Raw genomic sequence first — 43,011 nt, 5'->3', positions numbered from 1 at the left:
TTTTCAATCTTTTTTCGATCTTTTTCTTAACCTGCTGATAACTCATTCTTTACAGTTTCATTTTTTTTGATGACTTGTGGGGTTTTTCTGAACCACGGTGCGGATTTATTAGTTTTTCCGCGTTTTCCTATTCCCCTTTTACGGAGTTTTCATTCTTTGAACACGTTTTTAGGGAGAATCTATCCTTCTCTCTGCCGTTTTCCATCTCGCAAAGACGCAGAGGCGCGAAGTTTTTTTCCTTTTTATCCCTTAAAGCCCTTCTGAAAAGGGATGCCCTAGCCCCGATAGAAGCGGAAATCCTTTTTGCGGCGGGGTTCGCCGCAAAAAGATTGCAGCGGATAGCGGGAAACAGCTCCTAAATTAATATCAATACTGAAATCCCAAATTCCAATAGACAATACGCAATAGACGCACTGCGGTGCGCCTCTACAGGAAATTGTAATCTGGTTAATTATAACACTATTATATATATGTATAAAAACAAACCCGACAGTTTTTGAAATCTGTCGGGTTTTATACTATTATATATATGTAACTTTTAATTTGGCTTATTTAATTCTTTTGCCCTTTGTTGCCATTGAGTTGCCAAATCATCATAATTTATTGGAGTCGCAGGTTTTTGATTTACTAATCTCCCCGATTCAAATGCTCGTACTAAAATTGTTTCTATTAAATAGTCTTCATTTACATCGTAGGGTTTGTATTCGGTCTTTAAACTAATGTCAAATAAATTTGCCGTTGTATTAGAAACAAATGCTTTGAATCCGCTTTTTAATGTTTTGATAAGCTCGTAAGTTGTTATTCCTGTTTGACGGTGAATTAGCTTTACCAATATCTGCCCCTGTTTTCTCGAAAGCTTTTTAAGTCTATCCTCAAATTCATTGTTAAGATAGTCTTCTACAATTTTAAAGTATTTCTTTTTCTCGCTTCTGGTTTTCAAACGAGCCATTCCATTATTTAATGCAGTCAGACGTTCTGAAGCCAATTTAGCATAAGGATAAACTTTATAAACTCTATTTTGAAGAATCTGAAATTGCTTCAATTCTTCTGCACTTAACTTTTTCTCTTTAGAAATAATTATTTCAGGCAATTGAATTGTATCATTTAAAATAGAATCTTTTTCAGTTAATATATATCCCATCTGTTCGCTCTCTTTTGGAGTAACCTGGGCATGACATGAAAAAGAAACAAATAGTATAAATAAAATAAAGCTGGTTAATCTCATCGAATCATAATTTAAATGTAAAATTATATATTTATACACAACTCTAATACCAAATTTATATTTTAGCAAAAAAATATTTTATGAGCACAAAATCTATCTTGAAAGATACATCAATAGCTTTTTTGGAAAGCTACCTAAATAACGCATCTCCTACTGGATATGAAAGCGAAGGGCAAAAGCTTTGGATGAATTATTTAAAACCATATGTTGATACTTTTATAACTGACACTTATGGAACAGCTGTTGGAGTTATTAATCCTGATGCTCCTTACAAAGTAGTTATCGAAGGGCATGCTGATGAAATTTCGTGGTTTGTAAATTATATTACTGATGACGGATTAATATATGTAATAAGAAATGGTGGATCTGATCATCAAATTGCTCCATCTAAAAGAGTAAATATTCATACTAAAAAAGGAATTGTAAAAGGTGTTTTTGGATGGCCAGCAATTCACACCCGTTTACGTGATAAAGAAGAGGCTCCAAAATTAAGCAATATCTTTATTGATCTTGGCTGTGAAACGAAAGAACAAGTTGAAGCAATGGGAGTTCATGTAGGTTGCGTGATTACTTATCCAGACGAATTTATGATTCTAAACGAAAATAAATTTGTTTGTCGTGCAATTGACAACAGAATGGGCGGTTTTATGATTGCGGAAGTGGCAAGACTACTTCATGAAAACAAAAAGAAACTTCCGTTTGGATTGTATATCGTAAATTCTGTTCAGGAAGAAATTGGTTTGCGAGGCGCTGAAATGATTGCACAAACTATTAAACCAAATGTTGCTATTATAACAGATGTTTGCCACGACACTACTACTCCAATGATTGATAAAAAAGTCGAAGGTGATTTAAAGATGGGGAAAGGCCCTGTTATTGCTTATGCTCCAGCTGTTCAGAATAAATTACGAGATTTGATTGTTGATACTGCCGAAGAAAAGAAAATTCCTTTTCAACGAAATGCAACATCAAATGCTACAGGAACAGATACTGATGCTTTTGCATATAGCAATGGTGGCGTGGCTTCTGCATTGATTTCGTTGCCTTTACGCTATATGCATACAACTGTTGAAATGGTTCAGAGAGAAGATGTTGAAAATGTGATTCAATTGATTTATGAATCTTTGCTAAAAATTGAAAACAACGAGACTTTTTCTTATTTCAAATAAGACCTATCTTTAATGTAAATCTGGTCTGAATTTTATTTAGGTCAGATTTACAAATAAAAACTAACATGAAAATATTACTACTCGAAGACGATTTTACTTTATCTAAAGAAATCTCCACATTCTTTTCGACAAAAGAATTCGAGTGTACTCCATATTATGATGGAACTTTTTTATTAAAAAAATATTTCCCTTACGATTACGACATCATAATTCTTGATATTAATGTTCCCGGAATAAACGGAATTGAAGTTTGTAAAGGCATTCGAGAAATCGATAAAAAAACACCAATTATTATGCTGACTGCTTTTAGCGAAATTGAAGATAAATTATCTTCTTTTGATAGCGGTGCAGATGATTATTTGGTAAAACCATTTCATTTTGACGAATTGTACGCTCGAGTACAATCACTTCTGAGAAGAAAAGAAGTTCCACAGCAAATTGAGAACAAAATAGCGGTTAAAGATTTAGAGATTTTTGAAGAAGAAATGAAAGTTTACAGATCTGGAGAAGAAATTAAACTAACTCCAAAAGAGTTTAAACTGATTCTTATTCTTGCTCACGCTAAAGGAAAAGTGTTGTCAAAACAATTTATTGCCGAAAAACTTTGGGATTATCATATAGAAACCAATCAGAATACTATTGAAGTTTATATCAACTTTTTGAGAAAAAAGATAGATAAAGATCATGAAACTAAACTTATTCGTACCAAAGTGGGTTACGGATATTATTTAAGCGATCAGGAATGACATTAAAAAATCGAATATCACTTTTAGTCAGTTTGCTGTTTACCATTTTATTTGGGCTGGCATCTACTGTGATATTTATTTTGTATTCTAATTATCGAAAAGAAGAATTCAGAGATCGTTTAGAAATCAAAGCTTTATCGAACATAAAATTACTAGTTAACGTAAAACAAGTCGACAATCAGCTTTTAAAAATAATCGATCAAAATTCTATTAATAAGTTGTATGATGAGAAAACATTGGTTTTTGATTCTAATTACAAACTCATTTACAGCAGTATTGATGACGCAAAAATTAATTGGTCTGTTGATGATTTAAAATATTTAAAGAAAAACAAAACGTTTTTTAAACAACAGGGAGATTACGAAGTCTATGGTGTTTTTTATGATACAAATGATAAAGATTTTTATGCCTTAATATCGGCTACTGACGATTATGGGAAAAAGAAATTGCTTTTTTTACGTTACACCTTAATTGTATCCTACATTTTTTTCACTTGCGTATGTTGGGTTATTACTTCCTTTACGGTTAGAAAATTGATGAATCCACTTAATGATTTTCATCAAAAAATTAAGAACATAAACGAAAACAATCTCGATACCCGAATTGAATCTAAAAGCAGTAAAAATGAAATTGATTTGATTGCGGATGAATTCAATTTTATGATGGATCGAATTGAAATTTCGTATCAAAAACAAAAGGAATTTACTGCACACGCTTCCCATGAATTAAGAACACCGCTTTCGCGAATGACTTCTCAGATAGAAAATGCCATTTCTGATCCTGAAATTCAGCCCAAAAATAAATCGTTCTTAAATGGAATATTGGAAGATGTCAATCATTTAAGCGAATTGATTCATTCTCTTCTTATTCTTTCTAAAATTGACAATAAAAGAACCGAAACTCACGAAACCCAACGAATTGACGAAATCTTATTTTTTTCAATTGAAAAGATAAATAAAGCTTTTCCAGATTTTGTCATTCTTTTTGAAATTGAAGAAAGTGATGATCTAGATACTGCTTTGGAAATACAAGGAAATAAAAATCTTTTAGAAATCGCTTTAACGAATGTTCTAAAAAACGCTTGCATTTATTCAGACAATAAGCAAGCAAAAGTAAAAATAAGCACTGATCATTATCATCTAATTGTATCGGTTTCGAATACCGGAAATACATTAAGCGAAGAGGAACAAAAAAATCTTTTTCAGCCTTTTATGCGTGGACAAAATTCTAAGGGAACTTCAGGTTTTGGACTTGGTTTAAGAATTGTTCAAAGAATATTGACCTTGCACAAAGCAAACATAACTTACTCGATACCAAATATTAACACGAATTTATTTCAGTTATTTTTCAATTTGTAAACTTTTTTAAGCTATTTTTAAGGTAGATTTTAAGGTCTCTTAAAGCCTGTTGATAGCATATTTGTACAAATTAAAAATGATACAATGAAAAAGTTATTCGCACTGCTGTTATTTGCACTTCTCAATCAAGCCGCAATAGCTCAAAAAACAGTTACTCTTCAAGACTGTGAAACTCAATTTTTAAAAAAGAATCTATTTTTATTGGCATCTCAATATAATATTGATGCCTCAAAAGCCCTAACCATTCAAGCTCGTATTTGGGACAATCCTACGATTTCAGCTGAATTAAATGCCTATAATCCTGAACGAGATAAGTTTTTTGATATAGGTAAAGAAGGTCAGAAAGTCTTTGCTATTGAACAGCTTATTTATCTTGGCGGAAAAAAACGAAACGAAGTAAAATTAGCGCAAGCAAATGAAAAATTAGCAGAACTTCAGTTTAACGATTTGCTACGAACTCTAAAATTTCAATTGCGAAAAAGTTTTTTCACCGTTTATTATAACTCCAAAAATCTCGAAAACACAGATAGGCAGTTGGCTCATATTGAAAACCTGATTAATTCGTATTCTGTACAGGCACAAAAAGGAAATATTCCGCTAAAAGATGTTGTTCGTCTACAGTCATTGTATCTTAATTTTAAAAATGAACGTCTAGAAGTAATAAACGACAATATTGAAGAGCAAGCTAATTTGAAACTTTTAATGAATGAAACCGAAAATGTAATTCCTCAAGTTAGTAAAGACGATTCTGATAAATATTTAAAAGTTATTGACTTTGATCTTAAAGGTTTTGAAGAACAAGCAATAGCAAATCGCCCAGATTACTTAGCTAAACAAAAAGAAATAGATGCTAACGAATTGAATGTAAGATGGCAAAAATCTCTTTCTGTTCCAGACATTACTTTAGGAGCAAATTATGACCAACGTAGTGGCGCTTTTAACCGTGAAGCAAATGTAAGCGTTGGGATTCCGTTGCCTCTTTGGAATAAAAATAAAGGAAACATTAAATATGCACAAACCATTTTAGAACAATCAAAAGTTGAAAAACAAAATTTTGAGTTGCAGCTACAAACAGAAATTACTTCTGCATGGACCAAATGGGATGAATCAAGACAAAATTATTCTGTAATTAAACCTACTGTAAATTCAGATTTTGAAGCCGTTTACAACGGAATGTTAACCAACTTTCAAAAACGAAATGTGAGTCTTCTAGAATTTACCGATTTTATGGAAAGCTACAATCAAGCGATAATTCAGTTGAATGAATTAAAGAAAAAAGTTGTTATCGCAGGTGAAGAATTAAACAGTACCATCAACAAAGATTTATTTTAAAAAATTATAGAAATGAAACATATATTATTCTTAGGAATCGCAATTGTAAGTTTATCTCTAACAAGCTGCAAAAAAGAAGTTGAAAATCCTCAAACCAATACTTCTTTTGTTTTAAGTAACGATATGCTAAAAACGACAACAACTGCAAATGCCGAAATGCAGCCCCTAAAAAATGAGTTGAGTTTTTACGGAAAAATTACGGCTGACAATAATAAGATGATTGATGTCTATCCTTTAGTTGGAGGAAATGTAATGAAAGTAAATGTTGAACTTGGTGATTACGTAAAAAAAGGACAAGTTTTAGCTACAATAAAAAGTACCGATGTTGCTGATTTTGAAAAACAATCTATCGACGCTAAAAGTGATTTATTGGTTGCAAAAAACAATTTGAAAGTAGCTCAAGAATTATTTGATGGAAAATTAAATTCTGAAAGTGATGTTCTTCAAGCAAAATCTGAAGTCAATAAAGCGCAATCTCAATTAAGCAAAATCCAAGAAACGTATAAAATATACAATATTAAAGCTGGATCTATTTACGAAGTTACAGCTCCAATAAGCGGTTTCATTATTCAAAAAAGCATCAATCAAGATATGCTTCTGCGAAATGATCGTTCTGAAAATATTTTTGACATTGCAGAAATCAGTGAAGTTTGGGCAATGGCTAATATTAATGAGATTGATATTAATAAAGTAAAATTAGGAACTAGCGCTGCCGTAACAACATTAAGTTATCCAGACAAAACTTTTAATGGTAAAGTTGACAAAATCTACAATGTTATCGATCCCGAAACAAAAGCAATGCAGGCGAGAATCAAATTAAACAATCCTGATTACATGCTTAAGCCTGACATGAATGCGAATATTAAATTGTCTTTTAATGAAAACCAATCTATGATAGCCGTACCAAGTAAAGCGATTGTGTTTGATAAAAGTAAAAACTTTGTTGTCGTTTTTAAAGATCGCAACAATATCGAAACCAGACAAGTTGAAGTGTACCGAGTTGTTGGAGATACAACTTATATCTCTAGTGGATTAAAAGAAAACGAGAAAGTAATCACAAACAATCAGCTGTTTATTTATGGTGCTTTAAATAATTAAGACATGAACAAATTCATAAAAAATATCATTGCTTTTTCTTTAAAGAATAAAGCATTTACCTTCTTTTGGGTTGGATTATTGGCTGTTGCAGGATTTATTTCTTTCAAAAATATGCCTATTGACGCGTTCCCAGACGTTACCAATACTCAGATTATCATTATCACACAGTGGAACGGGAAAAGTGCAGAAGAAGTAGAGCGTTTCGTAACGTCTCCAATTGAAATTTCGATGAACTCTGTTCAAAAAAAGACCAGTGTTCGAAGCATTACTATGTTTGGTTTATCGGTTATAAAAATTATTTTTGACGATGGCGTAGATGATACTTTTGCTCGTTTTCAGGTAAACAATCTTCTTAAAAACGTTTCGCTTCCTGATGATGTTGAACCAGATGTTCAGCCTCCTTATGGACCAACTGGTGAAATTTTCAGATATATCGTAAAAAGCAAAAGCAGAGACAGTAGAGAATTATTGACTTACCAAAACTGGGTAATCGATAAACAATTGCGTGCTGTTCCAGGTGTCGCAGATTTGAATGTATTTGGTGGACAAACCAAAACGTATGAAGTTGGTGTAGACCCAATAAAATTAGCTAAATACAATATTTCTCCTCTTCAAGTTTACAATGCTGTTGATGCCGGAAACTTAAACGTTGGTGGTGATATTATTGAAAAAAATGGTCAAGCGTTTGTTGTTCGTGGTGTCGGCCTTTTAAAATCTATAACCGATATCGAAAACATTATTGTTGATGATGCTGGTGGAAATCCCATCTTGGTTAAAAACGTTGCTTCTGTTTATGAAAGTGCCATGCCAAGAGTTGGTCAAACTGGACTTGGAAACAATGACGATGCTGTTGAAGGAATTGTTGTAATGCGAAAAGGTGAAAACCCGCAAGAAACTTTAGCATTGCTAAAAGCAAAAATTAAAGATCTTAATGATAATGTTCTGCCAAAGGACATCAAAATCGAAACATTCTATGATCGTGATAATCTGATGAATTTTACGACCGAAACGGTTATGCACAATTTATTTGAGGGTATTATTCTGGTAACTTGCGTGGTGTTTCTTTTCATGGCAGACTGGCGAACTACTTTTACTGTTTCTATTGTAATTCCGCTTTCTCTACTATTTGCATTTTTATGTTTGAAAATGATGGGAATGAGTGCCAACTTACTGAGTTTAGGTGCTGTCGATTTTGGAATTATCATTGATGGTGCCGTCGTAATGGTCGAAGGACTATTTGTAGTTCTAGATCATCGAGCGCATCAATTGGGAATGGAAAAATTTAATAAAATTGCCAAAGGAAGCTTAATTAAGAAAACAGGAACAGAAATGGGTAAAGCTATTTTCTTTTCAAAACTGATCATTATTACGGCTTTACTTCCAATTTTCTCTTTCCAAAAAGTAGAAGGAAAAATGTTCTCTCCTCTAGCTTTCACTTTAGGGTTTGCATTGTTAGGAGCACTTATTTTTACTTTAACTTTAGTACCTGTTCTTTCGCACATATTATTAAATAAAAATGTAAAAGAGAAACATAATCCATTTGTGAATTTTTGGGATCGAATCGTGTCTAAAGGATTTGCATGGACATTTAAACATAAAGTTCAGACCCTAATTGCTTCATCAGCATTACTGGCCGCAGTTTTCTTTTCTGCTGGTTTCTTAGGAACCGAATTTTTACCACAATTAAATGAAGGTGCCTTATGGGTTACTGCAGAATTGCCAATGAGTACTTCACTTCCAGAAAGTGTTAAAACAGCTGCAATGATTAGAAAAGACTTGGAAACTTTTCCTGAAGTAAAAAATGTGTTATCGCAAACGGGACGAAGTAACGATGGTACAGATCCAAATGGTTTCGGATTTATTCAGCTTCAAGTTGATTTAAAACCGCAAAAAGAATGGACTCGTAAAATTTCTATGGATGAGCTGATTAATGAAATGGATAATAAATTGAAAGTTCATCAAGGAATTACATACAATTATTCGCAACCCGTAATTGACAACGTTGCAGAATCTGTTGCAGGATTTAAAGCATCAAACGCTGTAAAAATCTATGGCGACGATTTAGATAAACTAGATCAACTTGCCAATGAAGTTTTAGCAAAGATTAGAAATATTCCAGGTATAAAAGATGTCGGAATTCTTAGAAATGTTGGTCAGCCAGAGATAAGCGTAATTCTAGATCGTGAAAAAATGGCTGCTTATGGAGTAACTTTAAGTGATGCTCAAGCAGTTTTAGAATTAGCATTCGGAGGAAAAACAGCAACTCATAAATATGAAGACGAAAAACGATTTGATGTGAGAGTTCGTTATTCTAAAGAATATCGTAAAGACGAAAAAGACTTAGAAGAATTGAAAGTTCCAACAATAAGTGGTGTAAAAATTCCATTAAAAGAAATCTGCGATCTTAAAAGTGTAACTGGTCCAGCATTTATTTACAGAGATAATACAAAACGTTTCATCGGAGTTAAATTTTCTGTTCGTGATCGAGATTTAGGAAGTACAATTGCCGAAGCACAATCAAAAGTAAACGAACTGAAACTTCCTGCTGGTTACACAACAGGCTGGACTGGAGAATTTGAAAATCAAGTTCGTGCCAGTGCGCGTCTGGCTCAAGTGGTACCAATCAGTTTGATCGGAATTTTTGTTCTGTTATTTATTTTGTTTGGAAACTTTAAAGATTCTTTACTTGTTCTAGCTAACGTTCCGTTTGCTATTATCGGTGGAATTATAGCACTGCATCTTACAGGAATGAACTTCGGGATTTCAGCTGGTGTTGGTTTTATTGCCCTTTTAGGAATTTGTATTCAAAATGGTGTAATCCTAATATCTGAATTCCATCATAATTTAAAGGCCAAGTTTACGCTCGAAGAATCTATTTTTATGGGAGTTAAAGCAAGAACAAGAGCCGTAGTAATGACCGCTTTAATGGCTTCGATAGGATTAATGCCTGCAGCAATTTCTACAGGAATTGGTTCAGAATCTCAAAAGCCACTTGCAATCGTAATTATTGGAGGGTTAATAACAGCAACAGTTTTGACATTATTGGTTTTCCCAATTCTATTTTGGGTATTCAATCGTAAAAAACATGTACCAATCGAATAATAATTTATTTTTTTAGATTTTTTTAAATCAATTGTTGGGTTTAAAAAAGGAAAAGCATCATTCTTGTAATGGTGCTTTTTTGTTTTTGGAAATCAATTATAGCTTAAATAAAAAGCAAAAAAATGACCTTTTGCTCAGAAAGGTCATTTGTCCACTAACTCAAAGTCTTAAACTGATTATTTCAAATCTTTCAAAATTGCAATTGCTTCTGTAGCATTTGACAATTCTGCGTATTTTAATGCAGTAAATCCTTTGTCATTTTTCTCATTTGGACGTGCGCCGTTAGCTAATAAAACTTTAATAATTTCTACTTTATTGTAACGTGCCGCAGTCATTAATGGTGATAGGTCTTCAGACATTTGGTTTACGTCTGCTCCATATTCAATAAATTTCTTTACAGTTTCAAGATCTCCTTTACTAATTGCAACTGTCAAAGGAGTTGCATAGGTTCTAGTACGCTCTACTTTATTTTTTAAAGTTGAAGTTCCGTTTGAAGCCATTGCTACATTTCCTAATGATAATAAGGCTACTCCTAAAATAATAACTGATTTTTTCATAATGATTGATTGTTTTATTAATGATTGATAATGATGATTTAAATTTCTATTCAAAGGTAATTATTTAATCGTATTATGCAATACAAAGTACCATGTTTTAACTAATACTTAACATTTGCTTAATAAAACCATAATAATAAGACCTTAACGTTACCAAATTGATTGGTTTCTCATTAATAGACGCAACTAAATCGAAAACGTTACACTTAAGACGGAAAAAAATTACAGAATTTTTCTTTTTTTTGATTATCAGTATAATTACAGTCCTTATTTATTTAACTTTACTATACATTCGAATAAACAAAAGACACAAGATTTGACAGCCGAAGCTGCTTTTATATATTGAGAAATCACTGAAATAGTAACCATAAAACCAAAATGTTATGATCATTATCAAAAGAATTCTTGTTGTTCTAATTTTAATTATTTCAATTGTTCTAATAGCGGCTTATTTTATGCCGAAAGAATATGCTGTAGAAAGAGAAATCACGATTAATAAACCAACAGATACCGTTTTTAATTATGTAAAATCACTAAAAAATCAAAATGAGTTTAGCGTTTGGGCCAATATGGATCCGAAAATGAAAGTAAAATACAAGGGTGTTGATGGTACAGTAGGTTCAATTTCTTCTTGGGAAAGTGATGTAAAAGAAGTTGGAGTTGGCGAACAAGAAATTACAAAAATAACTGAAAACAAACGTATTGATTTTGCTCTTCGATTTAAAAAACCAATGGAAGATACTGCTGTAGGTTTCATGTCAACGGAATCTTTAGGGGGAAATCAAACAAAAGTAAAATGGGGAATCAGTGGTGTTATTCCTTATCCAACAAACATTATGCTTCCAATGCTAAAAATGGATCAAATGATTGGAAACGATTTGCAAAAAGGTCTTGAAAATCTTAAAGATAAAATGGAATAATTGTTTTAAAGATTTATAAAAAAAGCATCATTTTTAATTAAATGATGCTTTTCTTTTTACTCAAAAAAGGCTTTTACTTTAACCCTTTTAAAATAGCTGCAGATTCTTCTGATTTTGCATATCTCGCATAATCTAAAGCTCTTAAACCATGCTCGTTTTCAATTGATGGTTTTGCTCCATTTGCTAATAAAATTTTAACTATTTCAGTATAATTATACCGAGCCGCAAGCATTAAAGGCGTCATGTTTCTGATAATTTTATTGACATCAGCGCCATATTCAATAATTTTTTTTACGCTTTCAACATCGCCTTTACATATAGCTGCGTGTAAGGGCGCTGATAAATAAGCCGAAATTTCAATTTGATTTTGAATTGCTTGCTTTTGATTAGAAGCTGTTGCGGAATTTGCAAATAGGAACAAAGCCGTTCCTAAAACGATTACTGTTTTTTTCATGATTGATTGTTTTTAATTGATTGATGATTGTGATGATTTATTACTTAGACGAACACAACAGACAAAACGTTGCATCAAAATGGAAAAAAATTAAAAAAAAATTAAAAACGCTTCATTTCAATAAAAAAGCGCGATCCAAATAATTGAATCGCGCTTTTCATTCTAGTCAAATTTACATTAGTTCAAATGGAACTTTTTGCTGTAAACATTTTTTACATCCTTTTCAAACAGCGTAAACGCATCATCGTAAAATTTTATAAAATCCTTTTCACTTACTTGACCTGGAAATGGAGCGTAATAATGTGTCGGACTTGTTGTATCATTTCTCCAAACCAAAACATAAGCCAATTGCAGATTTCCTGATTTCAATGTTTTTAATAAAACTTCTGTCCACCAATTTTCATTCGGAATTGATTCTAAACCTGTTTCTGTAAAAGCGGCTAGTTTTTTCTTTTTTATAGCTAAATCAGAAAATATTTTTAGTTTTTTTAATCCAGCTTCTAAGTCGTATTTGCCATCACGTCCGAAATCTCCATAATCATCCATTCCTAACATATCTACAAAATCATCGCCAGGATAACGCTCTAAATATTCTGATTCAGAATTAAATCGATTATCTGGAGAAAAGGCATAAATAAAATTATGTACTCCCAAAGAATCTTTTAAATAAGAAACTGTAAACTGCCAGACTGCAATAAAATCTTCACGAGAAGTCTGAGCTTTTCCCCACCAAAACCAATCGCCGTCAAATTCATGAAAGGGTCTGAAAATCATTGGAGAAAGTGTACCGTTTTTAGCTTTTACAGAATGAGCAAAATCAGCAATCGTTTTTAAAATCTCTTTATATTTTTCGTGATGTGAGCCGCCGGGTTTTATTAAAGACATTGATGCCGCAGAAATTCCATCTTTCCAATAAAATCCACCTTCTGAAGCTGGATTATTAAAATGCCATGAAACAGTTGTAATTCCTCCTCTTTCGTAAGTATCAATTACATTTCGTCTTAAAGTTTCTTTTGCCTTTCTAATCTGTTCTTCAGATTTTCCTGAAAAATCACTAAAATCGATGCCTACAACAGCTGGATGCGATCCCGAAACAGATTTTACATCTGATCGATTTTCTTCGTTACTCCAGCCATGACCATACTCCAATGCGTGTTGATGCCCAAAAAGAATATGATTTTTTGAAATGGTTTTTAAATTCTGATAAAGGTTTTTGGTTTCTTTTGTCGCCTTTTTATCAATTTGCGCCAAAAGAAAATGCCCCGCTGTAAGACATACAAATAACAGGGCATTTTTTATAATTTTATAATTCATGGTTTAAATAGTTAGTTTAAACCCGAAATTACTATTTTGAAGAAAGGTATTCTAATACATTTTTTTCAATACGTTGATCAATATTGTCAATATCAGCTTTTACGAATTTTTCTCCTAAAATATTCTCGTACAATTCGATATATCTTTCAGAAACAGATTCAATATATTCATCAGTCATATTAGGAATCTGTTGTCCTTCTTGACCTTGAAAACCATTTTCAATCAACCAACGACGAACAAATTCTTTAGATAATTGCTTTTGCTCCTCTCCTTTTTCTTGTCTTTCAGCATATCCGTCTGCATAAAAATAACGAGAAGAATCTGGTGTATGAATTTCGTCAATTAAAACAATAACTCCATCTTTTGTTTTTCCGAATTCGTATTTTGTATCTACTAAAATCAAACCTCTCTGAGCAGCGATTTCAGTACCTCTTTGAAATAAAGCACGAGTATATTTTTCTAAAACTAAATAATCTTCTTCAGAAACAATTCCTTTTGCTAAAATATCTTCACGAGAAATATCTTCATCATGAGAACCATTATCTGCTTTTGTAGTTGGCGTAATAATTGGCTCTGGAAATTTATCATTTTCTTTTAAACCTTCTGCCATCGCAACACCGCAGATTTGTTTTCTTCCTGCTGCATATTCGCGTGCTGCGTGTCCTGACAAGTAACCACGAATAACCATTTCTACTTTAAAAGGCTCACATAAATGTCCAACAGCAACATTTGGATCTGGAGTTGCAATTAACCAATTTGGAACAATATCTTCTGTCAATTCCATAAACTTGGTTGCAATCTGATTTAAGATTTGTCCTTTGTAGGGAATTCCTTTTGGCAAAACCACATCAAACGCCGAAAGTCTATCGGTCGCCACCATTACTAAAAGTTCGTCGTTGATATTGTAAACTTCTCTAACTTTTCCGCGGTAAACTGATTTCTGATTCGGGAAATTGAAATTTGTTGTTGTGATTGTATTGCTCATTTGTTGTGTTGTTGTTTTTTATAGATGCAAATTTAAAACTATTTAAAAGAGCAAGCAAGAAAGTATTCAGTTTTCAGTCTCAGTTTTCAGTCATAAAGCTAAAACTGAAAATTGAGACTGAAATTTATTATTTTAAAAGTGTTTCGTTAAATAAATTTAAAATTCTATTATATTCATCTATCCATGAATAGGTTTCTTTAAAACCGTGAGATTCAACTGGAAACGACGCTAAACTCCAATTCTTTTTTTGCAGTTCGATAAAACGCTGTGACAAACGTACAATATCTTTATATTCAACATTGTCATCTACCATTCCGTGAAGCATAACAAGATTTCCTTTTAAATTATCGGCAAAATAAATTGGTGAACTTTTTTTGTAAGCTTCGGGATCTGTTTCAGGGAAATTTAAAATATTTCCAGTATATCCGTGATTGTAATGTGCCCAATCGGTTACAGAACGTAAAGCTGCACCCGACTTAAATTCACCTGGAGTTGTAAGCATTCCCATTAAGGTAATAAATCCACCGTACGAACCTCCATAAATTCCAACTCTATTGGCATCAATACCATATTTTTCTACCAATACTTTTTTACCATCAAGATGATCAGATAAATCTTTTCCTCCCATAAAACGGTAGATTCCGGCTCTAAAATCTCGTCCGTAACCATCGCTTCCTCTATAATCAATATCTAAAACGGTATATCCTAAATCTGTCAGCAAATTATGAAACATATATTCTCTATAATAATTACTCCAGAAATTATGCGCATTTTGTAAATATCCTGCGCCGTGAACAAAAATTACAGCTGCTTTATTGGCATTTTCTGCTTTTGGAGTATACAATCTTGCATTTACAGGTGTTCCGTCTTGAGCTTTAAAAGTGATAACTTCCGGTTCTCTCCATTTATATTTTTTGAAATCTTCTGTAACCGAAGAAGAAATCTGCTGCAAGACTGCATTCTTTTTATTGTCTGCAACATAAAAATCCCAAGGAATGTTTTTATACGAATAACGAACTAAAAGAGATTTTTCGTCAGGCGAAAGCACAACTTCATGAGCCCCATCCTTTGTCAATATTGGCTGTAAAACTCCGTCAACCGGAGATAATTTATAGAAATCTCTATTTCCGGGATGAGTTGTATTGGTAGACAAATAGAAAACTTTTTTATCTTTTGATAACATCACATCACGAACTTCCCAATTTCCTTTTGTAAGCTGTGTTTTCTTTTTAGTTTTTAAGTTGAAAGTGTATAAATGAGAGTAACCAGTTGCCTCAGACTGAAAATAAATAGTTTCATTATCAGCTAAAAAATCAAGATTTCCTGAAGAAAAGGAATAAGAAGGAATTCCAGGTCCAGCAATCCACGCATCGTCATGCTGATGTTCTATTTCTTGAAAAGTACCTTTCTCCAAATCTAAACTTACCAGCCATCTATCTTTATTATCTTGACTTCTAATATCTACAATTGCTAATGATCCGGTTTCGTTATATATTGGTGCTTTAGGAACAATCAATTTATTTTCTTTGGCTTTATTTTTCAAATTATCATACAATTCAAAATATTTTGGCGCATCTTGAATATGACTTAAAGTAGAAAAATCCACATAATAAACAGAATCTTTGGCAACAGAATAAATTCCGAATTTTGTTTTTACGAAATTTTTTGTCGAAACTTTTTCTTTCGTTTCTGGACTCTGATTGTACCCATCTGCCGTTATAAAAACTTCCATTTTTTCACTTTTAACTTCTGGTTCTTCAACCAAAAGAAAAGTAGCAAAATTGCCGTTCGGATTTGCCTGAAGTCCAGTAAATCGATCATTTCCATAAAAATATTGTTTCGCAAAATCAGATTTAACAGCTTTGCTTTTATCCAAATTCCATTGTTTTTTTGCTTCTTTATCTCTTATAAACTGGAATAATTCTTTTTGCTGTACAGCCAAAAAAGATTCTGTGTCTGGCTTTACCTCTTTTTTAACGCCTTTGTTAAAATTGGTAATTTGTAAAATCGTACCCGCTTTGGTATCGTACTTAAAAATATTTTCGTTTTGTACAAAAAACAATACTCCATCTTGAGCGCCCAATTGCAAACTAGACAATCTAGAAGATTGCTGAATTAACTTTTTTACTGTTTTGGATTGAATAGAATACGAATATAAACTTCCGTTATCCAGATAATAGACCAAATCTGATCCCAGTTTCGATTTAAAATCCTGTTGAGAAAAAGCAGCTTCTTTTGGAGACACAATTTCAGGTTTTGACATTCCTTTTTGCCAATAAAATGTACTTGGCCCTAATTCGTCTTTTGGGTTCCATTCAAAATAAACCTTTTTACCATCTAAAGACCAGCGTCCGTTTGTGGGTTGATTTCCAATAAAAGATTCGCCTTTCATTATTTCTTCTAATTTCAATTCTTGGGAATTTCCCAAAATCGAAAGCAATAAAAAGGCGGCGGTAAAAATGTTTTTTGTCATAATGAATGTTTTTTTGATAAAACAAAAATACACTCTCCAAACTTCTAAAAAAATGTTTTTTTTCTACAATATTCCAAATTACATCAACAATTCTTCAAATAAGTTATTTAAAGCTTAGAATTCCTTTGCCTAAAGATTTTATAGAAGCATCCAAACTTCCGAGTGTTGTTTCTGATAATTTTTTAAAATCTGTTGATTTGACTATCAGAATTTGTCCTTGATCTTTGGCGGGAGCAGTTGGAACAAAAATAACGGCATTTCCATTTGCATCTTCTTCAATTAAGTGAGCAGGCTGCCAAAATTCTCCGTTTTTAAGCAAAATAGGAACATCTGTACTTGGTTTCTTTTTTCTTTTATTTAGTTTTTCTTCTGCCTCCTTTTTATTTTTTTCATAGCCTGGCAAAAAAATCATGAGTTTGTCGTCTACCCAATTAGTAAATCTTCTAAGAAGAGCCAGACGCATCAAGAATCCGCTTAAATAAATCAGAACTAATAAAATCATTCCGCCCGCAATATCTGTCGCGTACTTACCCAGAAAAAGATCTAAGCGGAGAAAATGGGCAAATTTTTCGCCATAATTCTGGAAGAACTTCCATACTTTTTCTAACAATACAAAAAATACAAGGAGAGGCAATAGAACTAAAGCTCCCGAAATACAATTTCGTTCAACTTGAAGTAAAAATTTTTTCATCGCTAAAATAAATTAAGATTAAAAAAAAAGAGCTAATTACTTGAAAATTAGCTCTTATAAAAATAATTATAATTTATAATTCAGCAACAAAAACGGAATATAAAACAGTAATTTTTAAACTGTTACAAATTCTTTATCCAAAATTCTTGAAGCAATATATCTAGCAACTCCATCTTCTGCATTGGTTTTAATTACTTCTAAATCTGGCAAGGCATCTTTTAAAATTGAAGGAGCATTGCCCATAATTAAGCCTTTTCCTGTTGAAGACAACATTTGCAAATCGTTAAAACCATCTCCAAAAGAAACAGCTTGATCCATCGTAAAGCCTTCTTTTTCTAAAACTTTTGCAATAGCAACTGCTTTATCTACAGACTTGTCCATAAATTCTAGACAAGTTGGCAAACTGAAAGCATGATGTAAATGTTCTGAAGAATTGGCTAAAACTGCGTCTCTTACCTTCAAAAGTTTTTCGTGACTATCGCATGAAAAGAAGATTTTTATTGCTTTAAAGTCTTCAATAGTTTTATAATCTACCAATTCTGGACGGTATTTTAATTCGGCTTGAAAAGAGTTTAATCTTTCATTCCATTTATTGGTTTGCCAAACATTTTCTTTGAATAAAACAACCGTAACATCCGGATCGATTTCAATATTCAAAGCTGCTTTCACGACCTCGCTATCCAAATTAAAAGCAAAAAGTTCTTCTTTATTTGGCGAATGAATTCTTCCTCCGTTAGAGCTTACCAGATAAACCGGTACAGCTAAGGTTTCGATAATTGCCATTGCATCAAGATGATGACGTCCTGTAGCTACAACAATCAGATAACCTTGATTATGAAGTTCTTGAAAAATTGATTTAGTGTATTCTGAAATTCTGTGTTGTGGGTTGAGTAATGTTCCATCAAGGTCACTTACTACAACTTTTATATTTTTAAGTTTTGTCATATTATTTGTAAAATTCAATGATATGCAAATTTAAGGTTTTAAGCTCGGCTAGACAAAGATTACAAGCTTTGAAAGCTAAATTTGAGGCAAGTTTATTATTTATTTAACTATTCGGTTAAATATTGCTTTTTAAATAATTAAATCTTAACAATTCCCAATTTATATAAATTTATGGCTTTTTGAATCACAAATTCAATTTGTTCTAAAGGCAAATCTTCTTCAGAATCGAGCAATAAAATTTTCATTCTCGAACGTTTTTCTTGAAGAAGAAAATCTTCATCAAAATGTTTTCCTTCCACAATTCCGATATAAGGTTGTTTGAGTTTTTTATGAATCCAGAAATAGCAGAACATTTTTCCTTTATAAGAGAAAAAAGGCATTCCGTATTTTAAAGTATTTGTAATGTCTGAATCTTGTTTTAGAATGATTTCTTTTAAAACTAGAAATAAGCCTTTTATCGGTTCTTTTTGGTTTAGGTAGAAATCATCTATATTTTTCATTTTCTAACTTTTTGAGTTTTTGCAAAAACGATTTTTAAAGTATCTGGACATTTGGAATCTCTTCTTAATTTATAAACTAAAGAATCGTTTTTGATGTAAAATCTTTCTCTGTCAAAAATTAAAAAATCAGCACTTTCATTAGAATTGCAATTTGGTATTGTTAGTGAATCTTTTCTTTTTTCAAACGGATTGCAATCAACAAACGGAAGAGTTCTGTAACAAGTATCACTTTTTATACTGCTCAATTCTATAGAATCTCCAACTATTCTCCATTTACCTCGCGAAAACCCTCGCCAAGTACATGCTCCACTTGTACAGGAAAAAGTACTGTCTTTCTTTATTTTTATTATCGTTAAACTTGGAACTACATATTCTGTATCATACCACGTACCAACAAATTTATTTACTGGAATTTCTTTTTTTTGACATGAAATCAAACTAAGAAATAATACTAAAATCGATATTTTAATTCTCATATAAATCTTCTTAATAATATTCCATTTCAAAAAAATATTCGTTTTGTACTTTTCAAAAGAAAATATACAAAACGAATATTAATAAATGTTAAAACACATTTTTACGATTTACATTTAACATTTCAATAAAAATTAAAATTAATCGTGATTCTCGATTTGTTTATAAGCATCGATTACCTTTTTAACCAATCTGTGACGAACGATATCTTTATCATCTAGATAAATAATTCCGATACCTTCAATGTCTTTGAGAACCAAAATCGCTTCTTTAAGACCAGAAATAGTTCTTCTTGGTAAATCGACCTGTCCAGGATCACCAGTAATCATAAATTTGGCGTTTTTTCCCATACGGGTCAAAAACATTTTCATTTGTGAATGTGTGGTGTTTTGGGCTTCATCAAGGATTACGAAAGCGTTATCAAGCGTACGCCCACGCATAAAAGCAAGTGGCGCAATCTGAATAATTCCTTTCAAAATATAATCCTCCAATTTTTCATTCGGAAGCATATCACGCAACGCATCGTACAATGGCTGCATGTAAGGATCGAGTTTTTCTTTCATATCCCCAGGAAGAAATCCGAGATTTTCTCCGGCTTCTACTGCAGGACGCGTCAGAATGATCCTTTTTACTTCTTTATCTTTTAGCATTTTAACCGCCATAGCGACACCGGTATACGTTTTTCCGGTTCCAGCAGGACCAATAGCAAAGACCATATCGTTTTTCTTGATCGTGTCAACCAGTAATTGCTGATTGGGTGTCATTGCTTTGATAATCTTTCCGCCAACACCATGAACTAAGATTTTGTCATGATCGTAAGCTCTTTTTTCTTCCTGACCATCACTCATAATTACACGTTCAATTACATTATCATCAATATTATTGTAACGTGTAAAATGAAGCATTAATCTTTGAAATCTTTTTTCGAATTCATCTAAAACTTCTTTTTCGCCAAATGCTTTTAAAGTTGTCCCTCGCGCTACGATTTTAAGCTTTGGGTAATACTTTTTAATGATTTCTAGATGGCTGTCCTGCGCGCCCCAAAATTCTTTTGGTGCAATATCTACTAGCTCGATTATTCTTTCGTTCAAATGAAGTAGTTTTAAATTAAATAATTCCTTTTAGTATTTTAGAGGTTGTCGGGTCTTTTTTTTAGTCGCAGTACTCAGTCGCAGTTTTCAGTTTTTTTTTCTTAAAACCAAATCAGTGTTTCTGAATATTGTAACAATCAAATGCTTTAAAAATTACAAATTGTCTTTTCTTTCTTTCAATTTGTATTTACTATTACTAGCTTTGCATTTCTCAAATTTAATGAAAATTAGATTTAAATACTATCAATAGTTATAAACAAAATGATGTCAATAATTACCCTTACAACAGACTACGGCTTGAAAGATCACTTTGTGGGAGCGCTGAAGGGTAAAATACTTTCTGAAAATCCAGAGGTTCAGATTATTGACATTTCTCACGACATTGATCCTTTTAATACTGCCGAGGCGAGTTATATTGTTGGCGCTTCTTATTTGAGCTTTCCAAAAGGAACTGTACACTTAATTGGTGTCGATATTGAACGCAATAAAGAGAATCAGCATATTGCCATGCAGTGGAACGACCACTACTTTATTTGTGCCGATAATGGAATTCTAAGTATGTTGACTCAGAAGATTGTTCCGCAGAAAATTGTCGCTATCAATATTCACGATCGTTTCCCGATTGAATCAACAGATTTGGATATTTTTATTCAAGTGGCTTCTCATTTGGCAAAAGGCGGATTACTGAATGTTATCGGAAAAGAAATTACAAGCATCAAAGAAGCAACCGAATTGCAAGCAGTTGTAGCAAACGACGGAAATTCTTTAAAAGGTTACGTAATTTATATTGACCATTTTGGAAACATTGTTACTAATATTTCTAAAAAACAATTCTTAGAGATTTCGCGCGGACGTCCGTATGAAATTGTTATGAAATCAAAAAACATCAAAACAATTCTACCCAATTATTCGGCTATTGCGACTTCAGACAAATATCCGATTAAAAACTATGAAGGGGAAAAACTGGCTATTTTTAATGAAGCTGGTTTTTTAGAAATTGCTATTTTTAGAAGTAATCCTTCAAAAGTAGGTTCTGCTAATAGTTTATTGGGATTGAATTATCGTGATGTGATTACAATTAAGTTTTCTTGATTTTAGATTTTTATATCTCAAAGATTTAGTTATTATAAAGTTCTTTTGTCATTTCGACAAAGGAGAAATCTTCGCAAGAAACTCCGCATAAAAAAGTCGCCAATCTTTGTAGAGCTACTCGCGAAGATTTCTCCTTCGTCGAAATGACAATATTGTCTAAAAAAGTATTCAAAAAATTTATAAAAACAACAATCAATTTTGGTATTTTTGCGCACCAGAACAGCTTTTATACATTCTAAAATCTGCATTCTAAAATCTAAAATAACAATATGTTAGTTCGAATAGTAAAAATGAGTTTTCACGAAGAAAAAATTCCTGATTTTCTGGAGAATTTTGAATCTGTGAAAGATAAAATACGAAATGCAGAAGGAAACCGTTTTTTAGAATTGTATCAGGATAAAAATGACAAATGCATCTTTTTCACTTACAGTTATTGGGAAACCGAAGAAGATTTAGAAAATTACAGAAATTCTGAGCTTTTTAATACCGTTTGGGATTTCACAAAGAAATTATTCAACGCAAAACCAGAAGCTTGGAGTATGGATAAAGTAGTTTCTTTAGCGTAAAATTTAAAGTTTTTAGCAAATTCATATTTTGAATATTAATAATTAAAAATATTAAAAATGCCTTTAACTCGATGTTCTAATCAAAGTGGATCTTTAGCAGATTTTTACACAGAATGGGCTTCTGAGAAAAACATCATTTCTTCCAACGTTGGAAAAACAATGTTAGAAGTTATTAATTTGATTAATGTAACATTTCTCAAGACCCAAATTTATGGATTAACTTCTCATGCTAATCTTCTATTGTTTTCAGAAGACGATTGGACATCTGACTGGTACATTGTCATTAAACCAAATAGCTTCAATAAATATTGTTTAGAATATAAAATGACTAAAGAAAATCAACCTTGGGAAAATGCTTTTGTCACAGGCGAAACAAACTCACTTGAAAAATTCAAAGATTTTATCATTATAGCGATGGTCGAAAGTCAAGGCTGGACAGAAAGTGAAGAAGTGAATGAGTTACATAGACAAATTAAAAAATAATACAAAAATAAAAGTTTTTAAGTTTGCAAAGTCAACTTGAAACCTGAAACAAGAAAAACCTGAAACAAAAATAAAACGAATGAAATCAATCATTTTAAGAGAAATAAAATCCTTTTTTGGTTCTCCTATTGGCTATTTAGTCATTGCGATTTTCTTAATCAGCAACGGACTATTTTTATGGGTATTTGAAGGAGACTATAATATTCTAAATTCGGGTTATGCCGATTTGACTCCGTTTTTCACTTTAGCGCCTTGGATTTTAATATTTCTAATTCCAGCCGTTACGATGAGAAGTTTCTCAGATGAAAAAAAACAAGGAACTTTAGAATTATTATTGACCAAACCTTTATCGATCTGGCAAATTGTTAATGGAAAATTCTTTGGTTCTTTTTTACTGATTATTTTGGCTATTATTCCAACCTTAATTTATGTAAAAGTAATTTCAGATTTAGGTTCGCCAGAAGGCAATATCGATATGGGAAGCACAATTGGTTCTTATTTCGGATTATTGTTTTTAATTGCTTCTTATTCCGCAATCGGCATCTTTACTTCTACCCTTTCAGAAAATCAGATTGTGGCGTTTATTATTGCCGTTTTTTTGTGTTTTTTCTTTTATTTCGGTTTTGAAGGATTAAGTTCATTAATTCCTGGCTCAAATAATTTTATTTCGGTTTTCGGAATGCAGAATCATTTTAAAAGTATGAGTCGAGGTGTTATTGATACTCGCGATATTATTTATTTTTTAAGCATTTCAATCGCTTTTTTATCTTTTACTGTTTATCAATTAAAATCTTTTAAAGCGTAATGAAAGCATCTACAAAACAAAATATCAAGACTTTAGGAATTACAATTTTTATTTTAATTGTTTTAAACATACTTGGAACGCTATTCTTTCATCGTTTTGACTTAACGAAAGACAAACGTTACACTTTGTCTCCAACTTCGTTAGGAATTATAAAACAGGTACAAAACCCGCTTTCTATTAAGATTTATATGGAAGGAGATCTTCCTGCCGATTTTAGACGTTTGCAGCAAGAAACAAAACAATTATTAGAAGAATTTCAGGCTTACAATAAAAATATTGTTTTCGAATTTGTAGATCCGTTAGCAAACGAAGAAGAAAGTGAGGAATTGACAAAATCTCTTTTTGAGAAAGGATTAACGCCTGTAAACATTACTGTTGATGATAAAGGAAAACAATCTCAAGCAATGGTTTTTCCTTGGGCAGTTGCCATTTACAATAATAAAGAGGTTAATATTCCTTTGTTGAAAAACAGAATGGGCGCTTCGACAACTCAAAAAGTAATTGGTTCTATTCAGCATTTAGAATATTCTATTGCAGATGCGATTAATAAAGTCACTAAAAACAAGCAGAAAAAAGTTGCCATTATAAGAGGAAATGGTGAATTGAAAGAGATTTACATTGCTAAAATGCTGCTGCAAATTAGAGAAAGCTATTTTATTGGCCCATTTACTTTAGATTCTGTTGCCAAAGATCCAAACGGAACTTTAAATGCGTTAAAAAAATACGATTTAGCGATTATTTCAAAACCAACAGAAAAATTCTCTGATGAAGAAAAAGAAGTTTTAGATCAATTTATTATTAATGGAGGAAAAACACTTTGGCTAATTGATCAAACGGCTGCCGACATGGATAGTTTGTACAATGATGCAGGAGCAACTTTAGCGTATCCGAGAGATTTAAATCTGAACGATATGTTCTTCAAGTACGGATTCAGAATTAATCCTGATTTAGTAAAAGACGAACAAGGAACTCCAATTAAATTAGCAACTGGCGAACAAGGAAGTGCTACACAATATCAAGATTTTATCTGGAAATTTGCACCGCAAGTTTACCCTACAAGCCAGCATCCAATTGTTAAGAATCTTGGTGGTATTAAATTCGATTTTGCCAATCCGATTGACACTTTGAAAAACGGAATCAAGAAAACGGTTTTATTGCAATCTTCACAATATTCTAAGACAATCGGAACACCTGCTGAGGTTAACTTGAACATGGTAACCGAAAAAACAACTCCAGAAGAATATGTAAACAAAGGCAATAAGCCAATGGCTGTTTTATTGGAAGGTGAATTTCATTCTGCCTTTGAAAATAGAGTTTTGCCATTTAAAGACAATTCATTTGCAGCAAAAGGAAAACCAAACAAAATGATTGTAGTTGCCGATGGAGATTTAGCTCGAAATCAACTAGATAAAAACCTAGAACCGGTTGAATTAGGTTATGATCAAAGAACAGGTAATTTATACGATAACAAAGACTTCATCATGAATTGTATCAATTATTTGCTTGATGATACTGGACTTATTAACATCAGAAGTAAAGATGTCGAACTGCCTGTATTAGACAAGGAGAAAGTTTATCAAACTTATACTTTAACACAATTCATAACTATCGGAGTTCCAATTCTAATTTTAGCACTATTCGGAGTTGCCTTTACTTTTATCAGAAAAAGAAAGTACCGCAAATAGATGTTAATAAAAAAATGTAATACTTTGGATAGTTTAAGATATATTTGTAATCCGTATATTTAGCCCCAAATTAGATAAAAAAGCTTATCAAAAAATAAAATAAAGCAGATGAAATTTATAGTATCGAGTTCGTACTTATTAAAACAATTACAAGTTTTAGGTAGTGTAATCAATAGTAACAATACGTTGCCAATTTTAGACAACTTTTTGTTTGAACTAAACAATAATGAGTTGACCGTTTCGGCTTCAGATCTTGAAACAACTATGTCGGCTACATTATCAATCGATTCTACAAGTAAAGGAAGCGTAGCTGTACCAGCTAAACTTTTACTTGAAATTTTAAAAACTTTTCCAGAGCAACCTTTGACTTTTACAGTTGAAGACAACAATACTGTAGAAATTAGCTCTAATTCTGGTAAATATGCATTAGCTTACGCGGCTGGAGAAGAATTTCCAAAAGCTGTAAGTTTAGAAGATCCATCTGTTACACTTGTTCCTGCAGAAGTTTTAGCAACTGCAGTTAGCAAAACTATTTTTGCAGCCGGAAATGACGATTTACGTCCAGTAATGTCTGGAGTTTTCTTCCAGTTTTCGCCAGAAGGATTAATTTTCGTTGCAACTGACGCTCACAAATTAGTAAAATATGCACGTACTGATGTAAAAGCATCTCAAGTTGCAGATTTTATTATGCCTAAAAAACCTTTAAACATTTTAAAAAGTATTTTAGGAAGTTCTGATGCTGAAGTTAAAATTGAATACAATGACTCAAATGCGACTTTCTCATTTGACAATTATATCTTAATGTGTCGTTTAATCGACGGAAAATACCCAAATTATGAAGCGGTAATTCCAAAAGAGAATCCAAACAAATTAATGATTGACCGTTCTTTATTTTTAAGTTCTGTTCGTCGTGTTGCAATTTTCTCTAATAAAACTACACACCAAATTCGTTTGAAAATTGCTGGAGCAGAATTAAACGTTTCTGCAGAAGACATCGATTACTCAAACAAAGCAGAAGAAAGATTAACTTGTGATTATCAAGGAGATGACCTTCAAATTGGTTTCAACTCTCGTTTCTTAACAGAGATGCTTACTAATTTACAATCAGACATGATCATGCTTGAAATGTCATTGCCTAACAGAGCTGGAATCTTAACTCCAGTTGATGGTTTAGAAGAGGGAGAAACAGTTACGATGCTCGTAATGCCTGTTATGTTAAATAGTTAACATCAAAGTTTCTTTTTGTTACAGGGATATTTTTTAGTTCAACATTAAAGATATATCATTGTAAAAAAAAAGATATCGCTATTAACCAACCATTTTTTATACCTAGAAACCGCAATTCCTAATAAAGAGTTGCGGTTTTTTATTTGGAGTTAATTTTTGTTTCAGGTTTCAGGTTTCAGGTTTCAAGTTTCAGGTTTCAAGTTGATATGCTTTGTGTTTTTCTTACCGCAAAGTGCGCAAAGGTTTTACGCAAAGAGCGCTAAGATTTTTACCCAGAGTTGTTTTAGAATGCAAAGCAAACAAAGCTTTGTGAACTTATTTTCTTTAGAAAAGACTTTAGAAAAAAGAAAACTTTGTGACCTTTGCGTAAAACCTTTGCGCACTTTGTGTTAAAATTATACGTATAGTATATCAACTTGAAACCTGAAACTTGAAACAACAAATTTTCCTTATCTTTACGATATGAAAATAGAAATTTGGTCGGACATCATGTGTCCGTTTTGTTATATCGGAAAAAGACAATTGGAAACAGCCCTTTCAGTATTTCCAAATGATACTTTTGAAATCGAGTGGAAAAGCTTTCAGCTTGACCCAACAATCACTTCTCAACCAGATACAGACGTTTACATGTTTTTAGCAGAAAGAAAAGGAATGTCGCTTGAACAATCTAAAGAAATGCATAAAAGTGTGGCAGAACGCGCTAAAAGTGTCGGTCTAAATTACAATTTTGACAAAGCTGTAATCTCAAATTCGCTAAACGCGCATAGAATCATCCAGTTGGCCAAAACGAAAAATATTGGCGACAGAATGGAAGAAATTTTCTTTAAAGCCTATTTTACTGATGGTCAAGATTTAAACAACGGACTTACTTTAATCAAATTAGGTATTCAGGCTGGTCTTGATGAAACCGAAGTTAGAGAAGTTCTAGAAAGTGATGATTTATTTATAAAAGAAGTTCAATCTGATATTAAAGAAGCAGGAGAAATTGGTGTACAAGGTGTACCATTCTTCGTATTCGATAGAAAATATGCAGTTTCTGGTGCTCAACCTGTCGAAACTTTTGTAAATACTATACAGGAAGTTCTGAAATAAAATTTAAAATTATAACAACCAAAAAGCGTGCTGTGTATATCTAAACAGCACGCTTTTTTTTTATTTAGTTTATAATTAACTAAAAATTAATGACCTGCTCTACCTTTTGAATCTGTTGATTTTGTAGTAGTGCTTTTTCCTCTAGAACCGTTCATCGATTTTTGAGTTTTTCCAGAATCTTTCATTCCAGATTTCGAATCTTTTCTTGAAGTTTCCATAATGTTTTAATTTTTAAATAATTAATAGATACAAAGTTGCAAAAATAGGACAAGGTATATTTTACAGAATTACGACTGATTTTTATAGAATGAAAATTCAGCAATAAACAAATCATGTAAGATTAAAATTGAATCCTATAATTTTTTTAATCTACTAATTATCAATTTTGTATCTATAAGTTGAAAATTATTAATTTAAATATAGCAGCTATGAAAACGAATTTCGAAAACCGATACACTGCCAAATTAAATGATTTTAAATGCAGCCGACCAGATCACATTGACACAGCTCATGAAAATGAAGATATCGATCAGGAGTTCACAAGTGGACAAAATGACGAAACAAATCATAAAAGAGAATGTGATTATGTTTCTGAAAATGATTGTTATGAAATTATTGAAAGCGGACTAAATACCGCCGAAGATAATACTCCATTTTCAACTTATGACCAAACCAATCCTTAAGACAGCTATAATTTAGATCATGAAGATGATAAATATAATTGTCCTCCATATAAAAATATTGAACACTAAAAACCAGAACTGCCATGTCACCAAAATATAAATATTCTTACGCGATGCTTCATTTTATAAACGCCTTTACGTTTGTTTTGAGCATTTCACTAATTGCTTATCTTGTAATTGCAACAAGACAATAAGATTATTACTATCTAATTCGATAAGATGAATCCGCCATTATTACAGTTTAACGATAAAGGAATTTACTGTCAGCAGGCAGATGTTTATCTTGATCCTTGGCGTCCTGTAAAAAACGCCATCATCACACATGGACATTCTGATCATTCTAGATGGGGACATCAAAATTATATTACGCACCACACAAATGTTCCAATCATAAAATATCGTTTGGGAGATATTAATGTTTCAGGTAAAGATTGGAATGAAACTTTTACCATAAATGGCGTAAAATTCTCTCTTCATCCTGCGGGGCATATTATTGGTTCGGCGCAAATTCGAGTAGAATATAAAGGTGAAATATGGGTTTTTACAGGTGATTATAAAACCGAAGATGATGGAATTTCTGTTCCTTATGAAGTCGTAAAATGCCATTCTTTCATTACCGAATGCACTTTTGGTCTTCCAGCCTTTAAATGGGAACCACAAGCTGAGGTTATGACGGAAATCAATAAATGGTGGGCTGAAAATCGTGCAGAAGGAAAAACTTCTGTTCTTTTTGGTTATTCTCTAGGAAAAGCACAACGTTTACTAAAATATCTTGATCCCAATATTGGGAAGATTTATACGCATGGCGCTATTGAAAACATGACAAATGTTGTTCGCCCAATGATTGATCTTCCTCCAACAATTAGAGTGACTCAAGAAACAAAAAAAGAAGATTTACTAGGAAATATTGTTCTAGCACCGCCAAGCGCACATGGAAGCACTTGGATCAGAAAAATGACTCCTTTTGTTACCGGAACAGCAAGCGGCTGGATGGCTTTTAGAGGAGCAAGACGCAGACGAGCCGTTGATCGCGGATTTGTAATTAGCGATCATTGCGATTGGACAGGTTTATTGGAAAGCATCAGAGCAACAGGAGCAGAAAAAATAATCTGTACTCACGGATATTCAGATATTTTTTCTAGATATCTCAGAGAATTAGGTTATGATGCCAGAACCGCACATACACAATATGAAGGAGAAACAAACGAAGTCATTAATGATGAATTGTGAATTGTGAATTGTAAAATGTTATCTGTTAGATGTAAGAAATAAAACATTTAGCACATCTAACTTTCCACATATCACATATCACATATCACATTTCACATATCACATTTCACATTTCACATCTAACATTAAAAAAAATGAAAAACTTTGCCGAGCTTATAAAAACCTTAGATAGTTCTAATAAAACATCGGTAAAAGTGGATGCGCTGACTAATTATTTTCTAAAAGCAAGCGACGAAGACAAAGTCTGGACAATTGCCATTCTTTCACATCGCCGTCCTCCCCGACCTGTTAATACGACCTTGCTCCGTTTATGGGCAAATGAATTGGCCAATATTCCGCTTTGGTTATTTGAAGAAAGTTATCATATTGTGGGTGATTTGGCGGAAACGATTGCTTTGGTTATTCCAACTACAAAAGAACATTCTGATAAAAGTCTGACCGAATTTCTACAGGAAATAATTGCTTTAAAAAAGAAAACAGATTCAGAGAAAAAAGAATATTTACAAACCAATTGGCTGAATTTAAATTATTACGAAAGATTCGTTTTTACTAAATTAATAACTGGCAGTTTTAGAATTGGTTTAAGTCAGAAGTTAATGACTCGTGCACTTTCGAAAGCTGAAAATATTGGCGAAGACACGCTTGCTTACAAATTAATGGGCGATTGGAATCCGAATACCATTACGTTTCAGGAATTAATTTTAGATGAAAGAAACAGCGATTATTTATCAAAACCTTATCCATTTTATTTAGCTTATCCAATCGAAGGCGAACTTGAAAGTTTAGGAAATCCCGAGGAATGGAGCATCGAACATAAATGGGACGGAATACGGTCGCAGACTATAATTCGTGATAATGAAATTTATGTTTGGAGCCGCGGAGAAGAATTGGTAACCGATAAATATCCCGAATTTCAATCTTTCATCGGGAATATTCCAAACGGAACTGTTATTGATGGTGAAATTCTTCCTTTCATTGAAAATCAAATTGGGACATTTAATGATTTACAAACTAGAATTGGCCGTAAAAATGTTTCGCCTTCAGTATTAAAAAATACGCCTGTAATTATTAAAGCTTATGATTTATTGGAATGGCAGGGAAATGATATTCGGAATATGCCTTATGAGGAACGCCGTACATTGTTAGAAGAATTATTTACCGGTTTAATTGGAAAAGAAATTCCGCTACAGCTTTCTGAACGATTTAATTTTTCGACTTGGGAAAATGTTACAAACGAAAGATTAAAATCTCGCGAAATGAAAAGCGAAGGTTTAATGCTCAAACGAAAAGATTCTGCCTATTTAGTCGGAAGAAAAAAAGGCGATTGGTGGAAATGGAAAATCGAACCTTTAACAATCGATGCCGTCCTCACCTACGCCATGCGCGGTCACGGAAGACGCTCCAATCTTTTTACCGATTATACCTTTGCTCTTTGGCAGGAAAATGAAAATAACGAACGAGAACTCGTCACTTTCGCAAAAGCGTATTCCGGCTTAACCGATGCCGAATTTAGAATGGTGGATGATTTTATTAAAAAAAATACTTTAGAAAGATTTGGCCCTGTAAGAAGTGTTACGCCAAAATTAGTTTTTGAAATTGGTTTTGAAGGAATTGCACTTTCCAAAAGACATAAAAGTGGTGTTGCAACGCGTTTTCCGCGAATTTTAAGATGGCGTCACGACAAGAAAATTGAAGATGCCAATTCTATAGAAGATTTAAAAAATATGATTTTATAAATGAACAGAGAGCAGTTATTTTCCATCGCCAATAATTGGTTTGAAAGTCAGGGATGGAAACCTTTTCCGTTTCAGACACAAACTTGGACTGCTTTTTTGCAAGGGAAAAATGGCTTATTAAATGCGCCAACGGGAAGCGGAAAAACTTATGCGCTTTGGCTTCCAATCATCTTAAATTACATTAAAGAAAATCCGAATTATAAAACTAAACACAATTCTGGTTTAAAAGCGATCTGGATTACGCCTCTGCGTTCTTTATCTGTAGAAATAAAACAAGCTGCAGAAAGAGTTTTAACTGATTTGGATATTCCAATGACAGTTGGCATTCGTTCTGGAGACACTTCATCTGCTGAGCGCGCCAAGCAAAAAAACAAAATGCCCGATTTGCTCATTACAACTCCTGAAAGTCTGCAATTGCTTTTGGCAACAAAAGGTTATGCAAATACTTTTAAAAACTGCAGTTCGATTGTAATTGATGAATGGCACGAATTACTGGGAACCAAACGCGGTGTACAAATAGAATTGGCTTTATCCAGACTTAAAACTATTGCCAAAAATATTCGAATTTGGGGAATCTCAGCGACAATCGGTAATTTACAGCAGGCACAGGAAGTTTTGCTCGGCGTAGATTCTGAAGCCTATCATAATTCTGTTTTAATTAAAGCTGTAATTCACAAGAAAATAAAAGTAATTTCTATTATACCCGAAAAAATGGATACCTATCCTTGGCGCGGACATATGGGATTGCATTTGATTGATGAAGTGGCAAAAATTATAAAAGCCAGTAAAACGACACTTATTTTTACGAATGTTCGTTCGGCATGCGAAATTTGGTATCAGCGTTTATTGGAGCATTATCCTGAATTTGCAGGAGAAATGGCAATGCATCACGGAAGTATCGACAGGGAAACCAGACTTTGGGTAGAAAATGCTATTCGGAATGAAGAGTTAAAGGTTGTTGTCTGCACTTCCAGTTTGGATTTGGGCGTTGACTTTGCTCCTGTCGAATCGATTATTCAGGTTGGCGGTCCAAAAGGTGTTGCCCGTTTTATGCAACGCGCCGGAAGAAGCGGACATCAGCCAGGAAAAGAAAGCGTTATTTATTTCCTTGCTACTCATGCTATCGAATTAATAGAAGCTTCTGCCCTTAAAAAAGCAGTTGAAAATACGATAATTGAAGACCGTATTCCGTATTTAAACAGCTGGGATGTTTTAGTACAATATCTCAATACACTTGCTGTTTCAGATGGATTTTACCCTAATGAAATTTTCAAAGAAATTCAGGGAACTTTTAGTTATCAAACCATTACAGCTGAAAACTGGAACTGGATTTTAAATTTTATTACGCAGGGAAGTCAAAGCCTGCACGCTTATGACGAATTCAAAAAAGTAGAAATTGATGAAAACGGCTGTTATAAAATCAATAACCGAATGACCGCCACACATCACAGAATGCAGATTGGAACTATTGTGGGAGATGCCGTTATGAATGTAAAATATATGAGTGGCGGTTATATCGGTACTATTGAAGAATGGTTTATTTCGAAATTAAAACCAGGCGACACTTTTATTTTTGCCGGAAAAAAACTGGAATTATTCAAAATCAGAAATATGCAGGTTTTAGTTAAAAAAGCGAGTCCGAAAAAGGAATCTAAAATTGCCAGCTGGATGGGCGGACGTTTGGCGTTATCTTCGCAAATGAGCGAATTATTACGTCAGGAATTGTATCGCGCTAACACAGACAATCTTTCTCCTGAATTAAAGGCATTACAGCCTTTGTTTCAAAGACAGCGAAAAGAATCTATCGTACCAAGTTCAGATGAATTTTTAATCGAAACTTTTAAAACCAGAGAAGGATTTCATGCTATTTTTTATCCGTTTGAAGGACGATTTGTGCATGAAGCTTTAGCAAGTTTACTGGCATTCAGAATCAGTTTACTGCAATCTATCACATTTTCTCTGGCGTATAACGATTATGGTTTCGAACTGCTTTCTGATCAGGAAATAGATATTGAAGCAGTTTTAGATAATAATTTGTTTTCAACTGAATATGTGCATCACGATTTGCAGAAAAGCCTGAATTCAACCGAAATGGCTCGAAGAAAGTTTAGAGACATTGCTGTAATTTCAGGATTAGTTTTTACTGGATTTCCTGGAAAATTAGTCAAAACAAAACATCTTCAAAGTGGTTCTCAATTGCTATTTGAAGTTTTCAGGGATTTTGAACCTGACAATTTATTATTGCATCAGGCGTATCGCGAAACCTTTGAACATCAATTAGAAGAAGGGCGTCTGATTTTGGCTTTAGAGAGAATTGCAAATCAAAAAATAATTTGGAAACAATGCTTAAAACCGACACCTTTTAGTTTTCCAATTATCACCGATCGATTACGAGAAAAACTTTCAAGCGAAACTTTGGCAGAACGAATTCAAAAAATGACAGCTTCTTACATGAAATAATATTTAAACGTTGGATGCAATTATTTTTAACACATAGGAACATAGTTTTTTTTAAAAATTTAGGAAGGCGTTTCACTAATTTAAACGCACATAGTTTAGCTATGTTTGGAAACTAGTTTCTTTTGATTTCTTTTATCAAACCAAAATCTATGTTTCTATGTGTTAGAATCATTTTTTTTATTTAAATCTAATGTGGATAATATTTTATGAAAATTCAAATACAAAACCAAAACTTTATACTTCACTCTAGCGGTGCTTTATTTTGGGAAGAAAAAAAGACCATAATCATTTCTGATGTTCATTTGGGAAAAATAACTCATTTCAGAAAACATGGAATCGCCATTCCGCAAAATGCTGTTTCAGAAAATTTCAGAAAGATTACGGAAGTTCTGGATTATTTTCTTCCTGAGACAATTATTTTTCTTGGAGATTTATTCCATAGTGCCAAAAATGCAGAATGGAATTTATTTGAAAAATGGATTTCAAATCATAATCAAAAAACCTATTTAATTGCTGGAAATCATGATATAATTGATGAAAAACATTATACTCAAATCGGAATAAGTGTAGTTAATAATTTAGAAATTGATAGTTTTCTTTTCACACATCATCCCACAGAAAAAGAAAATTTATTCAATTTTTCAGGGCATATTCATCCAGGTATAACATTGCGCGGTTTGGGAATGCAAAGTTTAAAACTTCGTTGTTTCTTTCAAAAATCCAATCAAATGATTTTGCCTGCTTTTGGAGAATTTACAGGAAAATTTATTTTGAAACCTGAAGCAGATCATATCGTTTATGCGATCGCTGGAAATGAAGTAATTTTGATTAATAAGTAATTAATTTTTATCATCAACAATATTCAATATTCTGTTAGGAATATCTCGTCGGTAGAAAAAAATATTTGTTTGCATTGTGTCCTATAGGGACACCTGATTTTATTAAAAAGCAGCAAATCATTATTCAAACGTTCCTACGGAACGTAAAATCACAATTCTTTTTTTTCTACCGACGAAACATTCCTACGGAATGAATTATTTAGATAAATTAAAAACCCAGTAAAACTAAATTTACTGGGTTTCTTATTTGTCCTTTTTCAATAAAAAAAATTATTGTTCATCATTATTCATAGCTGACATTAAAAGCGTATAAGCATTTTTTACAACTACTTTTGAAGAACTAGAAATAGCATCTGAACTAATTTGTGAAAAACCTTCATTTTTAACTCCAGACTTTATTTCATTCATCTGAAACTGATTATTACCAAGGTCTGTAAAAACAAAAAACTTGCCCTGCCAGCGCACTACAGCATCTTCAGGAACCGTTAAAGCTTTTTGATTTTCTACTTCAACCTCAGCATTTACAAATAAACCTGGCAAAAGTGCCGGATTATAAGCATTTACTTTACAGATAATTTCGGCAGCTCGATCACCATTTAAACTCTGATTTATAAAAGCAATCTTTGCAGGATATTTTTTTGTGTCCGAATTATTAGCAAAAGCCATTACCGTCTGACCAATTGATAAAGAAGCAACGTCTTTTTCAAAAGCATTTAAAGTCAATACAATATCTCTTTTATCAATCAATTCAAATAGCATATCGGTTGGATTTACATATTTTCCAAGATTGACATTTACTTTTGAAACCAAACCATTTATAGGTGAAACTACTTTTATGGTTTTGCTGATAGTATTTACGTTTAATGATTTAGCATTAATTCCTAATAAATGTAATTTCTGTTCCAAAGAAGACATTGTAATACGTTGTGTTCTCATTTCGGTTGTAATTTGCTCTAAAACTTTATCACTGCTGGCTTTACTTGCATTAAGTTCTTTTTGTCTTTTGTATTCATTTTGAGCTAATTCAAACTTTTCTTTAGCCATAAGATAATCCTGCTGCAATTCAATAAACTGCATATCTTCTAAAACGGCTAAAACCTGACCTTTCTGCACATTCATTCCGGCAATCAAATTCGTGCTTTTTACATATCCGCCCAACGGAATACTGATACTGATTACACTTTTAGGCGGAACTGTTACAGTACCTTGAAGCTGTAAAACTTCTTTTATGTTTTGAAGTGTCGGATTTCCAGTTTGCAAACCCGCATTTTTAATCTGCTCGCTTGTCAATTTTATAATATTAATGCTTTTAGGTTCAGCATTTTTATTTTCTTCATTTTGCTTCTTTCCGCAAGAAAACAGTACTAATGCGCCTGCAAACGCTACTATATATTTTTTCATTTTAAATATTATTAAGATTCTGCAGCGTAATTACTGCTTTGTTATAGGCATTCAATGCGTCCAGATATTCACTTTTGATTGTAATTGCCTGATTTACGACCAAAACCCATTGCAGATAATCTATATCTCCGTTGTAAAGTTGACTGCTTGAAGCTTCGATAATCGTCTGAGCGTTTTTCAATCCCTCTTTTTCATAATACTCTAAACTCTCTTGGTATTTTTTTACTTCTCGATCAGCATTTTCAATTGTGGTTTTTACCTCAATTTTTGCTGCTTCAGAAAGCGCTTCATAACTTTCATACTCAGCTTTTGCTGCACGCTTGCGTTCAGATTGACTAGTGAAGAAAATCGGAATCGAAAGACCAGCATTGATATAATTAAATCTTTGCCCACTATCATAATAAACCTCCTGACCTGAAGCATTAGTTTGATTCCCGATAATGCTCAAATTATTGTAGCCTAAAGTAATTTCAGGAAGCAGTTTGGCACTTTCGGTTTTCCATCTCCATTTGGCAGATTCAGATTCATATTGCGAACGCTGTACAATTGGAAGATTTTCTGTTTTTAGATTTTCAACCAAAGACTGATTTAAAACTGCTTTCAATTTTTCTTTCTTCGGAGTATAAACTTCTTTATCCTGCAAGACCGAATTAAACAGATTTAAGGCAATTTCGATATCACGATTTACCATTACCAATTGATTGCTGTAAAACTGTCGGGCAGATTGCGAAGCACTTTTTTCTAAAACATTTGCCTCACCAGCTTTAAATCTCAAATCCGATTTCTTTTCCATAATTCGGTAAATCGAATCGGCGTAAACCAAGAGTTCTCTTTTACTCTGAAGCCATAAATAATCGTAATAAATATTTCTAACTTTAGTTTTGATTTCCTGAGAAGTCAGCTGTACTTCTGTTTTCGCTTTATTAAAATCCGCCTGAAGAGCTTTTTTCTGGTTGCTGTAAACCGTAGGAAAAGCAAAAGTCTGGCTGATTCCAAATCGGGTATCTTTCTGAGCGCTGTTAAACTGGCCGTAATCAGCATCGATTTGTGTCTGTGGCAAATTATAGGCTGTTTTTTGCAAATGGCTTTTCGACTTTTCATTTAATTTAGCCGATTTGACTGTTCTATTATTCTCAATCGCAATTGAAATCGATTCGTCCAACGAAATTGGTAATTGCTGTGCATTTGCCGTATTACCAATAAAAAGAATAGTCAATAAAATGGTTAGATTATTCATATGTTTTTTTCTTTTTTTAGAAAATATTTTAGCATGATACGTCATCAAATAAATAGCCGGAAGCACAAAAAGCGTTAAAAGAGTAGCTGTTACCAATCCGCCGATTACGACAGTTGCCAACGGACGCTGTACCTCTGCTCCTGCTCCGTTACTTAATGCCATTGGAAGAAATCCTAACGAAGCAACTGCAGCCGTCATTAAAACAGGACGTAATCTGTTTTTAGTCCCTAAAATGATAATATCAAAAGGATCTGTGATTTCACCTTGTTTTTGAATTCGATTAAATTCAGATATCAATACGATTCCGTTCAAAACAGCTACACCAAAAAGTGCAATAAAACCAACTCCAGCAGAAATACTAAAAGGCATATCTCGCATCACTAAGGCAAATACACCACCGATTGCAGATAGCGGAATAGCTGTAAAAATGATAATTCCTTCTTTAAATGATCTAAAAGCAAAATATAACAAAGCGAAAATCATTAATAAAGCCGCAGGAACGGCAACTCCCAATCTTGCTTTTGCCTGTTGTAAATTCTCAAAAGCACCGCCATACGTAATGTAATAACCCGGATCAAATTTAATCTGCTGGTTTACTTTCTGCTGTAATTCTTCCACAATAGACTGAACATCTCTTCCTCGAACATTAAACCCAACAATAATTCTGCGTTTTGCATTTTCCCTTTGAATTTGGTTTGGACCTTCTACTTCTTCCACTTTTGCTACTTGATAAAGGGGAATCTGTATTCCTGATGGTGTTGCAATTAAAAGATTTCGAACATCTTCAATTCCTTTTCTTCCGTTGTCTTCTACACGAACGACCATATCAAAGCGTTTTTCTCCTTCGTAAATGCTTCCAGCAACGGCTCCTGCAAAAGCTGCATTTATCGTTCTGTTAATATCTACAACTCGAAGACTATATTTAGCCATTTCTGCCCAATTGTAATCAATTACGATTTGGGGCATTCCGGTTACTTTTTCTACATACAAATCGGCTGCACCTTCAACAGTTTTACTAATTTCTCCTAGTTTTTCTGCATATTCAGAAAGTTTCTGAAGATCTTCACCGTAAATTTTACAGACTAAATCTTGTTTAGCTCCCGTCATTAATTCGTTAAAACGCATCTGAACCGGAAATTGAAAACCAGTGGTAACACCAGGTGCAATTCGTTTTACCGTTTTCGTCATTTTATCGGCCAATTCTGGAAATGAGGAAGCACTTGTCCATTCCGATTTATCTTTTAGAACAATAATCATATCACCGCCCTCAATTGGCATTGGATCGGTTGGAATTTCCGCACTACCAATTCGGGAAACAACGTGCTGTACTTCTGGATAATCTTTTTTTAGTTCTTTCGATATTTTTTCGATAGTTTCTGTAGTCGTTGAAAGATTTGTTCCTAAAAGCAGACGGGTTTCTACTGCAAAATCGCCTTCTTCTAACTGCGGAATAAATTCTCCTCCCATTCTTCCAAATAAAACAACTGCTATTCCGAAAAGTACAAAAGCAGCAATTACAATTATTTTTCTAACTCCTAGAGCTTTCGTTAACCAGCCTTCATAAGCATTTTCTAACCTTGCCATAACTCGGTCAGAGAAATTCTTTTTGTGGCTGATTTTTTTGCTTAAAAATAAAGCGCTGACCATTGGCACATAAGTAAGCGACAAAATGAAAGCTCCCAAAATGGCAAAAGCAACAGTTTGTGCCATTGGCTTAAACATTTTACCTTCAATTCCCTGTAACGAAAGAATTGGCAGATAAACAATCAAAATAATAATCTGGCCAAATACTGCGGCATTCATCATACGCGCTGCAGATCCAGTTACTTCTTTATCCATTTCTTCCTGCGAAATAGCATCAATTGCTTTGTATTTTTTTGAACTGTGAAGATGATGCAGAATTGCTTCTACAATAATTACAGCTCCATCGACTATTAATCCGAAATCTAATGCACCAAGACTCATTAAGTTGCCGCTTACGCCAAAAGTATTCATCATAATTATGGCAAAAAGCATCGCTAATGGAATAACTGAAGCGACAATAAATCCGGCTCTTAGGTTTCCAAGGAATAAAACCAAAATCAAAACAACAATTAAAGCTCCCTCAATTAAGTTTTTTTCTACAGTTCCAATGGCATTATCTACCATTTTAGTTCTGTCTAAGAAAGGTTCAATTTTCAAGCCTTCGGGAAGGATTTTTTCAATTTCGGCAATTTTATCTTTTACATTTACAATAACATTATTAGCGTTTTCTCCTTTTAACATCATCACAATTCCACCGACAGATTCGCCGTATTCATCTGTAGTCAATGCACCGTAGCGAATTGCTGAAGAAATCTTAACATCAGCAACATCTTTTACCAAAATTGGAAGTCCGCCTTGTGTGCTTTTCACCACAATATTTTCAATATCTTCAATACTTTTAGCCAAACCTGTACTTCTAATATAAGATACCGTTGGGCCTTTCTCAATATAAGCTCCTCCAGTGTTTTCGTTACTGCTGTTTAAAGCCGTAAAAACTTCACTAATAGTCAAGTTTTGTGCTTTAAGACGTGCTGGATTTACTGCAATTTCATATTGTTTTAATTTCCCTCCAAAAGTCGAAACATCGGCGATTCCAGCAGTTCCCAAAAGCTGTCTTCTGATGGTCCAATCCTGAATGGTTCTTAAATCTTCAAGAGAATATTTCTCTTCGTAACCTGGTTTGGGTTTTAAAACGTATTGATAGATTTCTCCTAAACCAGTTGTAACCGGAGCCATTTCGGGTCTGTTGGCGTTTCGGTCGATTTCTACCTGTTGGAGTCTTTCTGTTATTTGCTGTCTTGCCCAATATACATCGGCATCGTCTTCAAAAACAACACTTACCAGCGAAAGTCCGAAGCGCGAAATACTTCGGCTTTCTTTAAGATGCGGAATATTGCTAATGGCTTGTTCGATCGGAAAAGTGATCAGCCTTTCTACGTCTTCAGCTCCTAAAGATGGCGCTGTCGTAATAATTTGTACCTGATTGTTTGTAATGTCCGGCACGGCATCGATTGGTAATTGGGTAACCTCGTACACACCGTAGACAATCCACAGCAGTGTAAAGATTCCAATTGCCAGTTTGTTCTTAACTGAGAACTGAATTACTTTATTAAGCATAATGTATTAATTAAAAAAATAATAAATGAGCAACTGGAAACAGTACGTCTCAGTCACTTCAATAAAAATTTTAAAAAATAATTATGCGATTGGAGGTCTAAAAAGGGAAAGCAGATTTGGATCTGAAAAAAGATCAGATCTATAAGTTGGTATTTTTAATTGTGGTAATTCTGGATTGAAAGGAGTCGGAAGTAAATCTTTGTCGTCTAAAATGAAAACAAAGTGTACTGAACTGCTGTTTATTGTTTTAAAGGGAAGTTGCATGTCACGGTCTGCATCATTGTCTTTTAAGTCTTCTCCCCAATAATGCATAGATAAAAAGTCCATAAAACTTAAATCCATGAGTTGTTTGTGCTCTTCGTAATGCTGAATTAATACAGGCAGTTTATAAAACTGCTGTATAAAACTGCTGTTTGAAGCAATTAGAAAAATAAATATGTAGACAATTTGTTTTGGCACATGGCAAATTTAAACTAAAATATAGAAATCTCTACTATCTAGAAGGCTTTAGGTAATTCTTTTTAACAATTTCTAAATTTATATTGCTTTTTAAAAGAATTCGATTTAATTCTATCTCTTTTTATTTTAGAACTATAATACAAATCATAAAGAATTCTAATCTAGTTTATTCATACAAGCTAAAAACTAGGACAATCCTTCCAACTGTTCAAAAACAGGAATCAGCATTTTTCCTTTTTCCGTCAAATTGTATTCTATATGAAGCGGTTTTAATTTAATGGTCGTTTTTTCTAAAAGCCCTTCTTCTTCCAATTCTTTTAAAGCAGTTGCCAAAGATTGTTTGTTTGAACCTTGAATTTGTCGAAGTAAACTATTAAAACGCAGTGGAGATTCTACCGACAAACGAAAAATTTCTGCCTTCCATTTGCCAGATAACATTTTTAAAAGTCTTTGTGCCGGACAAGTTTCGATTTCTTCCATGAAATTAATTCTATAGTCAAAAAAATCTGACTTATTGTTTTATACTATTTTTTTTATTAATCTTTGTGAGAATCCTAACGTAAAAATATAAAATGAAAGCAAAGAAACCAAGTGATATGAGCCTTGAAGAATTACTTCAAAAAGAAAAAATGATTAAGGTTGCAATTTATTCTTTAATTGCATTAAATATAATTCTATTAATTGCTGTTATATTTTTATTTGTAAAAAAAGGCTTTTCGGCTTTGTTTGTGGTTCCTTTTTCTATGGTTCCGATTATCATCATCAATTCCAATTCTTTAAAAGAAATCAAAAAAGAAATTGCTTTACGTAATTCGTAAAATAAACAGCTATTGTAATGCGTTTTGAAGGTGCTTAAATTTAATATTTCGTAACCGAAAGTTTTCTAAAAAAAATTAAATTTGAACTCCCTAAATAAGCCATTATATTATGATTTTTCAAAAGAGAACTTTTTATTTCCTATCCTTATTTTTTGTTTTTTTCGTTACACAGTCTAGTTACGCGCAAGAACAAAAACAAGTCAAAAAAGAAAACCGCGGACGTTTATTTAATGATACCACAGCTACCGACAGCGATTATTTAATGGCGATCGAAAAAGCTGGAGAAGTATTAGAATCTGCCTACAATGACATTGATTTTGCTGGCGATACTCGTCATCTTTTTGGCGAGATGAAACGTACAGAAAGCAAACTGAATTTAATTCTTGAAAGTTTAAAAGGCGCAAATCCAAATGTGCGTAATCAGCAAATGTATCGCATTGTTCTTCAAGAAATTCAACAGGAATTAGAAGACCAGAATAAAGCCATTAATGAACGAAATCTGAATCTCGAAAAGATCAAAAGTCGCGTTATCGAACTTCGAAAAGACAAGACTTTAATGACTTTGATAAAAGATACGATTCGTCGTAAACAGTTCAAAAAAGAATTTGCAAATCTTAGAAAAAGATACGTTGGCACAGATAGTTTGATGACTAAAAATCAGACTACTTTAAACAATAAAAAAAGACTGACCGTTCAGCGAAAAATTGCCGTTTCGAATGCTTTAGTTACGGTTGAAAGCAAACTTGAAAAATCTGGAATCAGTATTTTTAAGAAAGAATATCCTTCTTGGTGGCAGATTAACGATTCTGCAGCTTCTAAAAAAGTAACGCATAACATTAAAGCCAAAATTATAATTGAAGAAAATGTTGCCGAATATTATCTAGGCTACAAGGCTGGCGGATTGATTACATTATGTTTCTTTATGGGACTTTTGTTTTGGTACATTAACCGAAATGTGAAATATTTAAAAGCAAACGGTTATTCTGAAAGTCTTTCTCTTTTAAACTTTAAGTACTTAAATCGAGGCGTTTTAGTACCTGTAATTGTAATTGCATTGAACATTGCAGTCGTGACTAATTTGTATGCACCAGCTTTGTTTTTAGAATTTATACAGCTTCTTTTACTCGGTGCTTTAACAATACTTTTCAAAAATCAGTGGTCGGGAGTTTCTATGCGAAACTGGCTTTTTCTTATTGGATTATTCTTTGCACTTTGTTTTCTAGATTTATTTATAACCATCGGATTATTACAGCGCTTTGCTTTTGTTGCGATTAATCTTTTGGGAATCCGTTATGGTTTGGTTCAGATTAAAACGCTGAAAGATGAATTGTATATAAAAGGCTTTCTTAAATGGGCTAGCATTCTTTTTATCGGATTAAATGTTTTGTCGATTCTTTACAATTTGTTTGGAAGAGTTTCTTTATCAAATATGTTAAGTCTTACTGCATTTATTTCTTTAACTCAAATTGTTGCACTAAGTGTTTTATTGAAGATTATTTTAGAAATTATCTTATTGCAGATTTATACAACAAGAGTTAAAAGAGGAATTGAAAAAATGTTTGATTATGAAAGTTTATCAGACACACTTAAAAAACCTTTTATCATCGTAATCAGTTATATGTG

The 43,011-nt window shown here is 32.9% G+C and carries 37 protein-coding genes (1 of these 37 cut by a window edge); 21 read left to right on the top strand and 16 right to left on the bottom strand.

The features are described from left to right. Positions 1–538 precede the first annotated feature (538 nt). Positions 539–1,225, bottom strand: coding sequence for a DUF4294 domain-containing protein (locus HNP35_RS23410; protein WP_184168102.1), 687 nt, complete (start codon positions 1,223–1,225; stop codon positions 539–541). 80 nt (positions 1,226–1,305) lie between these two features. Between HNP35_RS23410 and HNP35_RS23405 the strand changes: the two genes are divergently transcribed. The 6 genes from HNP35_RS23405 (at position 1,306) to HNP35_RS23380 (ending at position 10,030) form a co-directional block, all read left to right on the top strand. After that, entirely contained in the window at positions 1,306–2,394 is a 1,089-nt protein-coding gene (locus tag HNP35_RS23405) for a M42 family metallopeptidase (protein WP_184168100.1), read from the top strand. Positions 2,395–2,459: 65 nt separating this feature from the next. Beyond that, positions 2,460–3,140: a response regulator transcription factor gene (locus HNP35_RS23400; RefSeq protein ID WP_184168098.1), complete on the top strand. Its 681-nt coding sequence runs from the start codon at positions 2,460–2,462 to the stop codon at positions 3,138–3,140. After that, positions 3,137–4,498, top strand: coding sequence for a HAMP domain-containing sensor histidine kinase (locus HNP35_RS23395; protein ID WP_184168096.1), 1,362 nt, complete (start codon positions 3,137–3,139; stop codon positions 4,496–4,498). Before HNP35_RS23400 ends, HNP35_RS23395 begins: the two co-directional genes overlap by 4 nt. Positions 4,499–4,582: 84 nt before the next feature. Beyond that, entirely contained in the window at positions 4,583–5,830 is a 1,248-nt protein-coding gene (locus tag HNP35_RS23390; RefSeq protein WP_184168094.1) for a TolC family protein, read from the top strand. A gap of 12 nt (positions 5,831–5,842) precedes the next feature. Continuing rightward, positions 5,843–6,928, top strand: coding sequence for an efflux RND transporter periplasmic adaptor subunit (locus tag HNP35_RS23385; protein ID WP_184168092.1), 1,086 nt, complete (start codon positions 5,843–5,845; stop codon positions 6,926–6,928). A gap of 3 nt (positions 6,929–6,931) precedes the next feature. Beyond that, positions 6,932–10,030, top strand: coding sequence for an efflux RND transporter permease subunit (locus tag HNP35_RS23380; RefSeq protein ID WP_184168090.1), 3,099 nt, complete (start codon positions 6,932–6,934; stop codon positions 10,028–10,030). 176 nt (positions 10,031–10,206) lie between these two features. Here HNP35_RS23380 and HNP35_RS23375 read toward each other — a convergent pair whose 3' ends face one another. After that, entirely contained in the window at positions 10,207–10,587 is a 381-nt protein-coding gene (locus tag HNP35_RS23375) for an ankyrin repeat domain-containing protein (RefSeq protein WP_184168088.1), read from the bottom strand. A gap of 383 nt (positions 10,588–10,970) precedes the next feature. On the opposite strand from HNP35_RS23375, the gene HNP35_RS23370 reads away from it, so the two are divergent. Next, complete coding sequence (locus tag HNP35_RS23370; protein ID WP_184168086.1) at positions 10,971–11,507, top strand: SRPBCC family protein; 537 nt, start codon at positions 10,971–10,973, stop codon at positions 11,505–11,507. 73 nt (positions 11,508–11,580) lie between these two features. Here the strand turns inward: HNP35_RS23370 and HNP35_RS23365 are convergent, their stop codons facing one another. From HNP35_RS23365 to HNP35_RS23325, 9 genes are all read right to left on the bottom strand, one after another. Next, a complete protein-coding gene (locus HNP35_RS23365) occupies positions 11,581–11,961 on the bottom strand; it encodes an ankyrin repeat domain-containing protein (protein ID WP_184168084.1) in 381 nt (126 codons plus the stop codon). Between the two features lie 177 nt (positions 11,962–12,138). After that, positions 12,139–13,275, bottom strand: a complete 1,137-nt coding sequence (locus tag HNP35_RS23360) for a glycoside hydrolase family 26 protein (RefSeq protein WP_184168082.1) — start codon at positions 13,273–13,275, stop codon at positions 12,139–12,141. 31 nt (positions 13,276–13,306) lie between these two features. After that, the gene (locus tag HNP35_RS23355) at positions 13,307–14,260 is read right to left on the bottom strand and encodes a phosphoribosylaminoimidazolesuccinocarboxamide synthase (protein ID WP_184168080.1); all 954 of its coding nucleotides are present in this window, start codon (positions 14,258–14,260) and stop codon (positions 13,307–13,309) included. A 127-nt stretch (positions 14,261–14,387) separates the two neighbouring features. Continuing rightward, positions 14,388–16,733, bottom strand: coding sequence for a S9 family peptidase (locus tag HNP35_RS23350; RefSeq protein ID WP_184168078.1), 2,346 nt, complete (start codon positions 16,731–16,733; stop codon positions 14,388–14,390). Between the two features lie 103 nt (positions 16,734–16,836). Beyond that, a complete protein-coding gene (locus tag HNP35_RS23345) occupies positions 16,837–17,424 on the bottom strand; it encodes a hypothetical protein (protein ID WP_184168076.1) in 588 nt (195 codons plus the stop codon). A gap of 114 nt (positions 17,425–17,538) precedes the next feature. Then, positions 17,539–18,369, bottom strand: coding sequence for a Cof-type HAD-IIB family hydrolase (locus HNP35_RS23340; RefSeq protein ID WP_184168074.1), 831 nt, complete (start codon positions 18,367–18,369; stop codon positions 17,539–17,541). Between the two features lie 137 nt (positions 18,370–18,506). Next, positions 18,507–18,869, bottom strand: coding sequence for a DUF1801 domain-containing protein (locus HNP35_RS23335; protein WP_184168072.1), 363 nt, complete (start codon positions 18,867–18,869; stop codon positions 18,507–18,509). Beyond that, complete coding sequence (locus HNP35_RS23330) at positions 18,866–19,345, bottom strand: hypothetical protein (protein ID WP_184168070.1); 480 nt, start codon at positions 19,343–19,345, stop codon at positions 18,866–18,868. The genes HNP35_RS23335 and HNP35_RS23330 overlap by 4 nt, the downstream gene beginning before the upstream one ends. A gap of 138 nt (positions 19,346–19,483) precedes the next feature. Next, on the bottom strand, positions 19,484–20,434 hold the full coding sequence (locus tag HNP35_RS23325; protein WP_144212431.1) for a PhoH family protein: 951 nt from the start codon (positions 20,432–20,434) through the stop codon (positions 19,484–19,486). A 264-nt stretch (positions 20,435–20,698) separates the two neighbouring features. On the opposite strand from HNP35_RS23325, the gene HNP35_RS23320 reads away from it, so the two are divergent. From HNP35_RS23320 to HNP35_RS23290, 7 genes are all read left to right on the top strand, one after another. Next, a complete protein-coding gene (locus tag HNP35_RS23320) occupies positions 20,699–21,526 on the top strand; it encodes an SAM hydrolase/SAM-dependent halogenase family protein (RefSeq protein WP_184168110.1) in 828 nt (275 codons plus the stop codon). A gap of 269 nt (positions 21,527–21,795) precedes the next feature. Further along, positions 21,796–22,092 (top strand): putative quinol monooxygenase, encoded by a 297-nt coding sequence (locus HNP35_RS23315; RefSeq protein ID WP_184168068.1) that lies wholly within the window; start codon positions 21,796–21,798, stop codon positions 22,090–22,092. 57 nt (positions 22,093–22,149) lie between these two features. Continuing rightward, positions 22,150–22,575, top strand: a complete 426-nt coding sequence (locus HNP35_RS23310; RefSeq protein WP_184168066.1) for a hypothetical protein — start codon at positions 22,150–22,152, stop codon at positions 22,573–22,575. Between the two features lie 79 nt (positions 22,576–22,654). Further along, positions 22,655–23,380, top strand: coding sequence for a gliding motility-associated ABC transporter permease subunit GldF (gene gldF, locus HNP35_RS23305; protein WP_184168064.1), 726 nt, complete (start codon positions 22,655–22,657; stop codon positions 23,378–23,380). Next, positions 23,380–25,065, top strand: a complete 1,686-nt coding sequence (gldG, locus tag HNP35_RS23300) for a gliding motility-associated ABC transporter substrate-binding protein GldG (protein WP_184168062.1) — start codon at positions 23,380–23,382, stop codon at positions 25,063–25,065. The genes gldF and gldG overlap by 1 nt, the downstream gene beginning before the upstream one ends. Before the next feature lie 108 nt (positions 25,066–25,173). After that, positions 25,174–26,292: a DNA polymerase III subunit beta gene (gene dnaN, locus HNP35_RS23295; RefSeq protein ID WP_111283020.1), complete on the top strand. Its 1,119-nt coding sequence runs from the start codon at positions 25,174–25,176 to the stop codon at positions 26,290–26,292. A gap of 462 nt (positions 26,293–26,754) precedes the next feature. Next, positions 26,755–27,384: a DsbA family oxidoreductase gene (locus HNP35_RS23290; RefSeq protein WP_184168060.1), complete on the top strand. Its 630-nt coding sequence runs from the start codon at positions 26,755–26,757 to the stop codon at positions 27,382–27,384. Between the two features lie 86 nt (positions 27,385–27,470). Here HNP35_RS23290 and HNP35_RS23955 read toward each other — a convergent pair whose 3' ends face one another. Further along, a complete protein-coding gene (locus HNP35_RS23955; protein ID WP_260402254.1) occupies positions 27,471–27,602 on the bottom strand; it encodes a hypothetical protein in 132 nt (43 codons plus the stop codon). Between the two features lie 210 nt (positions 27,603–27,812). Between HNP35_RS23955 and HNP35_RS23285 the strand changes: the two genes are divergently transcribed. The 5 genes from HNP35_RS23285 to pdeM all read left to right on the top strand — a co-directional run bounded on the left by HNP35_RS23285 (position 27,813) and on the right by pdeM (position 34,332). Then, positions 27,813–28,067, top strand: a complete 255-nt coding sequence (locus HNP35_RS23285; RefSeq protein WP_184168058.1) for a hypothetical protein — start codon at positions 27,813–27,815, stop codon at positions 28,065–28,067. A 219-nt stretch (positions 28,068–28,286) separates the two neighbouring features. Continuing rightward, positions 28,287–29,297, top strand: a complete 1,011-nt coding sequence (locus HNP35_RS23280; protein ID WP_184168056.1) for a ligase-associated DNA damage response exonuclease — start codon at positions 28,287–28,289, stop codon at positions 29,295–29,297. 134 nt (positions 29,298–29,431) lie between these two features. Further along, positions 29,432–31,033, top strand: coding sequence for an ATP-dependent DNA ligase (locus tag HNP35_RS23275; protein WP_184168054.1), 1,602 nt, complete (start codon positions 29,432–29,434; stop codon positions 31,031–31,033). Then, a complete protein-coding gene (locus tag HNP35_RS23270; protein WP_184168052.1) occupies positions 31,034–33,493 on the top strand; it encodes a ligase-associated DNA damage response DEXH box helicase in 2,460 nt (819 codons plus the stop codon). 206 nt (positions 33,494–33,699) lie between these two features. Next, positions 33,700–34,332: a ligase-associated DNA damage response endonuclease PdeM gene (pdeM, locus tag HNP35_RS23265; RefSeq protein WP_184168050.1), complete on the top strand. Its 633-nt coding sequence runs from the start codon at positions 33,700–33,702 to the stop codon at positions 34,330–34,332. Positions 34,333–34,602: 270 nt separating this feature from the next. Here pdeM and HNP35_RS23260 read toward each other — a convergent pair whose 3' ends face one another. The 4 genes from HNP35_RS23260 to HNP35_RS23245 all read right to left on the bottom strand — a co-directional run bounded on the left by HNP35_RS23260 (position 34,603) and on the right by HNP35_RS23245 (position 41,050). Beyond that, positions 34,603–35,733 (bottom strand): efflux RND transporter periplasmic adaptor subunit, encoded by a 1,131-nt coding sequence (locus HNP35_RS23260; protein WP_184168048.1) that lies wholly within the window; start codon positions 35,731–35,733, stop codon positions 34,603–34,605. 1 nt (position 35,734) lies between these two features. After that, the gene (locus tag HNP35_RS23255; protein ID WP_184168046.1) at positions 35,735–40,111 is read right to left on the bottom strand and encodes a CusA/CzcA family heavy metal efflux RND transporter; all 4,377 of its coding nucleotides are present in this window, start codon (positions 40,109–40,111) and stop codon (positions 35,735–35,737) included. Between the two features lie 81 nt (positions 40,112–40,192). Continuing rightward, complete coding sequence (locus tag HNP35_RS23250) at positions 40,193–40,570, bottom strand: hypothetical protein (RefSeq protein WP_184168044.1); 378 nt, start codon at positions 40,568–40,570, stop codon at positions 40,193–40,195. Positions 40,571–40,756: 186 nt separating this feature from the next. Then, positions 40,757–41,050, bottom strand: a complete 294-nt coding sequence (locus HNP35_RS23245; protein ID WP_184168042.1) for a winged helix-turn-helix transcriptional regulator — start codon at positions 41,048–41,050, stop codon at positions 40,757–40,759. 92 nt (positions 41,051–41,142) lie between these two features. Between HNP35_RS23245 and HNP35_RS23240 the strand changes: the two genes are divergently transcribed. Then, positions 41,143–41,388, top strand: coding sequence for a redox-active disulfide protein 2 (locus tag HNP35_RS23240; protein ID WP_184168040.1), 246 nt, complete (start codon positions 41,143–41,145; stop codon positions 41,386–41,388). A gap of 109 nt (positions 41,389–41,497) precedes the next feature. Further along, positions 41,498–43,011, top strand: the 5' portion of a protein-coding gene (locus HNP35_RS23235; protein ID WP_184168038.1) for a mechanosensitive ion channel family protein. 841 nt of this gene lie beyond the right edge of the window; only the first 1,514 of its 2,355 coding nucleotides appear in the window; the start codon lies at positions 41,498–41,500; its stop codon lies beyond the right edge, outside the window.

The sequence above is a fragment of the Flavobacterium notoginsengisoli genome, from assembly GCF_014207905.1.
GTDB classification, from domain to species: domain Bacteria; phylum Bacteroidota; class Bacteroidia; order Flavobacteriales; family Flavobacteriaceae; genus Flavobacterium; species Flavobacterium notoginsengisoli_A.
Note: the sequence above shows the minus strand (reverse complement) of the source record. Positions and strands in the feature narration are given on the sequence as shown.

Excerpts from the sequence above, each read along its gene's own strand:
- HNP35_RS23280 (WP_184168056.1), top strand. The coding sequence starts at position 28,287 with ATGAATCCGCCATTATTACAGTTTAACGATAAAGGAATTTACTGTCAG.
- HNP35_RS23260 (WP_184168048.1), bottom strand. The coding sequence starts at position 35,733 with ATGAAAAAATATATAGTAGCGTTTGCAGGCGCATTAGTACTGTTTTCT.
- HNP35_RS23390 (WP_184168094.1), top strand. The coding sequence starts at position 4,583 with ATGAAAAAGTTATTCGCACTGCTGTTATTTGCACTTCTCAATCAAGCC.
- HNP35_RS23245 (WP_184168042.1), bottom strand. The coding sequence starts at position 41,050 with ATGGAAGAAATCGAAACTTGTCCGGCACAAAGACTTTTAAAAATGTTA.
- HNP35_RS23400 (WP_184168098.1), top strand. The coding sequence starts at position 2,460 with ATGAAAATATTACTACTCGAAGACGATTTTACTTTATCTAAAGAAATC.
- HNP35_RS23955 (WP_260402254.1), bottom strand. The coding sequence starts at position 27,602 with ATGGAAACTTCAAGAAAAGATTCGAAATCTGGAATGAAAGATTCTGGA.
- HNP35_RS23360 (WP_184168082.1), bottom strand. The coding sequence starts at position 13,275 with ATGAATTATAAAATTATAAAAAATGCCCTGTTATTTGTATGTCTTACA.
- gldF (WP_184168064.1), top strand. The coding sequence starts at position 22,655 with ATGAAATCAATCATTTTAAGAGAAATAAAATCCTTTTTTGGTTCTCCT.
- HNP35_RS23355 (WP_184168080.1), bottom strand. The coding sequence starts at position 14,260 with ATGAGCAATACAATCACAACAACAAATTTCAATTTCCCGAATCAGAAA.
- HNP35_RS23320 (WP_184168110.1), top strand. The coding sequence starts at position 20,699 with ATGTCAATAATTACCCTTACAACAGACTACGGCTTGAAAGATCACTTT.
- HNP35_RS23385 (WP_184168092.1), top strand. The coding sequence starts at position 5,843 with ATGAAACATATATTATTCTTAGGAATCGCAATTGTAAGTTTATCTCTA.
- pdeM (WP_184168050.1), top strand. The coding sequence starts at position 33,700 with ATGAAAATTCAAATACAAAACCAAAACTTTATACTTCACTCTAGCGGT.
- HNP35_RS23310 (WP_184168066.1), top strand. The coding sequence starts at position 22,150 with ATGCCTTTAACTCGATGTTCTAATCAAAGTGGATCTTTAGCAGATTTT.
- HNP35_RS23240 (WP_184168040.1), top strand. The coding sequence starts at position 41,143 with ATGAAAGCAAAGAAACCAAGTGATATGAGCCTTGAAGAATTACTTCAA.
- HNP35_RS23290 (WP_184168060.1), top strand. The coding sequence starts at position 26,755 with ATGAAAATAGAAATTTGGTCGGACATCATGTGTCCGTTTTGTTATATC.
- HNP35_RS23275 (WP_184168054.1), top strand. The coding sequence starts at position 29,432 with ATGAAAAACTTTGCCGAGCTTATAAAAACCTTAGATAGTTCTAATAAA.
- HNP35_RS23375 (WP_184168088.1), bottom strand. The coding sequence starts at position 10,587 with ATGAAAAAATCAGTTATTATTTTAGGAGTAGCCTTATTATCATTAGGA.
- HNP35_RS23345 (WP_184168076.1), bottom strand. The coding sequence starts at position 17,424 with ATGAAAAAATTTTTACTTCAAGTTGAACGAAATTGTATTTCGGGAGCT.
- HNP35_RS23335 (WP_184168072.1), bottom strand. The coding sequence starts at position 18,869 with ATGAAAAATATAGATGATTTCTACCTAAACCAAAAAGAACCGATAAAA.
- dnaN (WP_111283020.1), top strand. The coding sequence starts at position 25,174 with ATGAAATTTATAGTATCGAGTTCGTACTTATTAAAACAATTACAAGTT.
- gldG (WP_184168062.1), top strand. The coding sequence starts at position 23,380 with ATGAAAGCATCTACAAAACAAAATATCAAGACTTTAGGAATTACAATT.
- HNP35_RS23380 (WP_184168090.1), top strand. The coding sequence starts at position 6,932 with ATGAACAAATTCATAAAAAATATCATTGCTTTTTCTTTAAAGAATAAA.
- HNP35_RS23330 (WP_184168070.1), bottom strand. The coding sequence starts at position 19,345 with ATGAGAATTAAAATATCGATTTTAGTATTATTTCTTAGTTTGATTTCA.
- HNP35_RS23285 (WP_184168058.1), top strand. The coding sequence starts at position 27,813 with ATGAAAACGAATTTCGAAAACCGATACACTGCCAAATTAAATGATTTT.
- HNP35_RS23340 (WP_184168074.1), bottom strand. The coding sequence starts at position 18,369 with ATGACAAAACTTAAAAATATAAAAGTTGTAGTAAGTGACCTTGATGGA.
- HNP35_RS23395 (WP_184168096.1), top strand. The coding sequence starts at position 3,137 with ATGACATTAAAAAATCGAATATCACTTTTAGTCAGTTTGCTGTTTACC.
- HNP35_RS23405 (WP_184168100.1), top strand. The coding sequence starts at position 1,306 with ATGAGCACAAAATCTATCTTGAAAGATACATCAATAGCTTTTTTGGAA.
- HNP35_RS23370 (WP_184168086.1), top strand. The coding sequence starts at position 10,971 with ATGATCATTATCAAAAGAATTCTTGTTGTTCTAATTTTAATTATTTCA.
- HNP35_RS23270 (WP_184168052.1), top strand. The coding sequence starts at position 31,034 with ATGAACAGAGAGCAGTTATTTTCCATCGCCAATAATTGGTTTGAAAGT.
- HNP35_RS23365 (WP_184168084.1), bottom strand. The coding sequence starts at position 11,961 with ATGAAAAAAACAGTAATCGTTTTAGGAACGGCTTTGTTCCTATTTGCA.
- HNP35_RS23350 (WP_184168078.1), bottom strand. The coding sequence starts at position 16,733 with ATGACAAAAAACATTTTTACCGCCGCCTTTTTATTGCTTTCGATTTTG.
- HNP35_RS23255 (WP_184168046.1), bottom strand. The coding sequence starts at position 40,111 with ATGCTTAATAAAGTAATTCAGTTCTCAGTTAAGAACAAACTGGCAATT.
- HNP35_RS23410 (WP_184168102.1), bottom strand. The coding sequence starts at position 1,225 with ATGAGATTAACCAGCTTTATTTTATTTATACTATTTGTTTCTTTTTCA.
- HNP35_RS23315 (WP_184168068.1), top strand. The coding sequence starts at position 21,796 with ATGTTAGTTCGAATAGTAAAAATGAGTTTTCACGAAGAAAAAATTCCT.